The 57,671-nt window shown below is 60.5% G+C and carries 50 protein-coding genes (1 of these 50 running past the window's edge); 21 read left to right on the forward strand and 29 right to left on the reverse strand.

From position 1 onward, the window contains the following. Window positions 1-275: 275 nt before the first annotated feature. Window positions 276-965 (forward strand): SDR family NAD(P)-dependent oxidoreductase, encoded by a 690-nt coding sequence (locus AB4Y87_RS15895; RefSeq protein WP_442005290.1) that lies wholly within the window; start codon window positions 276-278, stop codon window positions 963-965. 1,154 nt (window positions 966-2,119) lie between these two features. On the opposite strand, the gene AB4Y87_RS15900 is transcribed toward AB4Y87_RS15895, so the two are convergent. Then, entirely contained in the window at window positions 2,120-2,995 is an 876-nt protein-coding gene (locus AB4Y87_RS15900) for an IS5 family transposase (RefSeq protein ID WP_442005446.1), read from the reverse strand. A 113-nt stretch (window positions 2,996-3,108) separates the two neighbouring features. Here AB4Y87_RS15900 and AB4Y87_RS15905 point away from each other — a divergent pair, with 113 nt between their 5' ends. From AB4Y87_RS15905 to AB4Y87_RS15920, 4 genes are all read left to right on the forward strand, one after another. Beyond that, window positions 3,109-4,503, forward strand: coding sequence for an ABC transporter substrate-binding protein (locus AB4Y87_RS15905; protein WP_442005291.1), 1,395 nt, complete (start codon window positions 3,109-3,111; stop codon window positions 4,501-4,503). A gap of 184 nt (window positions 4,504-4,687) precedes the next feature. Continuing rightward, a complete protein-coding gene (locus AB4Y87_RS15910; protein WP_442005292.1) occupies window positions 4,688-5,254 on the forward strand; it encodes a cupin domain-containing protein in 567 nt (188 codons plus the stop codon). Between the two features lie 414 nt (window positions 5,255-5,668). Beyond that, window positions 5,669-7,711, forward strand: a complete 2,043-nt coding sequence (locus tag AB4Y87_RS15915) for a hydantoinase/oxoprolinase family protein (RefSeq protein ID WP_442005447.1) — start codon at window positions 5,669-5,671, stop codon at window positions 7,709-7,711. Next, window positions 7,708-9,666 (forward strand): hydantoinase B/oxoprolinase family protein, encoded by a 1,959-nt coding sequence (locus AB4Y87_RS15920; protein WP_442005293.1) that lies wholly within the window; start codon window positions 7,708-7,710, stop codon window positions 9,664-9,666. The genes AB4Y87_RS15915 and AB4Y87_RS15920 overlap by 4 nt, the downstream gene beginning before the upstream one ends. Here AB4Y87_RS15920 and AB4Y87_RS15925 read toward each other — a convergent pair. From AB4Y87_RS15925 to AB4Y87_RS15935, 3 genes are all read right to left on the reverse strand, one after another. Then, window positions 9,650-10,270, reverse strand: a complete 621-nt coding sequence (locus AB4Y87_RS15925) for a hypothetical protein (RefSeq protein ID WP_442005294.1) — start codon at window positions 10,268-10,270, stop codon at window positions 9,650-9,652. The two genes, AB4Y87_RS15920 and AB4Y87_RS15925, sit on opposite strands and share 17 nt — an antisense overlap. 122 nt (window positions 10,271-10,392) lie before the next feature. After that, window positions 10,393-10,650 carry a helix-turn-helix domain-containing protein gene (locus AB4Y87_RS15930; protein WP_442005295.1) on the reverse strand — a complete coding sequence of 86 codons (258 nt, stop codon included), beginning with the start codon at window positions 10,648-10,650 and terminating at the stop codon, window positions 10,393-10,395. Between the two features lie 39 nt (window positions 10,651-10,689). After that, window positions 10,690-11,460 (reverse strand): hypothetical protein, encoded by a 771-nt coding sequence (locus tag AB4Y87_RS15935; protein ID WP_442005296.1) that lies wholly within the window; start codon window positions 11,458-11,460, stop codon window positions 10,690-10,692. 891 nt (window positions 11,461-12,351) lie between these two features. Between AB4Y87_RS15935 and AB4Y87_RS15940 the strand changes: the two genes are divergently transcribed. The 4 genes from AB4Y87_RS15940 (at window position 12,352) to AB4Y87_RS15955 (ending at window position 16,363) form a co-directional block, all read left to right on the forward strand. Continuing rightward, entirely contained in the window at window positions 12,352-12,702 is a 351-nt protein-coding gene (locus AB4Y87_RS15940; protein ID WP_442005297.1) for a DUF3846 domain-containing protein, read from the forward strand. Between the two features lie 342 nt (window positions 12,703-13,044). Then, the gene (locus AB4Y87_RS15945) at window positions 13,045-14,373 is read left to right on the forward strand and encodes an ABC transporter substrate-binding protein (protein ID WP_442005298.1); all 1,329 of its coding nucleotides are present in this window, start codon (window positions 13,045-13,047) and stop codon (window positions 14,371-14,373) included. Between the two features lie 32 nt (window positions 14,374-14,405). Further along, entirely contained in the window at window positions 14,406-15,404 is a 999-nt protein-coding gene (locus tag AB4Y87_RS15950; protein WP_442005299.1) for a carbohydrate ABC transporter permease, read from the forward strand. Then, window positions 15,401-16,363: a carbohydrate ABC transporter permease gene (locus tag AB4Y87_RS15955; RefSeq protein ID WP_442005300.1), complete on the forward strand. Its 963-nt coding sequence runs from the start codon at window positions 15,401-15,403 to the stop codon at window positions 16,361-16,363. The genes AB4Y87_RS15950 and AB4Y87_RS15955 overlap by 4 nt, the downstream gene beginning before the upstream one ends. Window positions 16,364-16,400: 37 nt before the next feature. Here the strand turns inward: AB4Y87_RS15955 and AB4Y87_RS15960 are convergent, their stop codons facing one another. Beyond that, window positions 16,401-17,738, reverse strand: coding sequence for a haloacid dehalogenase-like hydrolase (locus tag AB4Y87_RS15960; RefSeq protein WP_442005301.1), 1,338 nt, complete (start codon window positions 17,736-17,738; stop codon window positions 16,401-16,403). Between the two features lie 155 nt (window positions 17,739-17,893). Further along, entirely contained in the window at window positions 17,894-20,302 is a 2,409-nt protein-coding gene (locus AB4Y87_RS15965; protein ID WP_442005302.1) for an ATP-binding cassette domain-containing protein, read from the reverse strand. A gap of 232 nt (window positions 20,303-20,534) precedes the next feature. Here AB4Y87_RS15965 and AB4Y87_RS15970 point away from each other — a divergent pair, with 232 nt between their 5' ends. The 3 genes from AB4Y87_RS15970 to AB4Y87_RS15980 are packed head-to-tail and all read left to right on the forward strand — an operon-like array spanning window position 20,535 to window position 23,526. After that, window positions 20,535-21,671 (forward strand): type III polyketide synthase, encoded by a 1,137-nt coding sequence (locus tag AB4Y87_RS15970; protein ID WP_442005303.1) that lies wholly within the window; start codon window positions 20,535-20,537, stop codon window positions 21,669-21,671. Next, window positions 21,668-22,387 (forward strand): class I SAM-dependent methyltransferase, encoded by a 720-nt coding sequence (locus AB4Y87_RS15975; protein WP_442005304.1) that lies wholly within the window; start codon window positions 21,668-21,670, stop codon window positions 22,385-22,387. Before AB4Y87_RS15970 ends, AB4Y87_RS15975 begins: the two co-directional genes overlap by 4 nt. Beyond that, window positions 22,384-23,526, forward strand: a complete 1,143-nt coding sequence (locus AB4Y87_RS15980; RefSeq protein ID WP_442005305.1) for an FAD-dependent oxidoreductase — start codon at window positions 22,384-22,386, stop codon at window positions 23,524-23,526. Before AB4Y87_RS15975 ends, AB4Y87_RS15980 begins: the two co-directional genes overlap by 4 nt. A 26-nt stretch (window positions 23,527-23,552) precedes the next feature. Here the strand turns inward: AB4Y87_RS15980 and AB4Y87_RS15985 are convergent, their stop codons facing one another. Next, the gene (locus AB4Y87_RS15985) at window positions 23,553-23,978 is read right to left on the reverse strand and encodes a nuclear transport factor 2 family protein (RefSeq protein ID WP_442005306.1); all 426 of its coding nucleotides are present in this window, start codon (window positions 23,976-23,978) and stop codon (window positions 23,553-23,555) included. 99 nt (window positions 23,979-24,077) lie between these two features. Here AB4Y87_RS15985 and AB4Y87_RS15990 point away from each other — a divergent pair, with 99 nt between their 5' ends. Next, window positions 24,078-24,755, forward strand: coding sequence for a peptide deformylase (locus tag AB4Y87_RS15990; protein ID WP_442005307.1), 678 nt, complete (start codon window positions 24,078-24,080; stop codon window positions 24,753-24,755). A 21-nt stretch (window positions 24,756-24,776) separates the two neighbouring features. On the opposite strand, the gene AB4Y87_RS15995 is transcribed toward AB4Y87_RS15990, so the two are convergent. Further along, entirely contained in the window at window positions 24,777-26,792 is a 2,016-nt protein-coding gene (locus AB4Y87_RS15995) for a S9 family peptidase (protein WP_442005308.1), read from the reverse strand. A gap of 69 nt (window positions 26,793-26,861) precedes the next feature. Here AB4Y87_RS15995 and AB4Y87_RS16000 point away from each other — a divergent pair, with 69 nt between their 5' ends. The 4 genes from AB4Y87_RS16000 to AB4Y87_RS16015 all read left to right on the forward strand — a co-directional run bounded on the left by AB4Y87_RS16000 (window position 26,862) and on the right by AB4Y87_RS16015 (window position 29,956). After that, the gene (locus tag AB4Y87_RS16000; protein WP_442005309.1) at window positions 26,862-27,716 is read left to right on the forward strand and encodes a methyltransferase domain-containing protein; all 855 of its coding nucleotides are present in this window, start codon (window positions 26,862-26,864) and stop codon (window positions 27,714-27,716) included. 83 nt (window positions 27,717-27,799) lie between these two features. Then, entirely contained in the window at window positions 27,800-28,261 is a 462-nt protein-coding gene (locus AB4Y87_RS16005; protein ID WP_442005310.1) for an NfeD family protein, read from the forward strand. A gap of 96 nt (window positions 28,262-28,357) precedes the next feature. Beyond that, the gene (locus AB4Y87_RS16010; RefSeq protein WP_442005311.1) at window positions 28,358-29,353 is read left to right on the forward strand and encodes an SPFH domain-containing protein; all 996 of its coding nucleotides are present in this window, start codon (window positions 28,358-28,360) and stop codon (window positions 29,351-29,353) included. 255 nt (window positions 29,354-29,608) lie between these two features. Continuing rightward, entirely contained in the window at window positions 29,609-29,956 is a 348-nt protein-coding gene (locus AB4Y87_RS16015; protein ID WP_021470504.1) for an RNA polymerase-binding protein RbpA, read from the forward strand. 71 nt (window positions 29,957-30,027) lie between these two features. Here the strand turns inward: AB4Y87_RS16015 and AB4Y87_RS16020 are convergent, their stop codons facing one another. The 18 genes from AB4Y87_RS16020 to AB4Y87_RS16105 form a co-directional block, all read right to left on the reverse strand. Then, window positions 30,028-30,771 carry a polyprenol monophosphomannose synthase gene (locus AB4Y87_RS16020; protein WP_442005312.1) on the reverse strand — a complete coding sequence of 248 codons (744 nt, stop codon included), beginning with the start codon at window positions 30,769-30,771 and terminating at the stop codon, window positions 30,028-30,030. Window positions 30,772-31,189: 418 nt separating this feature from the next. Then, complete coding sequence (locus AB4Y87_RS16025) at window positions 31,190-32,851, reverse strand: amidohydrolase (protein WP_442005313.1); 1,662 nt, start codon at window positions 32,849-32,851, stop codon at window positions 31,190-31,192. A gap of 54 nt (window positions 32,852-32,905) precedes the next feature. Next, window positions 32,906-35,875, reverse strand: coding sequence for a DEAD/DEAH box helicase (locus AB4Y87_RS16030; protein ID WP_442005314.1), 2,970 nt, complete (start codon window positions 35,873-35,875; stop codon window positions 32,906-32,908). A gap of 24 nt (window positions 35,876-35,899) precedes the next feature. Beyond that, on the reverse strand, window positions 35,900-36,694 hold the full coding sequence (gene tatC / locus AB4Y87_RS16035; protein ID WP_442005448.1) for a twin-arginine translocase subunit TatC: 795 nt from the start codon (window positions 36,692-36,694) through the stop codon (window positions 35,900-35,902). A gap of 48 nt (window positions 36,695-36,742) precedes the next feature. Then, window positions 36,743-37,021: a Sec-independent protein translocase subunit TatA gene (gene tatA, locus AB4Y87_RS16040; RefSeq protein WP_442005315.1), complete on the reverse strand. Its 279-nt coding sequence runs from the start codon at window positions 37,019-37,021 to the stop codon at window positions 36,743-36,745. Window positions 37,022-37,056: 35 nt separating this feature from the next. After that, window positions 37,057-37,407, reverse strand: coding sequence for a hypothetical protein (locus AB4Y87_RS16045; protein ID WP_442005316.1), 351 nt, complete (start codon window positions 37,405-37,407; stop codon window positions 37,057-37,059). A gap of 9 nt (window positions 37,408-37,416) precedes the next feature. Continuing rightward, window positions 37,417-39,456 carry a helix-turn-helix transcriptional regulator gene (locus tag AB4Y87_RS16050; RefSeq protein ID WP_442005317.1) on the reverse strand — a complete coding sequence of 680 codons (2,040 nt, stop codon included), beginning with the start codon at window positions 39,454-39,456 and terminating at the stop codon, window positions 37,417-37,419. 98 nt (window positions 39,457-39,554) lie between these two features. Beyond that, the gene (locus AB4Y87_RS16055; RefSeq protein ID WP_216925697.1) at window positions 39,555-39,950 is read right to left on the reverse strand and encodes an FKBP-type peptidyl-prolyl cis-trans isomerase; all 396 of its coding nucleotides are present in this window, start codon (window positions 39,948-39,950) and stop codon (window positions 39,555-39,557) included. An 87-nt stretch (window positions 39,951-40,037) separates the two neighbouring features. Further along, complete coding sequence (locus AB4Y87_RS16060; protein ID WP_442005318.1) at window positions 40,038-40,967, reverse strand: FKBP-type peptidyl-prolyl cis-trans isomerase; 930 nt, start codon at window positions 40,965-40,967, stop codon at window positions 40,038-40,040. A 129-nt stretch (window positions 40,968-41,096) separates the two neighbouring features. Further along, on the reverse strand, window positions 41,097-42,461 hold the full coding sequence (gene pafA / locus AB4Y87_RS16065; RefSeq protein WP_442005319.1) for a Pup--protein ligase: 1,365 nt from the start codon (window positions 42,459-42,461) through the stop codon (window positions 41,097-41,099). 1 nt (window position 42,462) lies between these two features. Further along, the gene (gene prcA / locus AB4Y87_RS16070; RefSeq protein WP_431115289.1) at window positions 42,463-43,170 is read right to left on the reverse strand and encodes a proteasome subunit alpha; all 708 of its coding nucleotides are present in this window, start codon (window positions 43,168-43,170) and stop codon (window positions 42,463-42,465) included. Window position 43,171: 1 nt separating this feature from the next. Beyond that, on the reverse strand, window positions 43,172-43,981 hold the full coding sequence (gene prcB, locus AB4Y87_RS16075; protein WP_224090384.1) for a proteasome subunit beta: 810 nt from the start codon (window positions 43,979-43,981) through the stop codon (window positions 43,172-43,174). An 80-nt stretch (window positions 43,982-44,061) separates the two neighbouring features. Further along, the gene (locus AB4Y87_RS16080; protein WP_216925702.1) at window positions 44,062-44,265 is read right to left on the reverse strand and encodes a ubiquitin-like protein Pup; all 204 of its coding nucleotides are present in this window, start codon (window positions 44,263-44,265) and stop codon (window positions 44,062-44,064) included. Between the two features lie 117 nt (window positions 44,266-44,382). Further along, a complete protein-coding gene (gene dop / locus AB4Y87_RS16085; RefSeq protein WP_442005449.1) occupies window positions 44,383-46,002 on the reverse strand; it encodes a depupylase/deamidase Dop in 1,620 nt (539 codons plus the stop codon). 50 nt (window positions 46,003-46,052) lie between these two features. Continuing rightward, window positions 46,053-47,864 (reverse strand): proteasome ATPase, encoded by a 1,812-nt coding sequence (gene arc / locus AB4Y87_RS16090; RefSeq protein ID WP_431115286.1) that lies wholly within the window; start codon window positions 47,862-47,864, stop codon window positions 46,053-46,055. 96 nt (window positions 47,865-47,960) lie between these two features. Beyond that, on the reverse strand, window positions 47,961-49,049 hold the full coding sequence (locus AB4Y87_RS16095; RefSeq protein ID WP_442005320.1) for a tRNA (adenine-N1)-methyltransferase: 1,089 nt from the start codon (window positions 49,047-49,049) through the stop codon (window positions 47,961-47,963). A 112-nt stretch (window positions 49,050-49,161) separates the two neighbouring features. Further along, window positions 49,162-50,325, reverse strand: a complete 1,164-nt coding sequence (locus AB4Y87_RS16100) for a site-2 protease family protein (RefSeq protein ID WP_442005321.1) — start codon at window positions 50,323-50,325, stop codon at window positions 49,162-49,164. Further along, a complete protein-coding gene (locus AB4Y87_RS16105; RefSeq protein ID WP_442005322.1) occupies window positions 50,326-51,045 on the reverse strand; it encodes an HAD family hydrolase in 720 nt (239 codons plus the stop codon). It abuts the gene before it with no gap. 122 nt (window positions 51,046-51,167) lie between these two features. On the opposite strand from AB4Y87_RS16105, the gene AB4Y87_RS16110 reads away from it, so the two are divergent. Beyond that, window positions 51,168-52,073: a PAC2 family protein gene (locus AB4Y87_RS16110; protein WP_431115281.1), complete on the forward strand. Its 906-nt coding sequence runs from the start codon at window positions 51,168-51,170 to the stop codon at window positions 52,071-52,073. Here AB4Y87_RS16110 and mshC read toward each other — a convergent pair. After that, window positions 52,070-53,347, reverse strand: coding sequence for a cysteine--1-D-myo-inosityl 2-amino-2-deoxy-alpha-D-glucopyranoside ligase (gene mshC, locus AB4Y87_RS16115; RefSeq protein ID WP_442005323.1), 1,278 nt, complete (start codon window positions 53,345-53,347; stop codon window positions 52,070-52,072). The genes AB4Y87_RS16110 and mshC overlap by 4 nt on opposite strands. A 15-nt stretch (window positions 53,348-53,362) precedes the next feature. Further along, entirely contained in the window at window positions 53,363-54,196 is an 834-nt protein-coding gene (locus tag AB4Y87_RS16120) for an undecaprenyl-diphosphate phosphatase (RefSeq protein WP_442005324.1), read from the reverse strand. Window positions 54,197-54,247: 51 nt separating this feature from the next. Here AB4Y87_RS16120 and AB4Y87_RS16125 point away from each other — a divergent pair, with 51 nt between their 5' ends. Continuing rightward, window positions 54,248-55,180, forward strand: coding sequence for an aldo/keto reductase (locus AB4Y87_RS16125; RefSeq protein WP_442005325.1), 933 nt, complete (start codon window positions 54,248-54,250; stop codon window positions 55,178-55,180). 12 nt (window positions 55,181-55,192) lie between these two features. Here AB4Y87_RS16125 and rfbA read toward each other — a convergent pair whose 3' ends face one another. Further along, window positions 55,193-56,059, reverse strand: coding sequence for a glucose-1-phosphate thymidylyltransferase RfbA (gene rfbA, locus AB4Y87_RS16130; protein WP_442005326.1), 867 nt, complete (start codon window positions 56,057-56,059; stop codon window positions 55,193-55,195). A 53-nt stretch (window positions 56,060-56,112) separates the two neighbouring features. Here rfbA and rfbB point away from each other — a divergent pair, with 53 nt between their 5' ends. Together rfbB and AB4Y87_RS16140 are read left to right on the forward strand one after the other, a co-directional pair. Continuing rightward, window positions 56,113-57,111, forward strand: a complete 999-nt coding sequence (gene rfbB / locus AB4Y87_RS16135) for a dTDP-glucose 4,6-dehydratase (protein ID WP_442005327.1) — start codon at window positions 56,113-56,115, stop codon at window positions 57,109-57,111. Between the two features lie 4 nt (window positions 57,112-57,115). After that, window positions 57,116-57,671: the beginning of a sugar nucleotide-binding protein gene (locus AB4Y87_RS16140; RefSeq protein WP_442005328.1), read on the forward strand. 878 nt of this gene lie beyond the right edge of the window; the window shows 556 of its 1,434 coding nt (coding positions 1-556); it begins with the start codon at window positions 57,116-57,118; its stop codon lies off the right edge, out of view.

The following is a 57,671-nucleotide window of genomic DNA, read 5'->3' on the forward strand; positions in this document are numbered from 1 at the left end:
GGGAACGACCCTCTACGACCTCCTCGAATTCGGCTCCTATTCCGAGGTTGCGGTGCTTGCCCTGATAATGGCCGCCGTTTCGCTAGTCGGGCTCGGTCTTGCCTTCCTGCTAGGCGGCCGAGGCGCCCTGAAAGGCCTCTAGAGGGAGAGAAAGCAGGCCCTGAGGATTCCCACTGCCTCGGAGGAGGCCGCGTGTTCCCATTGTTGAGGGCATTGCTGACGCAAATCTGTCTCCTGAGGCATTCGTCCTCGCAACAACAGCGATTGGAAGCTCGATGACTGGTAACAATGGACGAATAGCTGTCGTCACCGGCGGGATGAGTGGGCTCGGTGAGGCCTTCACCGCTCGCTTGCGTCAGGACGGTATCACCGTCTACACGATCGACCTGAACCCGGAAGCGGACTACAGCCTCGATATCTCCGATTCCTCCGCTGTCGCGGATGCCGCTCGTCAGATCGGACCCGTTGACATTCTCGTTAACAGCGCAGGGAAGGAACGCTCCGGACCTTCGGTACTGGAAACCTCCGACGAGGACTGGGATCTCATGCTCCGCGTGAACGCCGCGGGTACGTTCTACGCCTGCCGTGCTTTCATCCCCGGGATGATCGACAAGGGTTGGGGTCGGGTCGTCAACATCGCCAGCATGGCTGGGAAAGAAGGCAATCCGTATAACGGTGCCTATTCGGCCAGCAAGGCTGCGGTGATCGCATTGACGAAATCGATCGCAAAAGAACTGGCAACCACGGGAGTCCTCGTCAACGCCGTGGCGCCCGCCGTGTTCGAGACTCCAATCCTCAAAGGAGCCGATCCGGACACGCTGAAAGCCGTGGCCCAAAAGATCCCGATGAACCGGATGGGCCGGCCAGAGGAGGCCGCCGAGCTGATCGCGTTCCTCTGCTCCGACCGGGCTAGCTTCTCCACGGGATTCACCTACGACCTTTCTGGCGGCCGCGCTACCTACTGAGGGTCGTCGATGCCACTCGGGGCAGTTCGTCAATCTAGTTGTACTGCCCAAGGAGGTTGCTTGAGGCCGTGTGACGACACGGCGTGAGATTTCCGGGATGAAGAAGGGCTCCCGGTGTGGAGTGGAGCTGTCTAAGAAACCGCTGCACATCTAGGAGGCCTTCGTGTCCCACGCTAACGCAATGTTGACCCTAAAGGCCCGTTTGAAAAAGGCCAGTTTGAAGCTCGCCCAATTGGTCGTTGACCACCATTGGACTCACCCTCCCTCCGCCGGTTGGGGTGATAGCGGCAGAGCCCGGCCTGTCGGGGTCGGAAATCGAGTGGGTCTTTAACGCAGTGATGACGGTGCCATCTCTGTCGGCTTGACGGCACGTGTGGGCGACATCTACGGGCATCGCAAGGTCCCTATTGCACTGAGCTTCCTAGCACAGGTGGGACGCGCCTTGGCTGCGACTGGTGGTGGCTTTTGGCCTCTCGTGGCAGGCCGATTCCTTTTGGGCTTGGCTGTTACCCTTCCTCTGAGCTGGGGGCTCCTGCGCCCACGGCTACCGCCCCTCAGATGCGAATTGATCCGTTAGGACTCTCATTCCTGGTTGGCAATCTTTACACCGATCGCACTCGTTGTCGGCGGCTTTATCGTTGGATTGGGATTGCCGTGGCAGAGCGTTTTCTGGCTGTACGCGGTGCTGCTGGTGCCTGCCCTTGTCTCATCTGAAACGCCCGCTGCTTCCGGTTATGTCTATGCCGATCATTATGTGCAAAATCCGTATGCCGGAGCCCAGCCTGAACATAGTCCGCGACCCCGACTCCGAGAGGCAATCTGGCGTACCCTGACGTCTCATCGAGTGACGGCCGTATCTGCTACAGCTGGTTCCGGCAGGACGACGGCGTGGTCGAGGCCCTTTTTGGTTGTGGTCGTTGGGTGGCTTGGGTGTCGCTGGACAATCAGACAAGTCCACAGGCAGACTACTGACCTACATCGAGGCCGCGCTGTCAGAGCCTTCAGGGGCAAGCAACGGGTTGGTCATTGAGGCCTATGCTGCGGGGCTCCCGCATACCCAGGTGGCCGGGTTGCTAGCAGGGCTCGCCGGTGGGGCGGATTGGACCTGAAACGCTTGCCTAACTCTCGGCGAGACTACTGATATTTTCCGGCGGCTAGGGTGTGTCTCCTAAAGCCGCCAGCCAGATGCTGACTGCTCTAAGAACAGCCCCGCCGCGGTAGGTGAGTGCGAGTTTGTCGTAGCGTGTTGCCAACGCGCGCCACTGCTTGAAGACGTTGAAGTTCCGTTCGACGACGTTCCTGCCTTTGTAGTCCTCTTTGTCGACGGCCGGTGGCCTGCCCCCGGTGGAGCCGCGTCGTTTTCGATGACCGATCTGATCGGATGGTTGCGGGATAACAGCCATTATGCCGCGGTCGCGGAGGTGGGTCCGGATCGCCCTGGAGGAGTATGCCTTGTCCCCTCGGACACGGTCCGGGCGGGTGCGTGGCCTGCCCGGGCCGCCGCGGTTGATCTTCAGCTGGCCCATCAGGTGGGTGAACATCGGCGCATCCCCGCCCTGACCGGGGGCCACCAGCAGCACTAACGGCCTGCCTTTACCATCGACGAGGGCGTGGATCTTGGTGCTCAAACCGCCGCGGGAACGGCCAATCGCATGATCGTTAGGTTCAGCAAACAGATTCATGTAATTCGACGGGGCCCCTGTGGTGCGGGGAAGGTTGGTGCCATGCTGGTGGGCGCGGTTCACCGTTGAGTCAACTGAGATCGACCAGTCCATTTCACCGCGGGCATCCGCCACCGTCAGCAGCCCGGCCAGGATCCTGTTCCATGTTCCGTCGCCGCTATAGCGGCGGTGACGCTTCCAGATCGTCTGCCACGGGCCGAACTCGGCTGGCATATCCCGCCAGGCGATCCCGCACCGATAGCGGTAAATGATGCCCTCCACGACGCGGCGGTCGTCCCGGGAGGGGCGACCCCCATCAGTCAAAACAGAAGTTCGAGACACCCATAAAGCATCCCGGATAACCAAGATCTAGGAGACACGCCCTAGGCCGCGCACCAGCAGACCTGCCGCAACGAGTTCGATCGGTGGACGGCTGGCCAGCGCGGGTGCTATGCGCCCCTGACACGTTTGACCCAAGCGTGGTGGCCGGTGTTGATCTGCTTCAGAATTTCCTAGCAAATCATTCCGTGCACCAGCAGGTAGGCCGGACGAACACCGAACCGATAGGAGGGCCAGCAGGCGAGGATCGCTCGCGGCTGCCTCTTGCACAAGTTCCACCCGCCTCCGAACGATCTGCCCGGCATCGTCGTTATCTTTTTCAAAAAGAAATTAAGTTTCCTTGCAATCGTATCCAAGTCTCCTATACGTTGATTTTGCCTAATGGGGGAGGCCGGATTCCCGAAGACGTGGATTCGAGTCCATTGTGGATGGAGGACATAGCTGTGAAAAAGACCAGGGCCGTAATGGTGCATGGATGCCTACTTGTCGCGGGAGGGCTGCTCGCGCTGACAGGATGCGCATCAGCAGGGGCCGGTTCTTCAACGAGCAATTCGGGCGCGAACCCGGCTGACGCGTCGAAAAAGATCATGGACCAGGCGGAATGGTCGAAGGTAGTGGACGCCGCCAACAAGGAGGGCGAGCTGACCATCTACGGTCTTCTCAGCCCAAGCATGTCCGATCCGCTCCCGGCGGCATTCCAGAAGGATTACCCGAATATCAAGTTGACCTATGTTCGCTCGAACCCGGCGGATATCACAGCGCGAGTCGACGCGGAGCTCGCCGCTGGGAACGTGGGTGCGGACGTTGTCGACATCCTGGATCATCTGACTTTCGATGGATACGCGAATAAGGGGGCTTTGCTGCCGCTCACCGTTCCGGCGCTGGGTGATCCAAAGGTCGATCGAGCGAACAATCAGCGCACCCCGTACGTGGTAACGATGGGCAGCACCGTCTACGCGTGGGCGTGGAACACGAAGTTGATGCCGAAGGGCATCAACTCCTGGCAGGACCTCTTGAACGTGGACCCGTCGCATCTGGGGGTGACAGACCCCTCGATCAGTCCGATCGTGGCCTCGGTACTCCAAACGACGGAAAAGCCCCAGACCGGTGGTTCGGCGTTCCTTGACAAGCTGACCTCAAAGGGCGCGGCGCGTAGCTATCCTGGCTCAAACCCAGAAATCGCGGCGATGGCCGCAGGGGAGATCTCCGCGACTATGCCCGTGCCCGCGGGGAACGTGGCGTCGGTCAAGGCGACCGGTGCGCCGGTCGACTACAAGGTTTACCCGAACGCCGGGAGCATTCCCAACGAGGTGGTGGTGTTGAAGGCGGGCAAGCACCCGAATGCAGCGCAGGTGTACGTGAATTGGCTCCTGGGCGAGGCCGGTCAGACGATTCTTGCCAAAGGCATGTTCCCCGTTCGCGAGGGTGTGCCCGGGCTGATTCAAACCAATGGAGCCACGCTGGAAGAGATCCCGCAGATCACGACCGACGAGGCCAAAGCATTCCAGCAGCGATGGAAGAAGCTACTCGGCCAGTAAGGCCCATTGCGACTCTAATAAACGGCGATGAAGACACTGATGAGAAGCAGAGCAAATCTCATGGAGTCGGAGCTAACGCTCAACTCTGCCGGTGACGGCATTGACAATAACTTCGCCGAGAAAGTCAATAGATAAGCTCCGTTTCAAGGTCCCACCAGACCAAGTACGAAGAAAGAGAATTCTCGTGGAAAACGCTGACGTAATTCGAAAAGTCAAGGCAGTGGTGACCGAAGTAGACGATGCGGGTATCTCCCGCTTTCGGTCGACCGACCTCATAGAGCCCGCATTCGTACGAACTCCGGTAGGGGATGGGAGCAAGGAACGGACGGGAATCTCGTGGCAGGTCTGGGGTACATCGGACGGTGTCCCGGTCTTCCAGGACCCAGCAGAACCAGTGGCCGGCACTAATTTTCCGGGTTCAGGGGGAACGCGTTTCTCGGTCTTTTCGATTCCTCCTGATTCGTCGGTTACTGATGTAGTCGACCGCCCGGACGAGTCGTCTGGCGACGCTTTAGGGGTTGCGGCTACGCACGAGACAGCGGGTGATGCGGCATTCCATACGTCGAACACCATCGACTACATCTTCGTCGTTGACGGAGAGATTGAGCTCGAGCTCGACGGCGGAAGGCGCGAGTTGCTGACCCGCGGCGACTGTCTGGTCCAACGCGGAACCCGCCACGCGTGGCGGAACGTCTCCACTGCGCCGGCGGTGATGGCGTGTGTCATTGTCGGCGTGGAGGGTGGTCGGTAATTGACAATTACTCTCCTTGTAACTCGCGCGCGTTGCATCCGTCCACGGACGGCTCACGCCCCGGACCTTCAACGCAGTCGTGAAGGACTCCACCGATTGGCGTCTGAAGTTCACCGGTTTTCGCCTGACAAGAGCATTTGCCAAGCTTCAAAAGAAGCACTGAATAGAGAGGAGCCGTGCAATGGTGCATTATCCGAGGCCGTCGAGTTTGACTGTGGAGCAAGCTCGTGAACCTGTCGCGGCGGTTTGTTCACACTGTCAAAGCACAGATATCCGTCGCTATCCGGTGACTTCGGAGGGCGGGTGGTTCCTCACAACCCGGTGCCAGGAGTGCTTGGCCGAGGTCGATCGTGAGAGGTGGACCATGTTTGGGCCACTTGAATTTTTCGCTGACCGAGTGGAGGCCCTTCGGTGATGTTCTCAGTGGACGTCGGCGGGACGTTTACAGATGTGGTTGCTGTCTCGGGGTCGGATATTCGGACCGTGAAAGTGTCGACCGATTACTCGGCTATCTACGACGCGGTAGTGGGCGGCGCGAAAGAGCTCGGGCTGGAGAATGGCACGATATTCAATCATGCGAGTACGCATGGTCTCAATGCTGTTATCACCCGCAAGCTACCGAAGATCGGCGTGCTAGCAACCGTAGGGCACCGCGACACACTCGACCACGGCTCGGTCTTCCGCCCCATGAAGGCGCTGCTGGACCCGAACTGGCGACGTGAGTTCGGAGATGCGCGCCGTCCGCTGGTTGAGCGTTACCTGCGCCGGACCATTCACGAGCGGATCAAAGCAGACGGCTCGGTGTTGTTCAGGCTGGACGAAGATCAGGCGCGTGCCGAGATCAATGTGCTCGCCAAATGCAATGTTGAAGGCGTGGCTATCATGCTGATGAACTCCTACGTGAACGACACGAATGAGCTACGGCTCCGTGAGCTCGTGCGTGAAATTCTAGGTGACATTCCTGTGTCCATCTCGAGCGAGGTCTCGCCCATCGCGCACGAATACGCGCGGGCTTCGACGACGACGATCGATGCTTGTATGAAGATTCTTTTTTCGGACTACATTGAAAAGCTAGAGGGTGGCCTGAGTAAAGCGGGATTTAACGGCGCGCTCAATTTCGCCGATTGCGCGGCGACACTTGTTCCAGCAGACAGAGCTCTGATCCAACCGTTCCGGATCGTCTTCGCCGGTCCAGCTGCAGGGACAGTCGCGAGTGCCGATTTTGGCCGAATGATCGGTGAGCAGGATCTGCTGTGTTCCGATGTCGGCGGTACGTCATGCGACATTTCGCTGGTGACAAACGGCGCCCCGTACTTGAGCACGACGTTTGAGTTGGAGCATGATCTCGTCGTCAGTGCCTTGGCCAACGATGTCACCTCCGTCGGGGCCGGCGGCGGCAGCATCGTTCAGATTGGATCGTCGGGCGAGCTGCAGGTCGGGCCGGATAGCGCTGGTTCAACGCCTGGCCCGGCATGCTACGGCAAGGGGGGAACTCAGCCGACGACGACGGACACATGCCTATTGGCCGGCATCATCGAACCCGCTGGGTTTGCCGACGGCAGGATTGCTCTCGATATCGACAAGTCGCGGGAAGCGTTCGAGGCACTGGACACTGACTTCACGTATCAGGAGCGAGTTCGCTACGCGTACGAACTTGGTCTCCATAACCTCGCGGAGGCGATGACGAACGTTGCCATCAAGAACGGCATCGACCCCCGCGAGTACTCTCTTATGGCGTACGGCGCGGCTGGTCCGATGCTGCTTCCGGCAACACTGGACCTCGTGCACGCCAAGTCCGTGATCGTGCCCCCGCACCCCGGATTGTTCTCCGCGCTCGGGCTCCTGGCCGCAGAGCAGGTCTACACGAGCAACCGTGGCGCTTACACGTTCCTCGTGCCTGAGAACGCCGCTAAGATCGATGCCATCTACGCCGATATGGAGCAGGCTCTTCTGGAATCCCTCGACACCGATCGCGAGGTCACCATCGTCCGGTCGCTCGATGCACGACTAGCGGGCCAAGAGTTCGACATGCCGTTCATCGAGGTTCCGGACGGGTTGGTCGACGCAGATGCGATAGCAGCGATTATTCGAAACTTTCACGATACCTATTTCGCGCGGACCGGCAGCAGGTTCGAAGCTTTCGCTGTTGAAGGTGTGACGTATCGGATCCAGGCAACGGTGGCATCCGAGAAGGTCGAGTACCCCCAGCTTCCGGCTCGTGGTGCCCAGCCTTTGAGCCCCGTGCGGAGTACCACAATCCAGCTCATTGTGGACACGCCTGTACAGGTGCCTGTGTACAACCGGCTCGATCTGTGCGCTGGGGACCGCATTGAGGGTCCGGCGATCGTGTCCGAAAAGCTATCCACTACCCATATCACGGCTGGTCAGCGCGTGGATGTCGGGCTCCACGGTGAGCTCGTCATCACATCCCCGGCGTCGAGAGGAGAACAGAAGTGACCATCACCAATGAGCAGCCGTCTGGCACCGTGCACGAGACATTCCTCCGCGCTCTGACCAACGAGGAATTCGTTGAGAGGTACGGAGCTGACAGGTTCACTACCTCCCTTCTGAACACAAAATCTACGTATGCCGTGCAAAATATGGCGACGGCTTTCCGGCGGCAGGCCTTCTCTCCGATAGTTTCGCTCGTATACGACTTCTCCTGTGTCATTGTTGGGCCTCGCGAGGTCGACTATGCGATGGGTGCCATTAGTGACGGTTTGCCTACCTTCATCGGTGCAATGACGGAGTCTGTACGCAACACCGTCGAAGAATATGGATACGACGACCTGCGCGAAGGTGACATCCTCGTCGGTAATGACCCGTACAGGATCGGCGGGCACGTCAATGACCTGTGCTTCATCAAGCCGATCTTCGTTGACGACACGATTGTTTCGTTCGTCGCGATGAAGGTGCACCAGCTCGATTTCGGCGGCGTCACGCCCGGGGGATTCAGCGCTTCAAAGCGAAGCACTTACGAAGATGGGCTTGTCCTTCCGCCGATGCTGATGTGGTCGCAAGGTAAGGCGGTTCGGCAGACGTTCTCGCTGCTGTTCGACAACACCAGGTGGGCAGAATTAATCCTTCCCGACTTATTTGCGACACAAACGCAGTTAGGGTTCGGAGAGAGGATGATCCTGGAAATTATCGACCGTTATGGTCTCGAACCATATCTGGGATCCATTCGATATGCGACTGATGCTTCCGCAGAGAGGATGGCCGAAGCCATCGCCGACCTTCCCGACGGCGACTACACGGGATCGTCTGTCGTCGACGCGGACGGCGTCGATGAAACGGAAACGTATGCGATCAAGGTAGCGCTGCGCGTGCGGGGTTCAAAAATTGAGGCGGACCTGTCAGGAACCTCTCGGCAGGCACGCACGGGAATTAACTGCACGTTTATCGACGCTAAGAATGCGATCGGGTGTGGACTCAGCATGCTCCTCTCCCCGGGCATCGCATTCACCTCGGGCAATTGGCGCAACATCGACGTGGTTTGCCCTCCTGGTTCGATCGTTTCTGCCATGCCGCCCGACGGGGCAGTAACAATGTACTTCTATGCAACTGCCTCGCTTCTGAGTGCTGTGAGCAACGCGCTAGCGGATGCACTCGGTCCTCGGGCGGTGGGCGGAGACCTCGGCCGGAATGTACATAACACCGTCGGCGTGCGGCCCGATGGGAGCCAGTGGTCGACCGTCGGGGCATTCGGGGGAGAACAGGGCCCTTGGGGGGCGTCGGAGGTAGGCGATGGAGAAAACTACATCATCTCGATACTCGCCAACATTTCGTCCCTGGGGTTTGAGCCCATCGAGGCGAGTGTGCCGGTCGTGGCGCTGTCTAACCAAGCTGTCATCGATTCCGGCGGTCCTGGATATCACCGCGGGGGCATGGCGATGTCGCGCGACTCGCTGTGGCTCACGGACAGCACGCATTTTCCGTGTCCGGTGACGTTGACGGGGTCAGGCGGTTTCGGTGTTAACGGCGGAAAGGCCGGAATAACCGGAGCAGCCTGGACCTTCGCGCCGACAGTCGCCGCTATCGCGGAGCGACAGCAACTGCTCTCGCATAGCGCCGAAACTCTAACGTCCTCCGATCCGATCGCCGGTGTCCTCGACCCGGACACCAAACTGCAGGATGGGAAAGACGGCAAGTACTTCTACTTCGGTAGCCGACCGACGTGGGACCTGCCAGCCGGATCCGTGCTCCGCAGCATGACAAACGGGGGCGGCGGATGGGGCGACCCCTTCACTCGTGAAGAAGAACGGGTTCTCGCCGACGTGCGCAACGGGTATGTGAGCATCGTCGGGGCGGCGCGTGACTACGGCGTCGTCGTGGTCGGAGATCCCGAGACCGACCCTGAAGGTCTCACGGTTGATGTCGATGCGACAGTAAGGCTCAGAGAACGCAGTTGATCGCCAGGGATGGACTGGCGGGTAATCGGCTCGGGTAAGGGACCGTGCCTTCCTGGGCTTGCCATTGCGCGGAGGCGTTTGAGGTGGTGCCAGCGGGCGAACCGTTCGATTGACGCCTGGATTGGCGGTCCCGGTCCGGGAGCATGCCGTGATGGACGAGCATTTCCCGGAGGTACTCCACTGACCGTGACGCGGGAAGAGCATCAAAAGACTCGTGAGTGAGCGCGATGCTGCGTGTGCCGAGACTCGTGAGGAGTTCGTTGGCGTTGGCCCCGCGCATCCAGGTGTAGACGCTCTCGGGCCTCGCTGCGGCCGCGAGCACTCCGATGAGGCGTTTGAGGCTCAAGTCCGGGGGAGTGTGGGGGTGGAGCAGGGCTTCCAGGTCGGTTCGGAGGACGCAGCGGATGCAGTGGCCGGCGCGGAATCTTTCGGTTTCGGTGGCGCAGCCCTCGCAGGTCATATGGGTGGTGACCCTGCAGATGTCGGTGCCGTCGGTGGCTTTGCCGCGAAGGAGCCTTTCTTTACCGCAGCCGGAGCAGGATCCGAGGTTGCGCAGTGCGGTGGTGAAGTAGATCCCACAGATGGCGCCGTCGGGCCCGGTCACGCGGATCTTTGCGACCATCCGCCCGCATCGGTCGCACCGGTGGTCGCCCTCGGATCGGGGCGGTCCGCGGCTGACAGGCTTAGTCGTCGTCAAGGAGCCGGGCCCTGACGGGTTTGTAGGCGTCAGCGAACCGGACGACGTTCTCCCCGGAGGTGGCGGCCTGCTTCTGTTGTTTGGACCTCGCATCGGCGGCCGTGAAGGTGAACAGCTTCGTTCGCTTCGACGCCGAAGACGTCGCAGAGGGCGGCCAGGAGCTGGAACGAGATCCGTTCGGGGTTTTGGCTGACCATGCGGTAGATCTGCGACTCGGAGAGGGTGATACCGCGTTCCCGTAGCGGTTCCACGAGTTCGCGGGTGTTGCGCATGCCGTGCCGGGCCATGATTTTCCCGTGCCCGCCACCAGTATTCGATGTCCCGTTTCATTCTCTTTCCTCCTTCGGCCTGACGGCCTTCTCGATCATGTCCTCGAGCACGCGGCCGAGTTCGTCGATGTAGTCGCGGAAGCGGCGGTGCAGGTTGGACTTGGGAACCGGCAGTCCGTTGGCGGTGGGGAAGATTTCTGACACGGCCGGGGCAAGCCAAGGCAGTCCGGTCCTGATCCAGGTGTCGAGGACGGCGGGGGACCAGTCAAAGACCGTCAGTACGGAGCGTCGCTTGGGCGGTGAGCCGCGTTGTGCTTTGCCGTCTCGGACCTGTAGGACACCGAACTCGCCGAATTGCGGGGCCCATCGGTTTCGGGAAAAGTCCACGGTCTGCAGGTGGGTGACCTCGTTGGCCCGCAGCCCCCAGGCGTAGGCGGTCTTGAACACTGTGGCGTCCCGGTACGCGGCGACGGCGCCCTTGCGCCCGGAGACCAAGACCCGTTCAACCTCAAGGTTGGCCAGGTCGAAGAAGCCTTGCAGCTCGGCCCGGGTGAAGGGTCGTTTGGCCGGTGCCTGTTCATTGTTCTGGGCATGCCGGACGCGGTTGAATTCGGTGATGATCTGGGCGGGGGAGCGGCCGAACCCCTGGAGGCAGACCCGGTCCCATTCATAGACAGGATCAGTCAAAAAGTCGCAGAACACCTCCAGATGGGTCTGGTAGGCCCGGATGGTGGCGAACGCCAGATTCAGGATGGAGCGCTCGTGGGCGAAGAACTCATCGGCGTCGCCGACGGTCCAGTCCCAGGGAAAATGCCCGGTGTGATCCACGAACCGGCGGACCAAGCTCTCACGTCCACGGATCGTGCCGGCCGTGAAGTTCCGTGCCAGCGATAATGCTCTTAGGATGCATAAAATGCGAATCCGGGTCAACGAAACCCGAGAAATCCGGGGAATTATCTGGCTGCACGGTACCTCGAACCCGTCGACCGCTCATGTGCCGGACTGACGCCGGGCGCATCGACGAACAGGCCCCGATCGCAGTAATGGCGCGGATTCCAATGTCTAGGCAGTCGAAACCGGGGAGTGCGTATCACCGGGTCCTAATCTGCAAAATCTGCAATTGGATCACTTCGACTTTACATAATGTAGATTATCGGCGTTACAAATACGGGAGTAGAAGGGGCTTACCTGCATCAAGCCGGACTGACGGCGCGCTGCCACTATCAGGCCGGCGATGTCCGTGCGCTCGGGCGGCAATGTCGGCTCCTGGGATGTTGAGGCCTGCGGCAATTCCTCGAAAGTCTTGTCTGGACGTAGCTTGCAGAAATATCCGCCAAACCGCGGACTGGCTTTAAAAATTAAAGTCGGTATGGTGATTGCTAGATAGCGTTCAGAAAGGCGTGATTCCTGTGGCCGGTAAGTCCCCCAGAAATGTTAGTGCCAAAAAATCGGGAAAATCAATTCTTGAAAAAAGAGCCGCGAAAAAGGCAAAAATTGATACCAGTGAAAATCTCTTCCAAAAGCCGCGTAAAAACCAAAGGTGACGCGTCGCGCTTAGGGTCAGTGTTGATAGTGAATCTGGCACACGGGTACGACGCGGTCTAAATCGCGGGCAAGTCTATGTAAAAGTTTGCCCCGAGCGGTCACTTGGTCATTCCCAGGAGAGACGGGTTTGCAGCCGTGGGAGTGCCTGCCGCCCAGACATGGAAGGGATGAATTATGTATCGGAAACGCAATGCCCTGATTATCCCAGCTCCTCTCAGGCAGCCCGTCCGCGTCGAAAGAATCGATGCGGCCCTGCTCACCATGCAGGGGCTGGTTGAAGGAAGCGTTGAAGCAATTACCTGGAACGATTGGCACGTCTATCTTAACGACGAGGCAGGGTTTATTCCCCTGCCAATGAATGCCCGGGCAGAGGTGTTGCTGCGCGAAGCAGGCTTGGAGATTGAACAGCCCGTCAGTGGGACCGCCGTTCTACTTGGCCATGACGACCACGGCGAGGATGTAGATGCACCCCCTCACATGCTCCGGCTGGCCGAGCAACTTTTCGATGCAGCTCTTGCCGCGTAGCCAAAAGAGCTAGCCGCCGCTTCGAAGTCGATCAATGGCTAACGGCCCCTACGGATGGAACACCATCCGTAGGGGCCGTTCTGGTGGGTCCAGACAAGCTCACTGGTCACACTCCCACCAGTAAGCCTTCTTAGCCAAAAGCGTCCGCTACTCCCCCAGCATTCGGTCCCTGGTTATCAGCAACAGCGCGCCGTTAAGCCGTTGTTAGCGCTAACGCGTTGACAATGTGGCCTTCATCACTCATGCTTGGGATAACGATTTCCTGTCCAGTTCGCCCTCGGCACAGTCACGTGGGGAACGGGCCCTTTCCCCACGTTTCGTACCACCTCAAAGGAGAGACATATGAAGTTCACACACCGCAGGCGGGTCACTTTGAGTGCTGCCGTCCTAGCCTCAGCCGCATTACTTTCGGCATGCGGCGGGGGCGCTGCCTCACCGGCAGCCCCAGCGGCCCGGTCGGGCCCGGTCACGATTGACGTGTGGGGTTGGAATGCCGAAACGGGTAAGCAGATAGCGGACGCGTTCAACGCCGCACAGAGCGATGTTAAGGTCAACTACGTTCTCCAGGCCTCCAACACCGCTACCCAAACAAATTTCCGGAATGCCATGGAAGCCAAGAGCGATGTTCCATGCCTGGTTCAGGGTTTCGCGCCGTTGACCACGATGGTGGTCAACGGCTGGGCCCAGGACATCACTGATGCTGTCACTCCTACCGAGGACATCTACAACGACGGTGCCAAGGCCGCGGCTAAGGTGAATGACCGCTACTACGGTCTTCCCTCCGGATCTGACGGGCAGTTCATGATCGTCAACAAGGACACGTACGACAAGTACGGAGTGAAGATACCCACCACATGGCAGGAATTCGTGGACGCCGGCAAAATCTTCAAAGCCAACGGCGTTGACGTCACCAACCTCGCCGGTGAGGACCCGAGTACCCTGATGAACCTGGCCCAGCAGGGCGGCGCGGAGTGGTTCGCGATAGACGGGGACAAATGGAAGGTCAACTTTACCGACAAGGCCACGATGGCGGCGGCCGACATCGTCCAGCAACTTATCGACAACGACTTCGTCTCAAATCAGACCTATAAGGATAGGCCTGCCCTGTACTCGTACTTCGACTCAGGCAAGATGGCCTCCACAACCACGCAATGGTGGTCGCTAACTGGCTACAAAACGAACTTTCCCGCCACGTCAGGCCACTGGGAGGCAGTGGAGATCCCGCAATTCAGTTCCGACAAGAAGGCTACTCCAGGCCGATCGACTCCAAGCTTTGTCCCCGTTGGCTGCGACTCCCCCGAAGCTGTGGTCAAGTACGCCGACTGGCTAGCCACGCCCGAAGGTATCCAGGCGGGCAAGAACCCCAAGACTGGTTCCGTAGGCTTGCCCTCCTCCCTGAAGGACCCGTCCCCGTACGTCAAGGATGTCATCCCTAAAGGCTTCTTCGTCGACGACACCAAAGCTGCAGAAGTCATGGTGGAGGCCCAGAAGGCTACGGTCGGCAAATTCGAACTGGGACCGAACTACGACGCATGGTTCCCGGAATTGCAGGATCAATGGGGCAAGGCCGTGGCCGGGCAGATCAAGTTGAGCGAAGCACTGAAGAATGTCCAGAACTTCGTGACCTCGGACCTGGAAAAGAAGGGCATCTCATTCACCACCGGCAGCTAACGGCTGCGGTGCATTGAGAGCAGGAGGACTTCATGACAGCAACTATCCAGGCAGCAACCAAGCGACGCCGGTCCCCTCGTGGAAACACGACCCGGAAGAAAAACAGCGGTGGAACGGGCGGGCCAGCCCTTCGGGCACGATCCGGGTGGCGCGTAAAGCAAGACCTGAAAGGTGCGTCCCTTAGTCTGCCTTTCCTCCTCGGGTTTGCTTTATTTACCCTCATTCCAGTCGCGATGGCACTCAAGGAAAGCGTTTTTGCGACCAAGACGTCCGGGCTCGGCTTCGGCAAGGCAACGTCAACCTTTGTTGGCTTTGACAACTTTGCCGAAGCCCTCGCGGACACGTCCTTCTGGGCTGGAATGTTTCGCGTGTTCATCTACGCGGTCATCGTCGTTCCGCTTGGCCAGTTGGCCAGCCTCGCGATGGCTTTGGTGCTCGACGGCGTCCGGCGGCGGGTGGCGGCGCGGTTCAGGATCGTGCTGCTGCTCCCCTACATGGTTCCAGGGCTGGTGGCCACCATGGTCTGGATTTTTCTCTACAGCCCCGTTGTCGGACCACTGAGTGATCTCCTCCAGGTGTTCGGGGTCCAGGTAAATTTCTTCGCCGGCAACACCATATGGTCCTCAATCGGGAACCTGGCAATCTGGGGCGGCATCGGGTTCAACATGCTCATCATGTACGGCTCCCTTCAGTCAATCCCCCATGAAATTTTTGAAGCCGCCCGGATCGACGGCGCCGGCGAACTGCGAATCGCCATGGACATTAAGGTGCCGTTCCTTCGGGGCTCCCTCGTTCTGACAAGCCTGCTGGCAATCATCGGAACGCTCCAGATCTTCAACGAGCCGCTTCTCTTCCGAGCCGTGACTCCGGAGACCATAACCAAGGACTTCACGCCCGCCATGATGATCTACAACCAGGCCTTCCAAGTGGGAAACATCAACTACGCCACGGCGCTCTCAATCGTGCTGGGAGTCGTGGTGGGCATCGTTTCGACCATCATTTACCGTTTTACGAACAGGATCGAGTCATGACCCAGGCATCATTGCGGCCCGCGGTGAGCGGGACAGTCCCTGAAGGAGTAGACGCGTCCCACACTGCTCGTTTCCCCCGCAAGCGGAGGCGAAATCCAAATGTACAGCGATCCGCGAACGAGGCTGTKGGAGTCTCCCGCTGGGTCATGCTGGGAATTCTGGCTTTCCTGGCCGTCTACTCTGCGGGCCCGCTGTGGTGGCTTATCGTGGCATCGACGAAGTCCAAAGAAGAGCTGTACACAACCAATGGCATGTGGTTTGGGGAATTCAGTCTCCTGGACAACCTCTCGGACCTTTTCACTTATCAGGACGGCATCTTCGCCCGATGGCTCTGGAACACCGTGGTCTATGCCACGCTGGGCTCAGTCGGGTTGACGTTGGTTGCCTTGGCAGCGGGTTATGCCATCGCCAAGTACCGCTATTTAGGGCGAGGGTTCACCATGGGCCTCATTATCGCTTCGTTCCTCATTCCCGGAACCCTCATGATCGTCCCCTCCTTTGTGCTCTTCACGCAGATGGGTATCTACGACACGATCTGGGCAATGATCCTCCCCGGTATGTTCGGCTCGTTTTCCGTCTACTTGGCGAAGGTATACGCCGAGGGAGCAGTCCCCAGTGAGCTCATGGAGGCAGCCAGGATCGACGGAGCTGGTGAATACAGGATCTTCTTCTCCCTCGGTCTCAGACTCATGACAACTGCAGGCGCAACAATATTTCTCCTTCACTTTGTGGCTTCCTGGAACACGTTCATGTGGCCTCTGGTCTTCCTCAAGGGCGCAGACAAATGGCCTGTCATGCTCGGACTCTATTCATGGCTCGAGCGCGGAACTGACAGTCAGTATGACCTGACCGGTCTCGTGATCACAGGATCACTCATCTCCACGATTCCCATGATCGTCCTCATGATCGCCATGCAACGCTATTGGCGCTCAGGCGTGACCATGGGAAGCCTGAAGTAGGAGCCTTCGCGACAGAAGCGGCTACCAGGAAATCCCCTCAGTGGACACGGTCCGCCTGATCCGGAATGAGGCTGCCGTCCCCGCGCATCACCGGCCCCTTGCTGCTGTCCGGGTTGGTGTACGCCTTGGTGGTGCATGGATACGGCTCACTACGCTGTGGTTTGGGGTCGATGAACATTGGCGTGATCAACCACTTGCCGTCCTCGTTGTCGTACGCGCGGCACATGATTTCGGCATTGTTCCGGTTCACCACCAGCCTGGCTTCGGTGGCGTCGCCAACGAAGGTTACGTCTGTGCCGGAGTCACCGGCGGCCAGGATCTGGCGGCGTTCGGCAGGCAGCTGCTCAAAGGCTGAAGGACCCTCGACGCCGAAGATCACCTGATTGGCCCAGCAACGTTTTCCTTCGATGTAGGTCATGACGGAATCTTCGCCGTCGGGTATTCCGCCGCAGCCTTTCAGGTGGGACGTTTGGATGCCGTCCTCGTAGACGCTGCGGACGCCCACGACATGCCCGGCGTCGATGCCGACGTCGCCGGCCCAGGCCTTGACCACCGGCTCCGGCGATGCGGACACCACCCAGGCTTCGAAGCCGTGTGCCTGAAGGACACCGATGAGGTCCTTCATCTGTGGGTAGATCCGGATGTAACCATCCACCTGCTGGCTTCCAACCATCTGCATGCTGCCTTGTGCTGCGGACAGATTCTCCTGCTTCATCGCGAGGGCGAACTGGCCGAGTTGCTCCTCGGTATATCCTGCAGAGAGAGCCGTACCCCAGGCGTAGGCGCCTATGAGGTGGCGGGCATTGAAGCCCTCAAATGCCGGTTCGCCGGAACGTGTCTTGTCCTCAAGGATGGCGAGGATTTCATCGGCGCAGTCAATGTTGCTGCTGGTCTTGAGAGGTTGGCCTGCGGGAGTGTCAGTGCCGCAGGCCGCTGTCAGCGCCTTCGCTGCCGCATCTGTAAGGTAGCGGTTTGTGCTTTTCCAGTCCTTGTTCGCCGGTTGCAGGACTTTGTCGTGCCGCAGCATCCAAAAGTTCGTGCCATAGCCGATGTCGTTCTTCACCACGGTGTTGTCCCAGTCAAAGATCGCCACTGGAGCTTGGTCTCCGCGGGATGTTCCGGTGCAACTGCTGTGGGCGTCGATGGTTTTTTGTAGTTGTTCCCGGACCTCATCCGGCCACGTCAGTTTGGCGTCAAGTTGGCGGCACTCGGCTGCTGGCTCAATGCCGGTTGCGAGTGGCGTGGCGCACGACGTGGCCGACATGAGGATCGCCACTGCCGCCACAGTGGTCGCAAACCGGAAATGGTGCTTCCGGCGAGATTCCTTCGCGTGGGTGTTGTCACCCTTGACCAAGCCTGACGAAAATGTGGACATGCTTCCCCCTGCGCTCAAGATCTTTAATGGTCTATAAATAGTCCAAATCTTGAGTAAGTGTGGGTCACATCACAGGGAACGGTCAAGGAATCCCGTAAAAAAAGCTTAGAGAAGCGGCTATAGACGGCTTCGCAACAAGCTGGATTGGCGTCTTTTCAGGCCAATCGAGTATCAAGCCCGACGTAAGCCGCCAGGTGCTTGCCGGTCAGCGTCGAGCGGTCAGCCACCAAGTCAGCTGGCGTGCCAGAGAAAACAATTTTGCCGCCGTCGTGTCCGGCGCCGGGACCGAGGTCGATGATCCAGTCGGCATGTGCCATGACGGCCTGGTGATGTTCGATGACAATGACTGACTTTCCTGACTCCACCAATCGATCCAGCATCCCGAGCAGATTCTGGACGTCGGCCAGGTGAAGGCCTGTGGTCGGCTCGTCCAGGATGTAGATGTCGCCCTTCTCCGACATTTGCGTGGCAAGCTTGAGCCGCTGGCGTTCTCCACCGGATAGCGTGGTGAGCGGCTGGCCAAGCGTCAGGTAACCGAGTCCGACGTCGGCAAGGCGGTCCAGGATCTTGTGGGCGGCCGGTGTGCGTGCTTCGCCTTCGCTGAAGAAGATCCCAGCCTCGTTGACAGACATTGCAAGCACGTCTGCAATATTGCGGCCACCAAGCCTGTACTCCAGTACGGATGCCTGGAAGCGCTTGCCTTCACATTCCTCGCATGTTGACTCCACAGTGGCCATGACGCCCAGGTCCGTGTAGATGACCCCGGCGCCGTTGCAGGTGGGGCAAGCGCCCTCGGAATTGGAGCTGAAAAGTGCCGGTTTCACGTTGTTGGCCTTGGCGAATGCCTTGCGGATGGGCTCAAGGAGTCCGGTGTAGGTTGCGGGATTGCTCCGGCGGGAACCCCGGATGGCACCTTGGTCGATCACCAGGACGCCGTCACGTTTGGCTACGGACCCGTGAATGAGCGAGCTCTTGCCCGATCCGGCCACCCCGGTGAGCACACACAGCACGCCCAATGGAATATCAACATCCACGTTTTGAAGGTTGTTGGTGGAGGCGCCACGGACTTCAAGAGTGCCGGAGGCGGAACGTACCTGCTCCTTAATGGATGCGCGATCGTCGAGGTGGCGTCCAGTGATGGTGTCGCTCCCCCGCAGCCCGTCCAGATCGCCTTCGAAACAGACGGTGCCGCCGCCTGTGCCCGCGCCGGGACCCAGATCCACCACGTGGTCAGCGATCGCAATCGTTTCAGGCTTGTGCTCGACTACCAGGACAGTGTTGCCTTTATCCCGCAACTGCAGCAGCAACTGATTCATGCGCTCGATGTCATGCGGGTGCAACCCTATGGTTGGCTCGTCGAAGACGTACGTGATGTCAGTCAGGGATGAGCCCAGATGCCGGATCATCTTGGTTCGCTGCGCCTCTCCCCCGGATAATGTACCGGCAGGCCGATCGAGGGAAAGATATCCGAGGCCTATCCCGGCGAAGGAGTCCAGAAGGTGCTGTAGTCCCTTGAGAAGCGGCGCCACTGAAGGCTCATTGATTTCACGGATCCACAAAGCAAGGTCACTGATCTGCATCTTGCACACATCCGCAATGCTCTTGCCGCTGATTTTGGAAGAACGTGCCTCCGGGCTCAACCTGGTGCCTTCACACTCCGGACAGGTGGTGAAAGTGATGGCCCGCTCCACGAAGGCGCGGATGTGTGGTTGAAGTGCGTCAACGTCCTTTGAGAGTATCGATTTCTGGATTTTGGGGATGACACCTTCGTAGGTGAGGTTGATGCCTTCGACCTTGATTTTGGTGGGTTCCCGGTACAGGAGGTCGTGGAGCTCCTTCTTGGTGAACTTGGCAATTGGCTTGTCCATATTGAAGTAGCCTGATCCGCTGAAGATCCGGCCATACCAGCCATCCATCGTGTACCCCGGAATCGTGAGCGCGCCCTCGTTCAAGGACTTGCTGTCGTCGTAGAGCGCGGTGAGATCGAAATCGTTGACCGAGCCCATTCCCTCACAGCGTGAGCACATGCCGCCGAGGCGGTTGAAGCTGGCCTTCTCCGTCTTGGTTTTGCCCTCGCCGCGGTCGACGGTGATGGCCCCGCTGGCCTTAACGGTGGGCACGTTGAATGAGTACGCGTTCGACGACCCGATGTGGGGCTGCCCGAGCCGGCTGTAGAGAATGCGGAGCATGGCATTGGCATCTGTCGCAGTGCCCACGGTTGAGCGCGGATTCGAGCCCATCCTCTCCTGGTCCACGATGATGGCCGTTGTCAGGCCTTCCAGCATGTCCACATCCGGCCGTGACAACGAAGGCATGAAGCCCTGAACAAAAGCGCTGTATGTCTCATTGATCATCCGCTGGGATTCTGCGGCGATGGTTGCAAAGACCAAAGAACTCTTGCCCGAGCCGGAGACACCCGTGAACACAGTGAGACGACGTTTGGGGATCTCTACGCTGATGTCCTTGAGGTTGTTCTCGCGCGCACCCTGCACCCGAATGAGGTCGTGGGTGTCTGCTACGTGCGACGCAGCAGACTGCGTGTCGGTGCTCGTGGCAATGCTCATGATTTCTCCATCTTTAGGCACCATCTGTTGGTCGGCGCTGCCCAAAAGCTCGTCGGCCCGCCTGGCCCGGACCGGCCAGCCTCGGTCAGTACGTAAAATTCTCGTTCGTCGTCGCGAAAGCGGCAACGGTCATTGTCCACACTAACGGCCTGCGCTGCATGCCTTCGGGAGGACGCGAATCCTGAACCACTCCAACCATTGTCTTCAGCTGCGGACTCACTAAGAATGAAGCATGCCGGTATACATGAGGTCCCTTGAAACCGCAGTTCCGCCAACCATCCTCGTGCAGTCTCAGGCACGCGACGTCTTCGCAGCGCAACCAGGCCTGACCCGGCTGGGGTCGCGACTGGTCTCCACCTGCTTCGACTCCGCTGCCATAGATACCCGCTATACGGCGGTGGAAGAGCTGAGCCTGGACGCGCATCCCGAAAATCCACGATTCTTCGATCCCTCAACCAACCAAGTGCTAAGCCCGAGCACCAAAGTCCGGAACGAGATTTTTGCCGTAGAGGCCACCAAGCTCTTCATAGAGTCCGGCAAAGCTGCAGTAGCGCGCGTACCGGATATCGATCTCGATGACATCACTCATGTCATTACTGTTTCCTGCACTGGATTCTTCAACCCTGGTCCCGACTACAAGGTCGTCCGAGCACTGGGACTGAACCCCTCCGTGCAGCGTTACCACTTGGGCTTCATGGGCTGCTACGCCGCTTTTCCAGCCCTGAAAGCAGCCAAGCAGTTCTGCCTCGCTGATCCAGCCGCCGTCGTTTTGGTTATCTGCGTGGAGCTTTGTTCGCTGCACGTGCGCACCTCCAACGACCCTGACACCATCATGGGCTCGGCGATCTTCGGCGACGGTGCAGCCGCGGCCATCGTGACGTCCAAGGAACCCCAAGGGCCTGAGCCCGTCATCAGGCTGGACCACTTCGAAACGGTCCTCACTCCCGTAGGTGAAGAAGCGATGGCCTGGAACATCGGTGACGAGGGTTTTGAAATGGTCTTGGGTTCGTATGTGCCCCACATCATCGAGGAGCACATCACCGGCGCCTTGGAGCCGCTGCTCGCCAAGGAGCCTCAACTGGCAGGACTCCCCTATCGCGACATAATGCACTGGGCCATTCATCCGGGTGGGCGCAGCATTCTGGACAAGGTCGAATCCAAGCTCGAACTCACTGCGGAGCAACTGGTCCCGGCAAGGGAGACTCTCAGGGAATACGGCAATATGAGTAGCGCCACTGTGCTGTTTGTCTTGAAGTACATGCTCGGGCAGGCGGCACATCAACGCGAGGAGTGGATCTGCTCCATGGCGTTCGGTCCCGGCCTCACGGTGGAGACAGGCCTCTTTACCCTGGTCTCTCCCAGCCTGTGAGCCCATGGGGATCCCTGAAGGACAGGGACTTGCAGGCCATCGAGGACATGGACCGGCCTGATTGTGACCTCCAGCGCCTGGATCGCAGCTACGCCCGCTTCCCGGTGGTTAACCGCCTCCTTTCCGGATGGCACCGGACGTACCGTGACCGCTTCCGGCCAGTTCTCGCAGGGAGTGGCACGGCGTCGGTCCTGGACATCGGATGCGGTGGTGGGGACGTCGCTCGAAGCCTGGCCAAATGGGCGGCAAAGGATGGATTTGCATTGGAGGTGACTGCCATAGACCCTGACGAACGGGCATACAATTTTGCGACCCGTGCGCCAGCGGTGGAAGGCGTCACCTACCGGCGGGCGCACAGTGCGGAGCTTGTGGCCGAGGGCAGCAGTTTCGATATCGTCCTGTCGAACCACATGCTCCACCACCTCGACGCTGAGCAACTCGCCGGCGTGTTGCAGGACTCGGAAGTACTTAGCCGCAGGCTCGCGCTGCACAACGATCTCAAACGGAGCAACATCGCCTACCTTCTCTTCGCGGCCGGCTTTTGGCCTTTGGGCGTTGGATCCTTCATCTGCGGAGATGGTTTGGTCTCCATCAAACGCAGTTTCACCTCTGCAGAGCTCCAAACGGCGGCTCCGGGGGGATGGAGGGTGGATCGAAACGGACCATGGCACAACCTGCTCGTCTACGAGCATGCCGGCAATGGATCCTGGACATGAAGTTGGACGACCATGACGTCGTCATCGTGGGTGCCGGCCCCGTCGGGTTGTTCCTGGGCGTTCTGTTGCTCAAGCAAGGGCACCAGGTCCGTATCCTTGAACGCCGACTGAACAGGAGCCACCGTTCAAGGGCCATAGGGATTCACCCGCCGGCGCTTGGCGAACTGGAAAGGGCCGGTCTGTCCAGGGCGTTAATCGCATCCGGCGTGCGTATCGAGCGGGGCGTTGCGTTCAGCAAAGGCAAGAAAATCGCGGAGCTGCCCTTTACAGGGGACCCGCACTTTCCCTTCATCCTCGCGGTGCCGCAACCAGTGACGGAGCAGGCACTGGAGCAAGCAGTCCTTGCGTTGGACCCGGACGCGATCGTCCGCGGCGCGGACGTGTGCGATTTTGCCGACGACGGCGGCACGGTCACCATCCGGGCTACGTCACCTTCAGGAGAACTTTCGTTGACCAGTCGTCTTTTGGTGGCGGCTGACGGAGCGCACTCGCTGATACGGCAACGTCTCCTCCCGGACCAACCGGCACGCAACTATCCGGACAGCTACCTGATGGGCGACTTCATGGACGGGACCGGACACGGAGACAACGCGGTCCTGTATCTGGAGCCCGAGGGAATCGTGGAGTCTTTCCCCTTGCCTGGGACTGTTCGCCGGTGGGTGGTTCGGCTGGGAGCCCCGGCCAGAGGCGCGACGGCGTCCGACCTGGCTGCCCTGGTCCAAGCCAGGACCGGCGCGGTGGTGGATGCGCACAGCAACACCATGCTGAGTGCATTTGATGTCCAATCCAGGCTTGCGGGGCGCATGATCCATGGCAGAACCGTGTTGTTGGGCGACGCCGCCCATGAGATCAGCCCCATTGGCGGCCAGGGAATGAATCTTGGATGGCTTGACGCTGCTGCCTTGGCACCTCTCATTGGTGCCTCCCTCAGGGGGCAGGGCGTCGGCCGCCAGCTTCAACTGTTTGAGAAGGACCGACGCCGGGCAGCCGCCCGCGCCTCCTTACAGGCGGGGTTGAACATGGCGCTCGGAAGGCCTCTGCCTCCGGCAATCATGGCGGCCAGAAACTCGTTTTTAGCCCACGCCTTGGAACTGCCGGGGGTCTCAGCACTGGTGGAGCGGCGCTTCACCATGCGCTAGCTCGTCCACGTTCCTCCAGCGTTCATTCAGGAGCCTGCGGCTGCCTGTTCGGGAAGGGTGTAGTAGCAGTCGTACGTGTCCTGGCTGACGATCAATCCATCCCGTAGTTCAAAAACAGCTGTGCTCCGCGCACGTATGGTTTCGCCAGCGTCCCAGTGCGGGAGGTCCAGCAGCAATGTGGCTGACCAGTTCATCTCCAGGACTACCCGGTTGCCTTCGCAGGTGGTCCGGACCACCTCAAAGCTCTGGTTCGCCACGATGTTCTTACTGTGATCCGCGCCGGTGAGAGTCTCCTGAAGAGTCCTGGTGGACCCGGTCTTGGATAGTGCGTGCGGCCATTCCGTGAGTGTGAAGTCGTAGGCCAGGTACGGACTGATCTCAGTGGCGCCGCCGCCGGACTCAACCGTCCTGATAAATCCGAGTACATGGTCCAGGGGGTTGCTTTCGCTCATTCGACGAGCCTAGCTGAACACGGAGACCGAGGCCCGGCAAGGGCGAACCGTAGTGCAGGACGCAGGCGCGAAGCGGAGCCTTCGCGCTAGGCTCGAGTCATGACGCAGCAACCTCACTCCGAGGCGCCCAGCCCGGCCACTGATTTTAATCCCCTTCAGATCAGGGACGCAGTCCTGCGGCTACTTGAAACCGAGGAACTTCCGCCGATCGTTCAAGCCGGGCACCCCGTCCTCCGGCAACAGGCGGCGCCCTATGACGGCCAGCTTGATGGCACTGAATTGGCGGCGTTCATCGAGCGGATGCGTGAAGTCATGCATGCGGCACCGGGGGTTGGACTGGCGGCTCCGCAGTTGGGCATTCCGTTGCAGTTGGCAGTCCTTGAGGACAAGTACGAGGTGGATCCGGAGTCGGCAACGGTCCGGCACAGGGAGCCAATGGAGTTCATGGTTGTGCTCAACCCGCAATATCGGCCCTTGGGCAATGAGACAGCGTCCTTCTACGAAGGGTGCCTGTCCATTAGCGGCTACCAAGCGGTGGTCACCAGGTATCGCAATGTGGAATTGAGCTACCTCACGCCAGAGGGACGTCCTGTGGAGGAATGGTTCTCAGGGTGGCAGGCACGCATTGTGCAGCACGAAACAGACCACCTGCAGGGAGTTCTCTACGTGGACAAAGCAGAAATGCGATCGCTTTCCAGCAACGCCGAACACTCCCTACGGTGGTCCAATCCGGACGTTGAGGATGCACGTCGGACCCTCGGTTTCCTGCACGGCTAGCTAGCTGCTCCTCTTCGTGCATCAATCCGCCATATGGTTTGAAGCCGTAGGCAGATGCCTGGCCCACCACGCAAGGATGTGTTCGAACCGTTGCTTTCGGTGGTGCGGAGTCCCCGAACGCGACAGTTCATGGTCTTCGCCCGGGAAGACGAGTAACGACGTCTCAATTCCTCTATCTTTGAGGAGCGCATAGTACCGCTGCCCTTGTTCAAGAGGACACCGAAGGTCGTTTTCGCTGTGGATCACCAGGGTCGGTGTCACGACAGAGCCGGCTACGGCCAAGGGGCTCTGTGCCACAAGCTGATCGGGTGTGGCTCCAGCGTACTCGCCGCCAAAAAACCAGCCGATATCGGACGTACCCGCAAAGCTGACAGGGTCCAGGAATCCGCGTTCGACAATGGCCCCTTTGAAACGGTGGTCGTGTGCGATGGTCCACGCCGTAAGGTAACCGCCATAGGATCCACCCATGATGCCCACGCTGTCTGCGTCCAAGGTTGCGTGGGCGGACAGGGCAGCGTCCAGGAAGGCGAGCACGTCCTGCATGTCCACGGTTCCCATGCGCTCCTTGATGACCCGGCCATGTGATTGTCCGTAGCCTGACGAGCCCCGCGGATTGCACATCACTACTGCGTATCCCGCAGCTGCGTAGACTTGGGCTTCGTCCAAGAAGGCTCCCGTGTATTGGGAGAACGGACCCCCGTGGATGGTCAGCAGCACAGGGTGCGGTCCGGGGCCGTCGGGCAGCACCAACCAACCGTTCACGGGGTATCCGTCGTCGCCGGTTGCCTGCAAATCCACGGGCTCGCTGACTCGTGAGTTATTCCGTAGTCCCGCCGAGAAGTCCGTCAGCAGACGCAGTTCACCACGCTCCAGGGAGGCGACGTCGCCGGCGGTAGACGCGTCCAGGAAGCTGACGGCAATTTCACCATTGGCAGCGACAGTGGCGCCGTTGACTACCCGGGCTCCATGGACGAGCGGTGTAATGCTTCCTTCCGCAGTGACATCGAGGAGCTCCACGCTGCCCAACGCTGTGTTCAGGACCAGGACGCTGTCTGGTCCGCTCGGTTCCAGCGGACCCGAGACGTCCAAATGCTCGACGTCGGTCAGGGCCACCGCATCTCCCCCGATGACAGGCATTGAGTAGAGAACGCTGTTGCGCGCGACAAAGTCACGTCCTGTGTCGCCCAGGTCCTGCGCGGTGAAGAACAGCGAGCGGCCATCGGTGGACGCCCGCACGGCCGTGACGGTCTGCAGTTTTGGGTTGTGAGGTTCGACGAGCTGGGGTTCGCCGCCTGTTGCGTCCATCCGATACACGGACGTTACGAGGTCGTCATCATGCCCGTCGTGGAGGGCGGCTACGAAGTAGAGGAATCTGCCGTCGGCCGAGAAGCAGGGCGCCTCATGGTCTGATTCGCCGAACGTCATCTGCCTGGCATAGGGAACGCCAGTTACCCTGGCGCCTGGCCGTTCGTGGGCGGCTCTGCCGCGGGGAATGACAACAGGCTCGCCACCCAATTCCGGCACGTCAACGACGAACAGTTGCTGGCGCTGGTCCAGGACGTAGCCCACGCCGTTCATCAGGTACTGGTTCACGCCGATAAGCCGTGCATCTTCGCTGCCGGAAGTAACGCCGTCGACCGTTCCATAACGGCCTGGTTCCGCAACACGACTGGTGAAGACCAGCCGATGGGAATCGGGAGCCCACGCAAACCCGTTGACTCCGGCGTGCTGATCCGTGACCTGCTGTGGCTCGCCACCTGCCGACTCCACAACAAACAGTTGTGCTTTTCCCTCTGCGTCGCTCCGCAGGAAGCCCAAAACCAGGCCGTCAGGCGAGAAAGCCGGGGAAGTATCCCTGAACCCGCGGGTAATGCGTCGTGGGCGCTTGGTGGTGTCCAGCGGTACGTTCCACAATTGACCGACATAAGCATCGGCGTCGAAATCGGGCCTGACGACGGATACCACCGCTTTGGTCCCGTCAGGATGGATGGCTGGGGCGGAGACGGAGTTCAACAAAGGCAGTTGCTCGGGTTTCACCTTGGTGAGCCTAGCCCCGCTGGCTTGGCGCCGGCACCAGACACTCCGGCCCACCGTAGGATTGAATCCATGTTGTCCGACGCCGTTGCCGCCCTCCGATGTCCCGTTTGTGAAGGGCGGTTTCAGCTCGTCGAAGATCCACAGCGGCGGCTCGTTTGCGATTCCGGGCATGTATTCGATGCCGCGAAGCAGGGTTACTTCAACCTGCTGACGGGCAAAGGCACAGTGTTCGAAGCTGATTCGGCGGAGATGGTGGGAGCCCGCCTGCGATTCCTGGACAGCGGACATTACGCTGTGCTGGCCGATCGCGTCGCCAGTTTCGTAGCTCCATCGCTGCAGCGGCCCGGGGCCGTGGTTCTCGACGCCGGAACGGGCACCGGGCATTACCTCCACCGCGTCCTGGAAACCACTCCGGCCTCCGCGATAGGGCTGGACATCTCCAAATTCGCGCTGCGTCGCGCCGCGCGGCTCAACGGGGACGCTGCCAACCTCGTCTGGGACATTTGGCGTCCGCTACCCATTGCCGATGACGCGGTGGACGTCGTGCTGGTGGTGTTCGCCCCACGGAATCCGTCAGAGTTTGCCCGAGTACTGCGGCCTGGTGGACAACTGATTGTGGTGACGCCGCAGCCCGGACATTTAGCTGAAATCGCTGCCCGCACCGGAATGCTCAGCATTGAGGAAGGCAAGGCCGAGCGCCTGGCTGAGTCGCTGGGCGGCTATTTCCACGCTAATTCAACGTACAACCTGGACGTGCCGCTCATCCTCACGGGCTCCGAGCTGGCCGACATCGCCTATATGGGGCCAGCCGGCCACCACATCAAGCCCGAAGAACTCGCACTTCTGGCCGATGAGCTTGGGACCGTAGCAACCACCGCGAAGTTCCGAATCAGCCGCTTCACAGTGGGGGCTTCGGCTTCCTGACGAGGGACTCAGCGTCGGGCTAGGATGGAGGAACAGCGACTGTGATCCCGCCTGCGGCGGAATCCGGGACCAAGGGGGAATTGATGTTTGAATGGCTCGGCGAGAACTGGTGGGCGCTCTGGCTCACGGTCTTCCTCGCGTTCGCGGTGGTGGAGATGCTTACCCTCGACCTCTTCTTCATCATGCTCGGCGGCGGCGCACTAGCGGGATTGGTCGCGGACTTCGCCGGCGCCGATTTCTGGCTCCAGATCGTCATCTTCAGCGTGGTCTCCCTCTTGATGATCGCCTTCGTCCGGCCGGTCGCCTTGAAGCACCTGCACAAGGGACCAGCAGAACAGCGGACGAACATCGACCGCCTTATCGGTCAACCCGCCCTCGTCATCGAAGCCGTCACGGGCACCAGCGGACTGGTAAAGATCGGCGGCGACGTCTGGAGTGCGCGCAGCACCGCCGGAGTCCTCGACGCCGGTGCCACGGTTCAGGTCACCAGGATTGACGGCGCGACGGCGGTAGTTGCCTCGCCTGCGGAAAACAGCCCGCGCTGATTCGAACCGGAAAACCAGAATTCTGCGGATAACGGCTTGGCAGCCTGCCCGCAAATGGCCAAAGCAAGCCACGCAATTGGGGAATCAAGGAGACGCATGGACGGTTTAGGAGGAACAGCGGCAGCAGTTGTGCTGATTGTTCTCGTCATTTTTGTCATCATCGTGTTGGTCCGGTCGGTAAGGATCATCCCGCAAGCACGTGCCGGCGTCGTTGAACGCCTCGGTAAGTACCAACGCACGCTCAACCCCGGCCTCACCATCCTGATTCCGTTCGTCGACCGGCTCTTGCCGTTGCTTGACCTCCGTGAGCAGGTGGTGTCCTTCCCGCCGCAGCCGGTCATCACCGAGGACAACCTCGTGGTTTCGATCGATACCGTGGTCTACTTCCAGGTAACGGACCCCCGGGCGGCCACCTACGAAATCGCCAACTACATCCAGGCGGTAGAGCAGCTGACTACCACCACACTTCGTAACGTTGTGGGTGGCCTGAACCTCGAAGAGGCGCTAACCTCCCGTGACCAGATCAATGGCCAGCTGCGTGGAGTATTGGACGAGGCCACAGGCCGCTGGGGCATCCGCGTCTCGCGCGTGGAACTGAAGGCTATTGATCCGCCCCACTCCATCCAGGACTCGATGGAAAAGCAGATGCGTGCAGAGCGCGACCGTCGAGCAGCCATCCTGACTGCTGAAGGAACCAAGCAGTCGCAAATCCTTACGGCAGAAGGCCAGCGCCAAGCGGCCATCCTTGCAGCTGAAGGTGATGCGAAGGCCGCGATCCTTCGGGCAGACGGTGAAGCCCAGGCCATTCAGAAGGTCTTTGATGCCATCCACAAAGGCAACCCCGACCAGAAGCTTTTGGCTTACCAGTACCTGCAGACGCTACCCAAGCTCGCTGAGGGCAGTTCCAATAAGCTGTGGATCATCCCTAGTGAAGTTGGCGAGGCCCTGAAGGGCATTGGCAGCGCGCTCGGAGGCGTCAACGGTGACTCCGATGCCGCTGGCCTGTTTGGCGGCAGCAACAAAGCTGCGGCTTCAGAACCGGCGGCTCCGGTGGAATCCACCACGGCGGCACAGTCACGGCCCACAGAATAACTCTTTCGTCAGGCAGTTGAGCGGTCAGCCAGGCGGCTGGCCGCTCGCTGTGTTTGCACTGCTTTTGGGTACTCGCTATCCATGGGCGTATAATGGGATATTTGTCCGGCTGGTTCAGTGTGGATGGAACATTAAAGCTTGGCCAGGCGTTGCAATTAGTGATGCAAGGTGTGCAGAAGTAGTCCGTTGGGACCGTAATAACGGCTTACGGCTAGCGCGGGGTTCAGGCTCCGCGAACAGACAGAGGGAGTAATCATGAGCGATCGCAGCCTGCGGGGTATGCGTCTTGGCGCCCAAAGCATGGAAACCGAGTCCGGCGTTGAACCGGCACCGCGCCAGCGGGTTGAATACCGCTGCGAGGACGGCGAGCAGGTCTTCGTAACCTTCTCTGCCGAAGCCGAGATCCCCCCTGTTTGGGTTTCCAAGACTGGCAAGGAAGCCTTGCTCGTAGATGGCGAGCGTCCCGTGGATGCCAACGAGAAAGCCGTCCGTACCCACTGGGACATGCTCCTGGAACGCCGCAGCCTTCCGGAGCTGGAGCAGATCCTTGAGGATCGTTTGAACATCCTGCGTGAGCGCCGCGGAGAGCGCCGCTCAGCTTAGTCTTCAGACTCAAGCAAAAAGGCCGGACCGGTTCCTCGTGGGAACTGGTCCGGCCTTTTCTTGTGGAATTTTTACTTTGCGAGGGCAGGCTGTTTTCTGGTGAGCTTGGCCCACCGTGCTGCCAGGCCCCATTTGGTGACGTTGATCATGGCTTCCACCACAATGTTGCCGCTCATCTTCGATGCGCCGAGTTCCCGCTCAACGAAGGTGATGGGTCGCTCCTCAATACGCAGGCCGAGCTTGGCCACGCGCCAGGCAAGGTCAACCTGGAAGCCGTAGCCCACTGAATCCACGTCATCCAACTTGAGGGCTTCAAGTGTGCTGCGGCGGAAAGCACGATAACCGCCCGTGACGTCCTTGATTTTCAAACCAAGCATGAGGCGGGCGTACGTGCTGCCGATTCGGGAGATTGCCTGGCGGTAGAGAGGCCAGTTCACAACGCTGCCTCCCGGCACCCAGCGTGAGCCCATGGCAAGGTCCGCGCCCTCCTTGACGGCATCAAGAAGAAGGGGCAACTGCTCGGGCTTGTGGGAGCCGTCGGCGTCCATCTCGACCAGGACGTCATACCCTGCCGCGAGGCCCCATTTGAAGCCGGCGATGTAGGCTGCGCCGAGGCCTTCTTTGCCTTTGCGGTGCAGTACGTGCACTTGCTTGTCCTCGGCGGCTATGCCGTCGGCAAGCTGTCCCGTGCCGTCCGGGCTGTTGTCATCAACCACCAGGACGTCCGACTCAGGTACTGCTGTCCGCAGCCGACCCAATGTCTTGGGGAGCGATTCCAGCTCGTTGTAGGTAGGGATGATCGTCAGGACACGCAAGAAGAGGCCTTTCCTTGATGGAGCGGTCAGTGTGCCGGACCAGCCTTGGGGCTGGCATTCTGGCGCAACTCTCCATTATAGGACGATCGAGTGCACTACTAAGGGCAGCTGTGGCCATGGCCACACAGGGGTAAGTGCTGAGGGCAGGTCCATAGACCCAGGACCAGTGTTGTCCGGACAGTTATTTTGCCGGACGAACTGTTTTCTAGGACCCTATGGGCCTGCCCACTCGCGTACCGCCACCAGACCATTTTCTGGCCGCGACCAGATAATTACTCGCGGGAGAACCCGAAGCCCTAACGATCTGTTGAGGCTCAATGTTACGGACTTTACAAAAGCTGTCAACCAGGACTTGACCTGCGGGTTCGTGTATCGTCCCAGTTCAGGGGGCCCATTCGAAGCCAAGGAAATAGTGCCCTCAGACCCGGAGGGATTCGTGAGCGAAGAGCTCCTGGCCTTCCCTCACGGTCTGCAGGCATACAGGATCGCTGCCAGTATCCAGTGCCGGGAGCAAGGGGGTGCGGGCTCGGGGATCGGTGCTCCACGATTGCACACGGCTATCCGCTACTTGCACCATGAGTTCCTCAATTTCCCATACCGCGAAGCTTGCTGGCGCGCCAGGGACGAGTTGGCCCATGAGAGGGTTCCTGTGTTTGGTGGCCCGCCAGCCCGCCCTCGTATGGCCAAGGAAAGCCGCGCGGGCTGAAATGCGCTGGTCCGGGTTGCTGTGTTCCAGGCAAGCCCGGATGCTGGACCAAGGGCTGAGCGGTGTGACCGGGCTATCGCTGCCAAAGGTGATCGGAACTCCGCTGGCGTAGAAGGACGCAAACGTGTTCATTGCCTTGCTGCGGCCGCCGAGTCGTTGCTCGTAGAGTCGCCCSGGGCCTCCCCAGAGAGCGTCGAATGCCGGCTGCATGCTGACAGTCACGGAGTACTTGGCCAGCTTCTCGACGGCGGACTGGTCGGCGAGCTCAACGTGTTCAAAGCGGTGACCCGCCGCGCGGATCCGCTGCTCCCCCACCTCGTCAGCTGCTGCGTCCAATGCCTCAAGCGCAACATCAAGTCCTGCATCTCCGATGATGTGGAAACCGCCCTGGATGCCCAACAGCGAGCATGCAGCAAGGTGCTTGGCGACTTCATCCACTGAAAGATACACGTTGCCCCGTTGACCTGGCGCATCGGAATAGTCTTGCCTCAAGGCAGCTGTCCGCGAACCAATGGAACCATCGATGTTCAGATCTCCCGCCAAGCCCAGGACCTCGGGGCCCACGCTGTCCAGGATCCTGCGGGCATGATCTTCCGATGAAGCCAGCTCGCCCCAATACGGCAGCACCTGCGGTTTGCCGGCTTGCCTGTTCCAGGACATGGCCATGTGAAGATCTTCCGGCCCGCAAATGTGTGGGGCCGACATTTCAGCCAAGGCAACGTAGCCGTTGGAAGCCGCATAATGCAGGGCCTGTTCCTGATACCCACTCCGTTCGGCCTCACTGAGGCGCCGGGCCGCGAGGCGGGCGGCGGTGTGGGCTGTCCTGACTACGCGGCCGCTGTCCCCCGTGAAGCCGTCCATGCCAGCAAGGCCTGCCGACGCCGCAAGGGAGGATGAAACGACGGCGGAGTGAACGTCAATGCGGGAAAGGTAAACCTGCCTGCCGCCCGAGGCCTGTTCCAGCTCTTCAAGCGTTGGAAGGGTGGCATCCTGCCAGGTTGTTTCATCCCAGCCATGCCCAAAGACAGTCCCGGTACCGCCAGCGGCAGCAACGGCGTCCAGCAGTTCCCGGGCAGAGCGAACGCCCGTCAAGGACAGTCCAGCCAAAGCGAGGCCCGTCTCCGTCAAGTGCGCATGGGAGTCAACAAAGCCCGGCGCCACGAGGGCTCCCCGAAGATCAATGATGTCCATCGTGGAATCAGCGATGGATGTTGCCGCTTGCTCGGAACCCACCCACGCCACCGTGTCACCGTCCACCACCATGGCGGTAGCGAACGGATCGGCAGCGGTATAGATCGAACCGTTCCGGTAAAGGGTCACCTTGCGAACGTTTTCGTGGGGGCGGTCGCCGGCGGACAGGCCTGGCTGGTTCATGCGGTGTGCTCCTCGAGCGTTGAAGAAGGTCTGGGTCTCGAAAACGGTTCCGGGTCAGGCGATGGTGGAGTAAGCCACGACGCCCCGGCGGACCAGATCGATGGATTCACGGCAGATCCGCGTCAAGCGGGGATCCAGTTGTGGAATTTTGGCGAGTTGGTCCAGGAGGTCAACCACTTGCTTTGCCCAACGGACGAAGTCGCCCGCAGCAAGGTCCGTGCCGCTGAGCACGTCCTGAAGATGGCGGCCTTTGGCCCACTTGTACATGGGCCACATGAGGCCCAGCTCCGGTTCGCCGGTCAGTGGAAGCCTGTTCTGTTCCTCGGTGTCCTCAAGTTGCGACCATTCCCGGACGACGATGTCGACAGCCGTTTCCAGTGCAATCGAAGGCATCCTCGGGCGAAGGCCCCGGTCTTCACGCTTTGCCTGGTACACCAAGGTGCTGGCCAAGGAGGCCAGCTCGGCAGCATCGAGATCGTTGATGGCACCCCGCCTGATGGACTGCGAGATGAGCAGGTCCTTCTCACCGTAAATGCGCCGCAACCGCTGCCCATCCGTGCTGATGGTGACCTTGCCGGCGTCGTTGGTTTCGAGGTAGCCATAGGCGGACAGGACATCGCAGACGCGGTCGAAGGTCTTGGCAATCGTGTTGGTCCTGCTTTGGATCTGGCGAATCAGGCCGTCTGTCTCCTTGCGAAGTTTCCACCAACGCTCCCCCCAGCGGGCGTGATCTTCTCGTTCACTGCAGCCATGGCAAGGATGCGCCCTGAGCGCCCTGCGTAGTTCAGTGATCTTCTGTTCCTGGTCCGGGAGCCGGGATCCCAGTCCAAAGTCTTCATGCCTGCTGTTGCGACGCGACTTGGGCGCTTCGTCGCTGATGGCATGGCGCATGGAGGAGGCGAGGTCACGCCGCGATTTGGGGACCTTGGCATTGAAGGATTTCGGGATCCTGATCCGGGTCACAGGAGAGACCGGGGCATCGACGTCGTGAACGCCGATCCGGCGCAGTTGATTGTCCGAGGTGAGGACAGAAGGCCTCGGCTCGCGGGCATTGGCATCGGAATCAAGCACGACGGCGTAGCCCGCCAGTCTGCCGCTGGAGATGCTGATGACGTCTCCTGGAATGAGCCGTGTCAGTGAGTCCGCCACCCTGGACTTTCGCGCACGGTGGTAATTCCGTTCAGCGAACTGTTCAGTATCACTGAGCTCCCGCCGGAGCCTGGCGTATTCGGTGAAGTCGCCCAGATGGCATTCCATGGATTTCGCGTATCCTGCCAGCGACTCCTCTCGGCCACGGACCTGCCTGGCCAGCCCTACCACCGAGCGGTCTGCCTGGAACTGCGCGAAAGACGACTCGAGGATTTCCCGTGCCCGGACCCGTCCAAACTGGGCAATGAGGTTGATGCTCATGTTGTAAGTGGGCCGGAAGCTGGAATTCAGCGGGTAGGTGCGGCGTGACGCCAAGCCAGCCACGGCAGCGGGATCTGTTCCCGGCTGCCACAGTACGACGGCATGGCCCTCGACATCGATACCCCGGCGTCCAGCCCTCCCAGTGAGCTGTGTGTACTCCCCCGCCGTGATGTTGACGTGGGCTTCGCCATTGAACTTCTCAAGCTTTTCCAATACCACGCAACGCGCAGGCATGTTCACCCCGAGTGCCAACGTTTCGGTGGCAAAAACCGCCTTGACCAAGCCATCCGCAAACAGCTTCTCCACTACCTCCTTGAAGGTGGGAAGCATGCCTGCGTGATGAGCCGCGAAGCCCCGTATAAGGCCATCTCGCCAGCCCCAGAACCCCAAAACATCGAGATCGTCTGCAGGGATTTCGTGGCTTGCTTCGTCCACCCGCTGGGCAATGATCTGTTGTTCGCGCTCAGTAGTGAGCCATAGTCCCGATGCCGCGCACTGGGCCACTGCAGCGTCACAACCGGCCCGGGAAAAAATGAACGTAATGGCAGGCAGCAGGCCCTGACGGTTAAGGCTTTCAATAACCTGGGGGCGGCTTGCTTTCCGGACTGGACTGCGCTGTTCAGTGTTCTGCCGTTCATCCCGATAGCGGTCCTGCCGACGGCGACTCCGGCCACCGTGGCCGAATCGGCCGTTGAAGTTCATCCGGCTCTCGGAACGGGCCATTGCCAGCAGATCCGGGTTCACTTCGAACTCGGGGCCTGTCACTGCCTGACGGACAGGAGGTGCCACGGAACTCTTTACGGCGATCTTCCGGGTTTCTGCCGGGAGGGTGGCCTCGTCCACGGCGTCGTCAGTATCGCTAAGATCCGGAACTTCTGTATCCGGTATCTGGGGAGCGATTTCATCAAAAGTGGTATCGCCGGCAAAAAGGTCGACGATCTCCCTGCCCACCATGACGTGCTGCCACAATGGCACGGGCCTGTGTTCGGACACGATGACATCAGTATCGCCCCGAACGGTATCCAGCCAGGCACCAAACTCTTCGGCGTTGGACACAGTGGCGCTCAGCGAAGCAACCTGCACTTCACTGGGCAAGTGAATGATGACTTCCTCCCAGACGGCTCCGCGGAAGCGGTCCGCGAGGTAGTGGACCTCGTCCATCACGACGAAGCCGAGGTCGCCGAGGGTCTCCGAGTCGGCGTACAGCATATTGCGGAGGACTTCGGTGGTCATGACCACAACGGGCGCCTCACCGTTGATGGTTGTATCGCCCGTCAGCAGGCCAACGTTGGCAGAGCCATACTTGGCGGCGAGCTCGGAGAATTTCTGGTTGCTCAGCGCCTTGATGGGTGTCGTGTAGAACGCTTTGAGGCCACGTTCCAAAGCCAGGTAGATGGCAAACTCGCCAACGATCGTCTTTCCCGCACCTGTGGGAGCCGCGACGAGGACGCCGCGGCCTTCCTGCAATGAGCGGCACGCCTCACGCTGGAAATCGTCCAATTCGAAGTCCAGCGTCAAGGCAAAGGCACCAAGATATGTCTTGGCCTCAGCTGCCCGGTGAGCTGCCGCCTGGTAGCGGTCTGATGGTGATGGAGACCCGGAAATGGAGGACATGCACCAAGCCTAATGGCCTGAGGTCTAGAGATTCTCCAGATCCGAGGCCGGGGTGGCAATATCTGCCGTGGCTTCGGTCTCAGCAGCGCGCTTGATGGCGCGGCGTTCCCGCCGGCGGTCGTTGAAGATGCAAACGCCGATGGCCGAGAAGAACAAAACCAGCAGCGGCCCGGCGAGGAGGAACATAGACAGGGCGTCAGCGCCGGGGGCTGCTACGGCCGCCAGAACGAAGACGAGAAAGACGGTGATCCGCCAGGCTTTCAAGATCGTCTTTCCTGAAACCAAGCCCGCCATGTTGATGCCAACCAAGACCACTGGCACGAGGAAGGCGAGCCCGAGGAACAAAATCATTCGAGTGACGAAGTCGATGTAGTCTCTCGCGTCGATAATGTTGGCCACGCCGGATGGCGTGAACTGCGTAAGGGCCCTGACAACCTGGGGTGTCACCAACCAGCCAACCCAGACTCCGGCCAAAAACAAAGGAACAGCTGCTGCCATGAAACCGAGGGTGTACTGGCGTTCCTTCTTCGTGAGTCCAGGCGTGATGAACGCCCACAACTGATAGATCCAGATGGGGCTGGAGATGACCAGACCAATCAGGATGGCTATCTGAAGCTTGAAGTCGAAAGGGGAAGCTATGCTGCTGAAGTTGATGGTTGCGATGGCGCCGGTATGGCCGGCGATCGAATCAACCGGGGACTTCAGAGCATCAATCACCGGGTCATACAAAAACCAGCCGGCAACAGCCGCGACTACTACACCTATCGCTGCTTTGATGAGGCGGTTCTTCAGCTCCTTAAGATGGTCAAGCAGTGCCATCCGGGCTTCAGGATTGGCTTTGCGCCCTTTCGTTGTTACCACTTCTTCTTAGACGCGGTTGGCTGGCGGAACGTCGGTTTCGCCGTTGTTCTTGGCCCTGGCGTCGGGGTGGTCCACAACCCGTCCCTCTACGGCGTCGGTTGTATCGGCAGAGTCTTTGGTGTCGGACTTGCCATCGTTCTTCATCTCCTTGACCTCGGACTTGATGATCCGCATTGACTGTCCAAGGCTCCGTGCCATCGCTGGCAACTTGGGGGCAGCGAACAGGAGAAGCGCAACGATGATGATGATGACGATCGGCCACGGCCCGTCAAATAGTCGTCCCATTGGGGAGGTCCTTTCCTTTTGGATACATCCTACGTCTATCTGAATTCAATGTCGTGCAGGGATTGGGGCTGACCCCGCTCTGCTTTGCGCTGAACGCGCTTCTGGCGACGAACTTCCTGGCGGAAGGCTTTGGCCGTCAGGTAATCATGACGCATCTGCTCCGGCGAGGCAAAAATTGCGGATCCGGGCTCCGGCCGGCGCTCGGGGGCCTCAACATCGGAGGTTTCTGCGGCAGGAGAGACATGGCTGAAACGTTTCCCGGCGTCTCCTAATTCGTGAACAGTGGCCATGAATTTCCTGAACAGCCGAAAACCAAGGGTCACATGAAGGAGCAACGACAGGGCTATGAGCGCGATCCACAACAGGATCCAAAACCACCAAGGCATCTGAGTAGTCTAGCCAGCCACGTTGTCCGACGAGGAAACTTCGCCGTATTGGGCAAGCGCCGCCGTGAGCCACGCTTGGACTTCCTGACGCAACTCCGCAGGGTCCAGCACCCGCACCGTCCCTCCATGTTGGGACACAAACATCGGTAACCACTCCACATTTCCAAAGCGCACCTCGGCGAGCAGCCCGCCGTCGGGCAATTCCGCAGTGCGTTCGGCATAGTAGTCGTCAGCCAGGCCAGCGCCCTGCCGGGTCAACTCAAGCACCACCAGGACGTCGTCATCACTGGGCGTGAAAAGCCTTGCCGGAAAGTCTGCATCAGCAGTCGCCGTCCCGGAGACAGGACGGCCATTGGGTTCCAGGGATTGCACACGGTCAAGCCGGAAATTCCGGAGTCCCGACTTGCTATGGCAGTAGGCCTCGAAGTACCAGGTATTGTCCATGGAGTAGAGCCGCAGAGGGTCCACGTCGCGCTCGGTCACTTCATCCCTTTGAGGGGAGAGGTAGCTCAGGCGCAGTTGTTGGCCGTCCCTGATGGCGTGCGTGATGGAGGCGAAGGCTTCCGATTGCTCGGGCGCCACCGACTGGCCTGCAACGGCACCGGCCAAGCGTCCGGCCTTTCCTGCGGCACCGGTTAATTTGATGGTCACAGACTCCAGGGCACTGCCCGGTTCGTCTTCGGGCAAACCCGCAAGTGCGGGGAGATCGCCGAGCATGGACAATCCAGTCAGCAGCGCCGCGGCTTCGTCCTCGCTGAAGCGAACAGGACGGTTCAGGTCCAAATGCTCCGTGATGTACACATGGTCGTTTTCCCATTGGATGTCCAGGAGGTCGTCCGGGTAGCCTCCGGGCAGCCCGGAACAGATCAGGATTTTTAGGTCGTCGATAAGTGCTTTGCGGCTGATGCGGAAACGGTCGGCTACCTCCTGTACGTGCAGGCCCTGATGGTGGACGAGGAAGGGCACCAGTTGCAGCATGCGGGTGAGTTGGTCTTCGGACGTGCGTTTCCTTGATCGCTGCGCGCGCGCAGCTTCGGGGAATTCCACGGGGATGGCCGGAGACGCATTGAACTCCGCAGCGCTTTTGAGCCGGCGTACGACGGCGGCACGCAGCTCGGCAGGTTCAACCACTTTGATGTGGGGGCCATACGAGGCCAGCTCCTCGGCGAACTGCTCGGGATCCCGGAAGTCCACCACGAGCCTGTCCCGGCCGTCCACCCCCTTCTCAGCCGGTTCCTTCCCGGCGCCGATGGAATCAGAACGTTTGCGCAGGGCCAGAAGTCGTCCGGCATCTACGTCCATGACAGCCTGCTGCACGGGAAGTTCGTTGAGCGAATCCAGCTCCGCCCGGGCGTTGAAACCGGCGGGGGGCTCAAAGGAACTGCTTGGTATGACTGAGACGGCGGTGGTCATGCGTGACAACCTGAAAATCCTCTTGGCTTCCCTCCCCCGGTCAAACCCCACGAGGTACCACTGCCCGAACCGGCTTCCCAGGCCCCAAGGTTCTACCTCGCGCAATTCCTCACGCCCGGTGCTTCCGGCGAGGTACCCGAAGCGGACCGCATGCCGGCCGTGCATGGCTCCAACGACGTCGTCGAATGCTTGTCCCGCTGGCTTGATCCTCGGCTGGACACCGGCAGGCAGGTCGACGTCGGTAAATCCGCCTGCGGCCTGAAGCTTGCGGACAGCGTTGACTGCGGCGTTGCCGAGAGCAGCGCGTTCCCACAACTGGGCGGCAAGGAGGAGGACAGTGGATTCAGCGGGAGTCAGGCTGACATCAGGAAGCCTGTTGGAATCCTTGCCGATGCGATAGCGGGTTGATGCGGGATCGTCGGACCCGAAACTGCGGGGGTCGGTGAGGGTCTCGATCTCAAAGCCGAACTGCTTCAGATCCACTTTGTCGCGCTCGAACATCCGCCCGAAGGCGACGTCGTTTTCAGCGGAGCCGTGATAGACCTTCTCCCGCAGGACAGAGCGCGGAAGGCCCACCCTGGTGTTGAGCAAGGCAAGCAGGAGATTCAGGAGTCGTTCAGTGCGGGATGCGGACACACTTGCTACGTTACTAAAGTCCTGGGCGAAAGCAGCAAGGCGCGTCACCGGCCCGGCAAAGCCGGAAGGTAACGCGCCTTGGCAGGAAGCTTTCTGCCCTAGCGGACAGCTACGAGGTCAACGACGAAGATCAAGGCCTCATTGGGCTTGATTGCTCCACCGGCGCCACGGGATCCATACGCCAGTTCTGAAGGGATCTCCAGGCGGCGACGGCCGCCAACCTTCATACCCAGCAGGCCCTGGTCCCAACCCTGAATGACCTGGCCCACGCCAACACGGAAGTCCAGCGGAGCGCCACGGCCCCAGGAAGCGTCGAACTCTTCGCCCGTAGACCAGGCGACGCCAACGTAGTGGGTGGATACGGTATCGCCGGCTTTGGCCTCGGCGCCGGAACCCTCGATGAGGTCCGTGATGACGAGTTCGGTGGGAACGTCGCCTTCCGGGAAGTCGATTTCGGGCTTGGTGCGGTCGAAGTCACGCTGACCAAATGACATGGTTGCTCCTTGCTTTGGGGGACGTAGGGGTGTGAGGGACGAATGGTGTCAGGAACCAGCTTAGCCAGTTGCGGATCAGGCAGCTGCCTACTTGACGCCCAGGATGTCAACGACGAAGACGAGATCGCCCTTGGCTTCACCCTGACCAGCCGCACCGTAAGCAAGGTCCTGCGGGATGACCAGAAGAACGCGGGAGCCAACCGTCTTGCCTTCCAGGCCTTGGGTCCAGCCCTTGATGACACCGGAAAGCGCGAAGCTTGCTGTCTGCCCACGGTCAAAGCTCGAATCGAACTTCTGGCCGCCCACAAGGTTGACGCCCACGTAGTTCACCGTGAGGGTGTCAGTGGCCTTAACAGCAGCGCCGGAGCCCTTGATCAGGTCCTGTGCGATGAGTTCCTTCGGAGCGGCTGCGCCGTCAACGGAGATCTGCGGGATGCCCTTGTCGTCTTCCTTCACTGTGGGAAGCCCAGCCGGAGGAGTGACGGTCTCACCTTCCGGCTTCGAGAGAACTGGAGCTGCCTCCTTGGCGGAAAGCAGCTTGAAAACCACCAACTGCGTAGAGCCGGCGGCCGCGCCCGCAGCGGCCGAGCCCGGCGCGGCGAACGCGATGTGGGAACCGATCTTGGCGCCAACAATGGCGTTGTAGATCAGCTCGTTGCCCTTCTTCAGCTCGTCATTCAGCTCAATGGGCTGGGGGCCATTCTTGTAGACGTCTTCAACGGTCTTGCCGTCATTGCCATCCACGGCGATGTATGCGAGCTCGGCAACCTGGCCGGCCTTGATACGCTCGCCGTTGCCTTCGCTGACTACCTTGATGGTAGGTTCAGCGACGGTCAGCGGCTTGGTGAAGTCCAGACCCGGGGCCTTATCATCGCCGTTGTCCGTCACTTTCACGGAATCGAGTTTGGAGACATCGCCGGATGACTGGCTGGTGGGCTCGGCGGCTGGCGTGCCCCCTCCCCCACACGCAGTGATGAGCAGCAGGGCAGGAAGAAGAATTGCTAGGAGTCGGCGCACAAAAAAGACACTTTCGTCGGGGCAAAGGACACTCGGAAAGGCGCATGGCAGATCCAAGGCAATGGCCTCTTGGAAAGAGGCCACTGTCCAGAATAGCGCGTGAAGCTGGGAGTCCGCTCAGAAAGGCGGTTAGCCCATGGAGTCCAGCAGCGCATCGACGCGGTCGTCAACGCTACGGAAGGGGTCCTTGCAAAGGATCGTCTGGTGTGCGCGGTCGTTGAGCTTCAGGTGTACCCAATCCACCGTGTAATCGCGTCCAAGCTCCTGCGCCCTTCGGACGAAGTCGCCCCGCAGCTTGGCCCTGGTTGTCTGTGGGGGCGTGTCCACGGCGTCCTTCACTTCGGTTTCCGGGACCAAACGCCGTGCGGCATCCCGCGATTGCAGCAGGAAGAAGAGGCCGCGCTGCCGGGAAATGTCGTGGTAGGTGAGATCCAATTGAGCGATGCGTGGCGAGTCGAGGCTGAGATCGTGCCGGCGCATGTAACCGTCCATCAGCTTCTTCTTGATCGCCCAGTCCACCTCGGTGTCAATGGTGCTGGTATCGCCACTTTCAATCGCATCCAGGGTCCGCTCCCACAGGTCCAGAATAAGCGGCACGTGGGCATTGTGTGCGCCGTTTGCGGCCACGAACTCTGTGACCTTTGCCAGGTACTCCCGCTGGATATCGAGCGCCGAGAGCTGCCTGCCGTTTGCCAGGCGGACCAAGGCGCTGCCCGTGAGGTCGTGCGAAATTTCCCGGATGCTGCGGATCGGGTTTTCCATTCGCATGTCCCGCATGATCACCCCTGCCTCGATCATGCGCAGGATGAGGTCCACCGTGCCCACCTTGAGGAGTGCCGAGGTTTCAGACATGTTGGAATCACCCACGATCACATGGAGCCGGCGATAGAACTCGGCGTCGGCATGCGGCTCGTCACGGGTGTTGATAATGGGGCGTGACCTGGTGGTGGCAGATGACACGCCTTCCCAGATGTGGTCCGCCCGCTGTGAAAAGGCGAAAGTTGCGCCATGGGGTGTCTTCAGGACTTTGCCCGCCCCCGCGATGARCTGACGGGTCACCAGGAACGGAATGAGGATTTCAGCCAACCTGGAGAATTCACCACGGCGGGGTATGAGGTAATTTTCGTGGCTGCCGTAGGAGTTTCCGGCGGAGTCGGTGTTGTTCTTGAAGAGGTATACCGTGCCGTTGAAACCCTCTGCAGCGAGGCGGGCCTGGGCCTCATCGACGAGGTCGTCCAGGATGAGCTCGCCGGCGCGGTCGTGGGCGATGAGCTGCGCGAGGTCGTCACATTCCGCGGTGGCGTATTCCGGGTGCGAACCAACGTCCAGGTAAAGGCGTGAACCGTTGGTCAGGAAGACGTTGGAGGACCTGCCCCAGCTCACCACCTTGCGGAACAAGTAGCGGGCCACTTCTTCGGGGGCCAAAGGACGGGAGTCGGGGCTGGAATAGGAAATTCCAAACTCCGTTTCGATGCCGAATATGCGCTTGTCCATCTCAAGCCTCCTCTGTGAGCAGCTGTGTCATGTCCTCGGGAAGCAGACGCCGGAAAGCCCGGCGGGAACCCCTGTGACTCTCCGAAGCGCGGTCCAGGACGGCGGCTTCGACAGCGGTCGCCGGGAGGGCGTCGGCTTCCTTATCTGTTGCCAAAGCGCGCAAAGCCAACCTCATGGCCCCGGCAAAACCAAGCTCAGGCTCCCAAGCCCCACTGACGACGTCGGAAATCTGATCGGCAAGTCCACCCATCACCACGAAGCCGTTCTCATCGGCAATCGAACCATCAAAGGTGAGCCGGTACAGGTGGTCCTGCTCCTGGGTCGGGGCGACTTCAGCCACCGCCAGTTCCACTTCGAAGGGCTTTTGTTCGGCGGTGAATACGGCGCCGAGGCTCTGCGCATAGACGCTTGCCAATCCCCGGGCGGTCACGTCTTCGCGATCGTACGAGTAGCCGCGGACATCTGCGTACCGTACCCCTGCCTGCCTCAGGCTTTCGAACTCGTTGTACTTGCCCACTGCCGCGAAGGCGATTTTGTCGTAGATCTCGCCGATTTTGTGCAGCGAAGGTGACGGGTTCTCAGCAATCAGTGCGATGCCATCAGCGCAACTGATCACCACTACTGAACGTCCTCGGGCAATCCCTTTCCGTGCGAAGTCCGCACGGTCCTTCATCAGCTGTTCAGGCGAGACATAGAACTGCTGCGTCATGTCAGGCCTCCCGTCCGGCGATGGCACGGGATTCGACGATGGCACCGGCTATCGCCGCCAGGTCCCGTTCAGGTACCCGGCGATTACCCGCACGGTTGACCGTGTAAACCACTGGCCATAGCTGGCGGACGGGATCCGGGCCGCCCGTTGCGGAGTCGTCGTCCGCGGCGTCGTAGAGGGCCTCAACTGCGACGGCAACGGCTTGTTCTTCCGAGAGGTTCGGCTTCCAGAGTTTTTTCAGGGCCCCACGTGCAAAAACAGAACCGGAACCCACTGAGTGGTGTTCCTGTTCTTCGTAGCGCCCACCGGTTACGTCGTAGGAGAAAAGCCGCCCTGTGCCCGATACGTGGTCGAAACCAGCAAACAAGGGAATCACCGCCATGCCCTGCATTGCCATGGGCAAGTTGCCGCGGATCATCGCACCCAAACGGTTCGCCTTGCCCACCAGGCTAAGGAGCGTGCCCTCAATCTTCTCGTAGTGCTCCAGTTCCACCTGGAAGAGCCGCGTAATGTCGATCGCCAGGCCGGCGGTACCGGCAATACCCAGAACCGAATACTGGTCCGCGGGAAAGACCTTCTCAATGTGCCGGCTGGCGATCACGTTTCCCATGGTTGCCCGCCGGTCCCCCGCCATCAGCACACCGCCGGCATACGTCAAGGCGACGATGGTGGTTGCGTGCGGCGAGGACGGTACGGTGCCGGCTGGCAACGTTTGGTTGAAAGGAAGGAGTTCGGGACGCGAGCGTTGAAGGTGCTCCGTGAATGAAGACGTTGCCTGGGTGGCCAGGGGGCCTGTTGATGGGTCCTGCATTGCTGCACTCCTTCGACTCTGCATTCCGATGCCCGGCGGCCTCGCGCCGGCCGGGCAGTACATAGTTTGTCCGGGTCCGCTTACTGGCCGCCCTTTTGGACGAAGGCCCTGACGAACTCTTCAGCGTTGGATTCCAGGACGCCGTCGATTTCGTCAAGGAGATCATCCACACCCTGCGTCGCATCCGAGGCTTGGGCTTCGGGTGCTGCCGGTGGGGCCTCCGGGACGTCCACTTCAGTCTCGGTGTCCCGTGACTGCGGTTGCTGCTGTTCCTGAGCTGCCATTTCATTCTCCCTACTGTCAGCCCCCGTTTGTGGGGACTTCCTACTGCCATATTGCCACGCCGAGGGCTGCTGCGCCCGGCTTTGCCGGGGCACCATTTTCCCTTCGGCCTGAACGACTCATTCCTTGGGTGGCGGCGGTTTTTGGCCCAGCAATTCGGCCAGGAACGAGCCAGCCTCCTGATGCCGGTCAAAGAGGGCTCCAGTGAGCGCCCGGGTTCCCCGAAGCGGTTCCCGGGTGGGGACACGCTGCAGTTTCCCAAGTCCCGGAACATCGAAGATGACAGAGTCCCAGCTGGCGCCAACAACGTCTTTGCCGAAGCTTGAAACGCACCTTCCGCGGAAATACGCGCGCGTGTCCGACGGCGGTTCACTCACCGCCCTGCCGATATCGGCGTCGTCGACGATCCGGATCATCCTGTCCCTGGACAGCATCCTGTAGTAAAGGCCCTTCTCCGGGCGGATATCGGACCATTGGAGATCAACCAGCCCGAGCCTGGCATTGTCCCAACCAAGGCCGTCCCGGTTCCGGTACCCCTCAATGAGGGACTTCTTGGCTACCCACTCCACGGATGATGCCGCAGCGGCGGGGTCGCTGCCCAGCAGTGACAGGGTGGATTCCCAGCGCTCAAGGACGCCATGCGTGTGCCCGTCGCCAGTGACGGAATCGGCAACTCCGGTCTCTTGCGCCAGCTTTGCGGCGGCCTCGTAGTACATCCACTGGATGTCCAGGGCGGTCACTCTTCGTCCGTCGAGCAGTCTTACCGTAGTGGTCAGGGTGGTGTCATGGCTGATGGCCTGCAGCGCTTGAACGGGTTCGTGGACTTCGATCCGGGGCGCTTGGCCAGCCTCAATGAGACTGAGAACCATGGCCGTGGTGCCGAACTTAAGGTAGTTGGAAACTTGGCTGAGGTTCGCATCGCCGATGATGACGTGGAGCCGCCGGTACTTATCCGCCGTCGCATGGGGCTCATCTCGGGTGTTGATGATGGGGCGTCGGATGGTGGTCTCAAGGCCCACCTCAGCCTCGAAGAAGTCTGCCCGTTGGCTGATCTGATAGCCGGGAGTGGAACTGTCCTGTCCGATCCCCACACGTCCGGCTCCACAAATCACCTGCCGGGACACGAAGAAGGGTGTGAGCCCGCGGATGATGTCGGAAAAGGGAACTGAACGGGGCATGAGGTAGTTCTCATGGGAGCCATAGGACACTGACTTGTTGTCAGTATTGTTCTTGTAGAGATTGATCGGCGGAAGGCTGGTGTCTGCCGCCACTTTCCTCACGGTGGCAAGTGCGACGAGATCACCGGCGGCATCCCAGGCCACCGCATCCCGTGGGTTGGTGACTTCAGGGCTTGAGTATTCCGGGTGTGCGTGGTCTACGTAAAGGCGCGCGCCGTTCCCGAGGACCATGTTCATCAGGAGCGATCCGGACTCGTCCTGGCCGTCCAGCTCCAGTTCCTGGCGGCCATACGCCAACGCGACTGCCTCGGCGTCGAGCACTGGCGGCTGGTCAGTTAACTGGCTGGGATCGGCCGACGCCCGGTCAACGGTCCAGCCGCGGGCATCGTGTAAAGGTTCTTCGTCCGTGTAGTCCCAGCGGGTTTCCGCTCCCCCGGCGGCACGTTGGCGCGTGACCGTGGCATAGGCCTGGATGATCCGGGCGGACATCATCGTGGCGTTCGCCCCAGGCGCCGACGGCGCATGGATTCCGTACTCGGTTTCGGAACCCATGACGCGCATAGCGCCGCCCGCAGGCAACCTTTCCCCGGGCACACCCTCGGTTTTGGCCGTCACAGGTACTGACCTGTGTTGGCCGTGGTCTCGATCGACTTGCCGGGTTCTTGGCCGGCCTTCCCTTGCACGATCGTGCGGATGTACGTGATCCGTTCACCCTTCTTCCCTGAGATCCTTGCCCAGTCGTCAGGGTTTGTGGTGTTCGGCATATCCTCGTGTTCCCGGAATTCATCCACCACTGCACGCAGCAGGTGGTCAATCCTCAGGCCCTTCTGATGGTTTGTCAGCAGGTCTTTAATGGCGTACTTCTTAGCCCTGTCCACGACGTTCTGAACCACGGCGCCTGAGTTGAAATCCTTGAAGTACAGCATTTCCGTATCACCGTTGGCGTACGTGACTTCAAGGTATTCGTTCGACTTCTCGGTGGAGTACATTGCCTCCACGGTTCGCTGGATCATGGCGTCGACAGTAGCTTGGACGTCCCCGCCGTACTCCGCCAGATCCTGTGCATGGAAGGGAAGGTCCGTGGTGATGTACTTGCCAAAGATGTCTGCAGCGGCTTCGGCGTCGGGTCGCTGGATCTTGACCTTTACGTCAAGGCGGCCCGGTCGGAGGATCGCTGGATCGATCATGTCCTCGCGGTTTGAGGCACCAATGACGATTACGTTGTCCAATCGCTCCACGCCATCAATCTCGCTGAGCAGCTGCGGGACGATGGTGGTTTCGACGTCGGAAGACACGCCAGTTCCTCGGGTGCGGAACAGCGAATCCATTTCATCGAAGAAAACCACCACGGGGCTGCCATCGGACGCTTTTTCCCGGGCACGGGAGAAGATCAGCCGGATGTGCCGTTCGGTTTCGCCGACATACTTATCCAGGAGCTCAGGACCCTTGATATTGAGGAAGTAGCTCTTAAGGTCGGTGTTGCCTGCGCGCTCGGCGGCACGGGCTGCCAGGGAATTGGCCACAGCCTTGGCGATGAGGGTCTTGCCGCAACCTGGCGGACCGTAGAGAAGGATGCCCTTGGGCGCCTTGAGCCCGTGTTCCCGGTAAAGGTCCGGATGCAGGAAAGGGAGTTCAACGGCATCGCGGATCTGTTCGATCTGCGGACCAAGGCCGCCGATGTCCTGATAGGTGATGTCCGGAACTTCTTCCAGGACAAGGTTCTCCACCTCAGCGCGCGGAACTTTCTCCAGCGCGTAGCCGGTGCGCGAATCCAGTGACAGTGCGTCTCCTACCTTCAGGTGCACGCTTTGCAACGCTCCGGAAAGGCGGACTACGCGTTCTTCGTCCGCGCGGCCAACTACCAACGCACGGTCCTTGCCCAGCATCTCCTTGAGCGTAACGAGTTCACCCGCCCGTTCGTAGCCGAGTCCGGCAACCACCAGCAGGGCCTCATTCAAGAGGACTTCCTGGCCAACGGCGAGTTGGTTGACATTTACCAGCGGGCTGATGCCTACACGCATCTTGCGGCCTGCATTGAAAATGTCCACGGATTCCTCCGTGGCCGCCTGGCCGGAACTTCCCGGGCCCGGCTGCCTCCGGGGGTTGATCTGTACCACTGTTCCGAAGCTGTAGGGCGGCTGCCCTTCCTGCTCCAAAGCACCCTTCAAACGGAGGATCTCGCTCTTCGCCGTTTCAAGCATGCTGACGAGCTTGCTGTTGTTCTGGGTGGCGGCGGCAAGCTGGCGGTCGATGTGGCGAAGCTTGTCCCGAAGGATGTTGATCTGGCGTTCGGCCACGGTCAATTCACTGGATGGGTCGGGCGGCTGGATGGCGGCAAGCCTCCGGTTTGCTGCCTCTTCAGCAGCGGCGTTAGCTTCCTCCGGCGTCGGCCGTCCAATGTCGTTGTTGTTCGACGTATCCACGATTCATCAGCCCCTTCCTGCGCTTAACAAGACCTTAGTCCCGAAAAGCGCAGGGTGCTTGGTGACATCCGGAATGCGGACCCTATTGTGACCTTTTCAGTTTGTGACCGAGGGCTCGTCCTGGACGTTGGTTCCGGCGATGGCATCACGTGCGGCGCGCCGGAGTTTCTTGTCCGATACTGCGCGCTCCCCTACTGCTCCCGGAGTCCAGGCGTTCAGGTCTTCCTCGCTGAATTCGGTCTTGGACGGGCGCCGTTTGACGGAGATTCCCGTGACGCCGTCGGCGAGCCGCCTGGTGACCAGGAGGAATCCAGTGTGGGCCACCATGCGGTGGTCCGGGCGCACGGCCAGTCCTTCAAGGTGCCAACCGCGGACCATGGATTCCCACGCATCCGGCTCGGTGAAGCGTCCGTCAGCGCGGATGGCTTCGGCGGTGCGGGACAACTGGGTGACGGTTGCTACGTAATTGATCCAGACGCCGCCGGGAGCCAGGACTGTTGCAACAGCGTCCAAGCACTCCCACGGAGCGAGCATGTCCAGCACTACACGGTCTACGGAGCCGGGTGCCTCGGCCTTGACTACCTCTTCCTGGAAGTCGCCCAGGGAGATCTGCCAAGCGGGGTGCGGGCCACCGAAGATGGTCTCGACGTTCCCCCGGGCGATGTCCGCGAATTCTTCGCGCCGCTCAAAGGAATGGAGGTAGCCGCCGTCGCCTACTGCACGGAGCAGGGAAATGGACAGCGCGCCGGAGCCAACACCGGCTTCAACAACGCGGGCCCCGGGGAAGATGTCAGCCATCGTGACGATCTGGCCAGCGTCCTTGGGATAGACGACGGCCGCGCCACGCGGCATGGACAGGACGAAGTCCGAGAGCAAGGGCCGCAGCGTCTGGTACTGCTGCCCGATGTTATTGCTGACTACCGAACCATCAACCTTGCCGATGATTTCGTCGTGGTTCAGGAACCCTCGGTGGGTATGAAAAGCTCCGCCCACCTCAAGCGTGATGGTGTTCATCCGGCCACGCTCATCCGTGAGCTGCACCCGCTCGCCCACACGGAAAGGCCCACGGCGCCGGGCTGCCCCGGTTGGCTGCGTGGCAGAGTCCGTGGCTGGCTTGTCAGTGCCTGTGTCCGCGCCCGGGACAGTGCCTGCGATTGTCTGCGCCGCGGCGGTTTCGCTGCTCATGTGGTGTTCCTCGCTCCTGGGCGGCTGCGCCGCCATGTGTTGCTGCCGTATGGGCGTCGAAAATCGATGGTTTGTTTTTATGGACCGGCACGTAACTCTACCGGCAAGCCCGTTAGGCGCGCCCGCTGCCCCGGGCTTCTTTACCTGTTATCGCTGTCACTACTGCTTGCTGCCTGAGCAACCCGGTCACGGTTCCGTTGTGGTCCACCACAGCGTATTCGCCACCCTCCAGCCGCGCCAGATACTGGATCAGCTCCTGGCCTTTGGACCATTCCGGGACGTAGGCACCGGCCGCCAGTGCATGCGCTACGGCGGTGACCGGCGTCGTCGCTACGGCCGCGGGAGGAACCGCGGCAGCCGCGCCGGGATCAACCACTCCTTGAGGCTTTCCGTCAGGTCCGCAAATTACGACGGCGGGACGCCCGGCAGGTGATACCGCCAGGATGTCTGCCACAGTCGCCGCGTTCGGGAGACCCACTGCGGGCTCCGCTAGCCCGGCCGCGCTCACCAGGTAAAGGCGGCTGCGGAGTTTTGCGTGGTTGATGGAGCTGGAGGCTCCCATCCAGAGGAAACCGCAGACGAGGACAGTGATGAGCATGAGGCTGATATCCAGGGGCGCTCCTGTGAGGAACGGCACTCCGATAAACCAAATGACAAGGGCGGCCACGATGACACGGCCTGACCATCCTGCCGCAATGGTTCCCTTGTCCTGGCTGCCGGTGGCCTTCCAGACCGCCGATTCCACCAACCGACCGCCGTCCAAGGGCAAACCGGGAAGAATGTTGAAGATGCCAATAAGAAGGTTGGCCCACATCAGGATGTTTGCCAGGATTTCCGCGACGCCACCGAGGATGCCTGAAGAAAGGACCGCCCACATGCCGCCGGCGAGGATAAAGTTTGACACCGGTCCGGCAAGGGCAACGATGACCGAGCGTCCCGGCGATGCGGTGAAGCTCTCGAATTGTGTGTGCCCGCCCCACAGGTTCAAGACAATCTTTTCCGTTGGCCAGTTGAACGCTTTGGCGCTGAGTGCATGGGCAAGCTCGTGGACCAGGACGGAGAGCGCGAGCAGCAAGGCATAGCCGAGGGCAACAAAGTAGGCCCAGATGCCGAGGTTGGGCATTCGCACCAGCAGGGCAGGCCCATAGACGATGACGGTGAAGCCAGCGATAACGAACCACGAGTACGCGAGGTACACGGAGATTCCCGCGATTTTTCCGAGAGGGATGCCGTCCTTTTTGGTCACAGCATGGTGTGGCGTGGAGGAGCTGCTCACCTAGTTTGCCCCTTCAAGCAGGTTTCCCTGTGCGAAGCGGTTGGCCACCAGCTGGCTGACGTCTGCCGCGGACCGGCCCACCAGGGTTTCCCACATGATCATGCCAGGGTACTCGGGCAACGGAACCTGATGCGGGATGCCCACTGTCAGTATGCCCGATGCCAGGGCAGCCGTAGCGCCCGGAATGGAATCTTCCAACGCAACACAGTTATCAAGAGTCAGCGACGGGTCATCGAGCCGAAGCCGTTCAACAGCCGTGAGGTAGGCCTCCGGATGTGGTTTGCCGTTGACGACGGTATCTCCCGTGACCAGGAACTCGAAGTAGGGCTTGGGGAGGCTCTCGACGATGACGCCGGCCAGCGGGCCCTCGGACATGGTGACCAGGGCACAACGGATACCTGCCTGGTGCAATTCGTCCAGCAACTCGCGTGCTCCTGGGCGCCAGGGAACTTCATTGCGGACGTGCTTGATTACCTGTGCGCTGAGGGTATCCACAATTTCACGGGCTTCGAGGCGGACTCCTGCAGCTTGGAGCACTGCGGCGGAGTGCAGCAGGGACTGACCCACCAACTGCATGGCCTGCTGGTGTGACCAGCTCCCACCATGCGCCTCCACGAGTGCGCGCTCGGCTGCGATCCAGTAGGGCTCAGTGTCCACTAGGGTGCCATCCATATCCCAGAGCACGGCTTTGAGGAGGGGCTGACTGGATGACGAAGGCATGGTTTCAAGTCTACGTGGAAGTCGGGGCGCTTCCGGCCGGGCTTGCGCTGTGGGCGAATACAGGACACGCTTCGGGGCGAAATGCCATGCATCCACAAGGGTCTTGGACGTAGGGTGAGTGGATGAACAGTGTGGACGGGACCCCCGAAGGACAGGACATCACCGCGGAGCCCGAGCGTTTCCTTAAGGAACCCGCGGAAGGCCAGCGCGTCACCGTAATGATCGCCGCGTTTGAAGGCTGGAACGACGCCGGCGAGGCCGCCAGCGATGCGCTGCACTATTTGAACAAGCTCTGGGACGGCAAGAAGGTTGCCACAGTGGACGCCGAGGAGTACTACGACTTCCAGTTCACCCGGCCCACCGTGCGGCGTACGTCCTCTGGTGCGCGCAAGGTCAAATGGCCCTCGACGCGGATCTACAAAGCGTCAGTTCCGGACAGCAATGTGGACGTGGTGTTTGTTCTGGGCACAGAACCTTCATACCGTTGGCGCGCGTACACCACCGAACTCCTGGTCCACGCCGAAGCGCTGAAGGTGGACTCGGTCATTCTTGTGGGTGCGCTGCTGGCCGACGTTCCGCACAGCAGGCCCATTCCGGTAAGCACCACCACGGAAGACAGTTCACTTCGGGAACGGTTGAACCTGGAGGCCTCCCAATACGAGGGGCCCGTGGGAATTGTGGGGGTTCTGGCCGAGTTTGCCATGCTGGCAGGGCTGCCGACGGTTTCCCTGTGGGCAGCGGTCCCCCACTATGTCGCACAGCCGCCCTCGCCCAAGGCCCAACTCGCCATCCTTCACAAGATCGAGGACTTGCTCCAGGTTCCCCTGGACAGCCAGGCCCTGGCGGAAGAGTCCGAGGCCTGGGAACGCGGAGTGGACGAACTCGCCACCGAAGATCCTGAGATTGCTGCCTACGTACGCCAACTGGAGGAGGCCAAGGACACGGCGGACCTCCCGGAAGCCTCGGGCGAATCGATCGCCCGCGAGTTCGAGCGCTACCTCAAGCGGCGGGGTAAGGACCGGCCCTAAAGCTCCACGCCGAGCAGCGCGTCTACGGCATCGCTCATAAGTGCGGCGTCGATCCCGGACGCCGGAGCGTTGTTCCGCAATGCCTCCTCAGCCCAGCGATCGACGGCGGCCATCGCTCCGGGAGCGTTGAGGTCATTGGCCAATTCCATGCGCATGGCGGCGACGAGTGCTGCGGCCGAACCGGCAGGGGCGGCGTCGCGGGCATTGCGCCACTGGGCCAGCCGATCCTTTGCTGCCTCGAAGTCCGCCTCAGTCCAGGACCAATCAGAGCGGTAGTGGTGGGCGAGGATCGCAAGGCGGATGGCTGCTGGTTCTTCTCCTGCAGCCCGGAGCTTGGAGACAAGAACCAGGTTGCCCTTGGACTTGCTCATCTTTTCCCCGTCGAGGCCCACCATGCCCGCGTGGGCATAGTGTCGGGCCAGCGGAACGCCCGCCAGCGAGTAGGCGTGTCCTGCTCCCATTTCGTGGTGGGGGAAGATGAGGTCCGAGCCGCCACCCTGCACGGTGAATGGTGCGGGGAGATACTTCTGGGCGATGACCGTACATTCGATGTGCCACCCGGGACGGCCGTCGCCCAAGGTGGCCCCCGGCCAGCTGGGTTCTCCTTCGCGTGCTACCCGCCAGAGCAAGGGGTCGAGCGCCTGGCGTTTGCCTGCCCTGTCCGGATCGCCCCCGCGCTCTGCAAAAAGAGCAAGCATTTCCGCTTCGCCGAGACCTGAAACGTCGCCCAGAGTCCATGCATCCGTGGCGTCGGATCGTTTGCCGGCCATTTCGACGTCGTAGTAGACATCGCCGTCGGGCTCCCCATCAGTACCTTGTACGCGGTAGGCGACGCCGTCCGCAATAAGCCGCTCGATCGCCGGCACAATATCCGGAATGGCTTCGACTGCGCCGATGTAGTGATTGGGGGCAAGGACGTTCAGGGCGTCCATATCGGTGTGGAACAGTTCAATCTGGCTCTGCGCCAAGTCACGCCAGTCCACGCCGGTGGCGGTGGCGCGTTCAAGCAGCGGGTCGTCGATGTCCGTAACGTTTTGAACGTAGTCCACCCGGATCCTGGCATCGCGCCACGCCCTGTTGAGGAGGTCGAAGGCCACATAGCTGGCGGCGTGGCCCATGTGCGTCGCGTCGTACGGCGTAATGCCGCAGACGTACATCGATTGTTCCGGCTGCGGCTCTATCTCCACGACGCGGCCGAGGGCGGTGTCGAAGAGGCGTAGTTGCGGCATGCTGCCGGGCAGCTCAGGAACAGGGCGGGAAGTCCACGATTTCACGACTCAACCTTAGTGCTAGGCGCTGATCACATTGAAACCGAGCAGGACATACAAGGCCAGGCCAAGAAGGATGCGGTACCAGACAAAGAGCCTGTAACTGCGTGTGGAGACGAACTTCAGGAACCAGCCGATGATCACGTAGCCCACCACGAAAGCGATGACTGTGGCCAGTGCCGTCTCCGGAAGGCCGTAGGGACCGGCGAGCCCCTCCTTGGAAACTGTTTTGTAGAGCTGGTAGAGGCCGCTGCCGAAAACCGCCGGAATGGCGAGGAGGAAYGAGTAGCGGGCCGCAGCTTCACGCGTGTACCCCATCAGCAGCCCGGCAGTGATGGTTCCGCCGGAACGCGAAACGCCCGGAATAAGGGCCATCGCCTGGGCAAGGCCGTACAGAATGCCGTGCTTATAGCTGAGCTGTGTCAGATCCCGTTCCTGGCAGCCAATGGCGTCGGCAACTGCCAGGATCATGCCGAAGACAATGAGCATGGTGGCAACTATCCACATGCTTCGCAGGACCGACTCGATCTGGTCCTGGAACAACAAGCCGAGCACGATGATGGGAAGGCTGCCCAGGATTACCAGCCATCCCATTCGGGCGTCCGGATCGTTTCGTGGGACTTTCCCACTCAGGGACCTGAACCAGGCCCCGATGATCCGCACGAGGTCGCGCCAGAAATAGACAATGACCGCCGTCTCCGTACCCAGTTGGATAATGGCCGTGAAGGCGGCTCCGGGATCGGCTGCATTCGGAAGGAATGAGCCCACGATCCGCAAGTGGGCGCTTGAGGAGATCGGGAGGAATTCGGTGAGGCCTTGCACCAGGCCCAGCAAGGCTGCTTCTATCCAGTTCACGTGAATAGACCCTACGTCATGAAGACTGGGAACTCCCCGTAAGCTATCAGCATGCAGCAGCGTTATGTCGGGAACAGCGGGTTCCGTGTCTCCTCTTTGTCCCTCGGAACAATGTCCTGGGCGCAGGAGACGGATGAGCAGGACGCCGCGGAGTTGCTCCACGCTTTTGTGCACGCAGGTGGCACCGTCATCGACACCGCTGCATCGTATGCCCAGGGGCAGGCTGAGGCGATGCTGGGCTCCATGTTGGGTGATGTCGTGGCTCGCTCGGAAGTCGTGATCTCAACCAAAGCCGGCGTCTCGTCGTCGGAATCCAGGCGCAGCATCAACGCATCACGCGGTGCCCTGCTCGCGGCGTTGGACGCCAGCCTGGCAAGGCTTGGAACGGATTACCTCGATATCTGGTTCGTTCAGGAGTGGGACCCGAATGTTCCCTTGGACGAGACTCTGTCAGCGTTGGAGCTCGCGCAGAGGTCAGGACGTGCCCGCTATGTGGGAATTTCCAATTACAACGGGTGGCAGACGGCCAAAGCGGCGGCAGTCGCAGGTTTCACGTTGGTAGCCAACCAATCCGAATACTCCTTGGTACAGCGCAAACCGGAGGACGAGCTCATTCCCGCCGTGGAAGATGCCGGCCTCGGACTCATGGCCTGGGCTCCCCTGGGTCGTGGTGTCTTGAGCGGAAAGTACCGGGGACAAATTCCTGCGGATTCCCGTGCCGCGCAGAGCCGCCTGGCTGCGTATGTTGAGCCATACCTTGAACCGAAGGCATCACGGGTGGTGGAGGCCGTAGCCATGGCCGCCAGGGGTTTGGGACGATCGCCCCTGGACGTGTCGCTCAGCTGGTTGCTTTCGCGCCCCGGCGTTGCCACGGCGATAGTGGGAGCCCGGAACGCCGTCCAGCTCAAGGAATTGCTGGATGCCAAGTTGACGGTTCTCCCGGCCGAGATTGCGCGTGCCCTGGAAGACGTCTCGGCGGCATAGCCCGCGAGTTCCTTACTGGCGGTCGAGGATGTCCAACAAGTAGCTGCCGTAGCCACTCTTGGCGAGCTTGGAAGCCTGCTGGCGGAGTTCTTCGTCGTTCAGGTATCCCATTCGCCATGCAACCTCCTCCGGCGCTCCGATCTTCAGGCCCTGCCGGTTCTCGGTGGTGCGGACATAGTTTGAAGCATCGTTGAGGTCGCCGAAGGTTCCCGTATCCAGCCAGGCGGTCCCGCGGGGGAATTTCTGTACGTGGAGCCTGCCGAGCTCCATGTACTGCCGGTTGATATCCGTGATCTCCAGCTCCCCTCGAGGGGAAGGTTTGAGGTTTTTTGCCATGGCGACGACGTCGTTGTCGTAGAAGTACAGGCCCGGGACCGCATAGTTGCTCTTCGGGACAGTGGGCTTTTCTTCGATGGAGACGGCCAGACCATCGTCATCGAATTCCACGACGCCGTAAGCACTCGGGTCCTTGACCCAGTAACCAAATATGGCGCCGCCTTCGACGTCGGCGTACTTGCGGAATTGGTTACCCATTCCGGGACCGTTGAAGATGTTATCCCCCAGGATGAGCGCTACTTTGCCATTGCCAATGTGCTGCTCCCCCAGGATGAATGCCTGGGCCAGGCCATCCGGTGTCGGCTGCTGTGCATAGCTGAGGTTTATCCCAAATTGGGATCCATCCCCCAGGAGATTCTCGAACTGAGGGGCATCAGCCGGTGTGGTGATGATCAGGATGTCACGGATTCCAGCCAGCATCAGCGTGCACAGGGGGTAGTAAATCATTGGTTTGTCGAAGACCGGGACCAATTGCTTACTGATGCCAAGCGTAATGGGATGAAGCCTGGAACCTGTGCCGCCGGCAAGAATTATCCCGCGCATATTTGCTGTCCCTCCCGCTGCACTTAGCCGTAATTGACGGCTACGCTATGGCCATGCAGAGAATCCTTGTCACCGGCGGGGCCGGATTCATTGGATGCAACTTTGTCCACTACATCATGGAGCACACTGTGCTCCATGTCACGGTCCTGGACAAACTCACCTACGCCGGCAACGAAGAGTCTTTGGCCGGATTGCCGGCTGGTCGCCTGGACTTCGTCCGGGGAGATATCTGTGATGCCGCACTGGTGGACACGCTGGTGGCCGATACGGACGCCGTGGTCCATTTCGCCGCTGAATCGCATAACGACAACTCGCTCGAAGATCCCAGGCCGTTTATCGATACCAATCTGGTAGGGACATTCACCCTGATCGAGGCAGCACGCCGTTACGGCACGCGGTTCCATCACATTTCCACGGACGAGGTCTACGGCGACCTCGCACTGGACGATCCGGACCGGTTCACGGAGGGCTCTGTGTACCGGCCCACCAGCCCCTACTCAGCCACAAAAGCGGGATCGGACATGTTGGTGCGGGCATGGATCCGTTCCTTCGGGCTGCAGGCAACCATCAGTAATTGTTCGAACAATTACGGGCCGTTCCAGCATGTGGAGAAGTTCATCCCCCGGCAGATCACAAATATTCTGGACCAGACCCGTCCGCGTCTTTACGGCGAGGGCAGGAACGTGCGGGACTGGATCCATGTTGAAGACCACTCATCGGCTGTCCTCGCGATTCTGGAGCGGGGACGGATCGGTGAAACGTACTTGGTCGGGGCTGACGGTGAACATTCCAATCGGGAAGTGGTGGAATTGCTGCTTTCCATGGATGGCCAGTCGCCGGATGCCTACGATCTCGTGACGGACCGGCCGGGCCACGATCTGCGGTATGCGATCGACTCCAGCAAATTGAGGACGGAACTTGGGTGGGCCCCCCGCTACAAGGATTTCAACGCGGGGCTGGCCGACACCTTGCGCTGGTACGTGGAGAACGAGGACTGGTGGCGACCCCAAAAAGCCGTGACCGAAAACAAGTACGCCGAACAGGGCCATTAGCCTCATGGAACCGGCAGACCAGCTAAGATCCAGACCCACGCCGATCCCCGGACTGGTCCTTTTCGATCTCCCGGTCCATGGCGACAACCGTGGCTGGTTCAAGGAGAACTGGCACCGCGAAAAGATGGCGGCCTTGGGACTCCCGGATTTTGGGCCTGTGCAGAACAACATCTCCTTCAACGCCCTCCGTGGAACAACCCGCGGTATCCACGCCGAACCATGGGACAAGTTTATTTCGCTCGCATCGGGGCGGATTTTTGGTGCCTGGGTGGACCTTCGTGAGGGCCCGACTTTCGGTAAGGTCTTCCACACAGAGATGTCCCCCAGGGAAGCCATCTTTGTTCCCCGCGGGGTGGGCAACGCCTTCCAGACCCTCGAAGACAATACCGCCTACACCTACCTGGTCAACGATCATTGGAGCGCCGCGGCGCAGGCCGACTACACGTTCCTCAACCTTGCCGACGAAGACGTCGCTTTGCCTTGGCCCATCCCGCTGGAGCGGGCCGTGGTGTCTGACCAGGACCGGACCCATCCACGGTTGGGCGACGTGGCGCCCATGC

Source organism: Paenarthrobacter sp. RAF54_2 (assembly GCF_052113945.1).
Classification (GTDB): domain Bacteria; phylum Actinomycetota; class Actinomycetes; order Actinomycetales; family Micrococcaceae; genus Arthrobacter.

What these genes read in the sequence shown, in the direction of transcription:
- AB4Y87_RS15930 (WP_442005295.1), bottom strand. Translation starts at nt 10,650, where the DNA reads ATGGCCCGGCACGGCATGCGCAACACCCGCGAACTCGTGGAACCGCTA.
- AB4Y87_RS16095 (WP_442005320.1), bottom strand. Translation starts at nt 49,049, where the DNA reads ATGAGCAGCGAAACCGCCGCGGCGCAGACAATCGCAGGCACTGTCCCG.
- AB4Y87_RS15990 (WP_442005307.1), top strand. Translation starts at nt 24,078, where the DNA reads ATGACGCAGCAACCTCACTCCGAGGCGCCCAGCCCGGCCACTGATTTT.
- AB4Y87_RS16110 (WP_431115281.1), top strand. Translation starts at nt 51,168, where the DNA reads ATGAACAGTGTGGACGGGACCCCCGAAGGACAGGACATCACCGCGGAG.
- AB4Y87_RS15895 (WP_442005290.1), top strand. Translation starts at nt 276, where the DNA reads ATGACTGGTAACAATGGACGAATAGCTGTCGTCACCGGCGGGATGAGT.
- prcB (WP_224090384.1), bottom strand. Translation starts at nt 43,981, where the DNA reads ATGCAGGACCCATCAACAGGCCCCCTGGCCACCCAGGCAACGTCTTCA.
- AB4Y87_RS15970 (WP_442005303.1), top strand. Translation starts at nt 20,535, where the DNA reads ATGCCGGTATACATGAGGTCCCTTGAAACCGCAGTTCCGCCAACCATC.
- rfbA (WP_442005326.1), bottom strand. Translation starts at nt 56,059, where the DNA reads ATGCGCGGGATAATTCTTGCCGGCGGCACAGGTTCCAGGCTTCATCCC.
- tatA (WP_442005315.1), bottom strand. Translation starts at nt 37,021, where the DNA reads ATGGGACGACTATTTGACGGGCCGTGGCCGATCGTCATCATCATCATC.
- AB4Y87_RS16080 (WP_216925702.1), bottom strand. Translation starts at nt 44,265, where the DNA reads ATGGCAGCTCAGGAACAGCAGCAACCGCAGTCACGGGACACCGAGACT.
- AB4Y87_RS16055 (WP_216925697.1), bottom strand. Translation starts at nt 39,950, where the DNA reads ATGTCATTTGGTCAGCGTGACTTCGACCGCACCAAGCCCGAAATCGAC.
- rfbB (WP_442005327.1), top strand. Translation starts at nt 56,113, where the DNA reads ATGCAGAGAATCCTTGTCACCGGCGGGGCCGGATTCATTGGATGCAAC.
- AB4Y87_RS16000 (WP_442005309.1), top strand. Translation starts at nt 26,862, where the DNA reads ATGTTGTCCGACGCCGTTGCCGCCCTCCGATGTCCCGTTTGTGAAGGG.
- AB4Y87_RS15980 (WP_442005305.1), top strand. Translation starts at nt 22,384, where the DNA reads ATGAAGTTGGACGACCATGACGTCGTCATCGTGGGTGCCGGCCCCGTC.
- AB4Y87_RS16005 (WP_442005310.1), top strand. Translation starts at nt 27,800, where the DNA reads ATGTTTGAATGGCTCGGCGAGAACTGGTGGGCGCTCTGGCTCACGGTC.
- AB4Y87_RS15940 (WP_442005297.1), top strand. Translation starts at nt 12,352, where the DNA reads ATGTATCGGAAACGCAATGCCCTGATTATCCCAGCTCCTCTCAGGCAG.
- AB4Y87_RS16105 (WP_442005322.1), bottom strand. Translation starts at nt 51,045, where the DNA reads ATGCCTTCGTCATCCAGTCAGCCCCTCCTCAAAGCCGTGCTCTGGGAT.
- prcA (WP_431115289.1), bottom strand. Translation starts at nt 43,170, where the DNA reads ATGACGCAGCAGTTCTATGTCTCGCCTGAACAGCTGATGAAGGACCGT.
- dop (WP_442005449.1), bottom strand. Translation starts at nt 46,002, where the DNA reads ATGCGCGTCATGGGTTCCGAAACCGAGTACGGAATCCATGCGCCGTCG.
- AB4Y87_RS16010 (WP_442005311.1), top strand. Translation starts at nt 28,358, where the DNA reads ATGGACGGTTTAGGAGGAACAGCGGCAGCAGTTGTGCTGATTGTTCTC.
- AB4Y87_RS15950 (WP_442005299.1), top strand. Translation starts at nt 14,406, where the DNA reads ATGACAGCAACTATCCAGGCAGCAACCAAGCGACGCCGGTCCCCTCGT.
- AB4Y87_RS15985 (WP_442005306.1), bottom strand. Translation starts at nt 23,978, where the DNA reads ATGAGCGAAAGCAACCCCCTGGACCATGTACTCGGATTTATCAGGACG.
- AB4Y87_RS15960 (WP_442005301.1), bottom strand. Translation starts at nt 17,738, where the DNA reads ATGTCCACATTTTCGTCAGGCTTGGTCAAGGGTGACAACACCCACGCG.
- AB4Y87_RS16125 (WP_442005325.1), top strand. Translation starts at nt 54,248, where the DNA reads ATGCAGCAGCGTTATGTCGGGAACAGCGGGTTCCGTGTCTCCTCTTTG.
- AB4Y87_RS16015 (WP_021470504.1), top strand. Translation starts at nt 29,609, where the DNA reads ATGAGCGATCGCAGCCTGCGGGGTATGCGTCTTGGCGCCCAAAGCATG.
- AB4Y87_RS15915 (WP_442005447.1), top strand. Translation starts at nt 5,669, where the DNA reads ATGTTCTCAGTGGACGTCGGCGGGACGTTTACAGATGTGGTTGCTGTC.
- AB4Y87_RS16030 (WP_442005314.1), bottom strand. Translation starts at nt 35,875, where the DNA reads ATGTCCTCCATTTCCGGGTCTCCATCACCATCAGACCGCTACCAGGCG.
- AB4Y87_RS15965 (WP_442005302.1), bottom strand. Translation starts at nt 20,302, where the DNA reads ATGAGCATTGCCACGAGCACCGACACGCAGTCTGCTGCGTCGCACGTA.
- AB4Y87_RS16045 (WP_442005316.1), bottom strand. Translation starts at nt 37,407, where the DNA reads ATGCCTTGGTGGTTTTGGATCCTGTTGTGGATCGCGCTCATAGCCCTG.
- AB4Y87_RS15945 (WP_442005298.1), top strand. Translation starts at nt 13,045, where the DNA reads ATGAAGTTCACACACCGCAGGCGGGTCACTTTGAGTGCTGCCGTCCTA.
- tatC (WP_442005448.1), bottom strand. Translation starts at nt 36,694, where the DNA reads ATGGCACTGCTTGACCATCTTAAGGAGCTGAAGAACCGCCTCATCAAA.